General features: G+C 47.8%; 48 protein-coding genes, 7 tRNA genes, 1 other RNA gene and 1 other annotated feature. Of the genes, 3 read left to right on the forward strand and 53 right to left on the reverse strand.

The genetic code is table 11. The annotated features are described in order from the left end of the window. Nucleotides 1–354: 354 nt before the first annotated feature. The 8 genes from DW819_RS11470 to DW819_RS11505 all read right to left on the reverse strand — a co-directional run bounded on the left by DW819_RS11470 (nt 355) and on the right by DW819_RS11505 (nt 11,816). A complete protein-coding gene (locus DW819_RS11470) occupies nt 355–1,107 on the reverse strand; it encodes a CvpA family protein (protein ID WP_243025820.1) in 753 nt (250 codons plus the stop codon). Nucleotides 1,108–1,154: 47 nt separating this feature from the next. Further along, nucleotides 1,155–1,991: a Cof-type HAD-IIB family hydrolase gene (locus tag DW819_RS11475; RefSeq protein WP_118733410.1), complete on the reverse strand. Its 837-nt coding sequence runs from the start codon at nt 1,989–1,991 to the stop codon at nt 1,155–1,157. Next, on the reverse strand, nt 1,991–3,892 hold the full coding sequence (locus tag DW819_RS11480; protein ID WP_118733411.1) for a tetratricopeptide repeat protein: 1,902 nt from the start codon (nt 3,890–3,892) through the stop codon (nt 1,991–1,993). The genes DW819_RS11475 and DW819_RS11480 overlap by 1 nt, the downstream gene beginning before the upstream one ends. 27 nt (nt 3,893–3,919) lie before the next feature. Continuing rightward, on the reverse strand, nt 3,920–4,516 hold the full coding sequence (gene recR / locus DW819_RS11485; RefSeq protein WP_118533726.1) for a recombination mediator RecR: 597 nt from the start codon (nt 4,514–4,516) through the stop codon (nt 3,920–3,922). Between the two features lies 1 nt (nt 4,517). Then, nucleotides 4,518–4,871, reverse strand: coding sequence for a YbaB/EbfC family nucleoid-associated protein (locus DW819_RS11490; protein WP_118733412.1), 354 nt, complete (start codon nt 4,869–4,871; stop codon nt 4,518–4,520). A 41-nt stretch (nt 4,872–4,912) separates the two neighbouring features. Continuing rightward, nucleotides 4,913–6,520 carry a DNA polymerase III subunit gamma/tau gene (gene dnaX, locus DW819_RS11495; protein ID WP_118733413.1) on the reverse strand — a complete coding sequence of 536 codons (1,608 nt, stop codon included), beginning with the start codon at nt 6,518–6,520 and terminating at the stop codon, nt 4,913–4,915. Nucleotides 6,521–6,562: 42 nt separating this feature from the next. Next, complete coding sequence (locus DW819_RS11500; protein ID WP_243025822.1) at nt 6,563–7,639, reverse strand: ATP-dependent 6-phosphofructokinase; 1,077 nt, start codon at nt 7,637–7,639, stop codon at nt 6,563–6,565. Nucleotides 7,640–7,901: 262 nt separating this feature from the next. Further along, nucleotides 7,902–11,816 (reverse strand): InlB B-repeat-containing protein, encoded by a 3,915-nt coding sequence (locus DW819_RS11505; protein WP_118733414.1) that lies wholly within the window; start codon nt 11,814–11,816, stop codon nt 7,902–7,904. Nucleotides 11,817–11,947: 131 nt separating this feature from the next. Here DW819_RS11505 and DW819_RS16075 point away from each other — a divergent pair, with 131 nt between their 5' ends. After that, nucleotides 11,948–12,163 carry a helix-turn-helix transcriptional regulator gene (locus DW819_RS16075; protein WP_118733415.1) on the forward strand — a complete coding sequence of 72 codons (216 nt, stop codon included), beginning with the start codon at nt 11,948–11,950 and terminating at the stop codon, nt 12,161–12,163. A 72-nt stretch (nt 12,164–12,235) separates the two neighbouring features. Here DW819_RS16075 and ffs read toward each other — a convergent pair. From ffs to metG, 9 genes are all read right to left on the reverse strand, one after another. Next, nucleotides 12,236–12,497, reverse strand: an RNA gene (ffs, locus tag DW819_RS11515) — signal recognition particle sRNA large type. Between the two features lie 89 nt (nt 12,498–12,586). Beyond that, entirely contained in the window at nt 12,587–13,537 is a 951-nt protein-coding gene (locus DW819_RS11520) for a carbohydrate kinase (protein ID WP_118733416.1), read from the reverse strand. Nucleotides 13,538–13,579: 42 nt separating this feature from the next. Then, on the reverse strand, nt 13,580–14,266 hold the full coding sequence (locus DW819_RS11525) for a D-lyxose/D-mannose family sugar isomerase (RefSeq protein ID WP_118733417.1): 687 nt from the start codon (nt 14,264–14,266) through the stop codon (nt 13,580–13,582). 25 nt (nt 14,267–14,291) lie between these two features. After that, complete coding sequence (tadA, locus tag DW819_RS11530; protein ID WP_118733448.1) at nt 14,292–14,747, reverse strand: tRNA adenosine(34) deaminase TadA; 456 nt, start codon at nt 14,745–14,747, stop codon at nt 14,292–14,294. Nucleotides 14,748–14,920: 173 nt separating this feature from the next. Next, nucleotides 14,921–15,970 (reverse strand): DUF6128 domain-containing protein, encoded by a 1,050-nt coding sequence (locus tag DW819_RS11535; protein WP_118733418.1) that lies wholly within the window; start codon nt 15,968–15,970, stop codon nt 14,921–14,923. 101 nt (nt 15,971–16,071) lie between these two features. Continuing rightward, nucleotides 16,072–16,944, reverse strand: a complete 873-nt coding sequence (gene rsmA, locus DW819_RS11540) for a 16S rRNA (adenine(1518)-N(6)/adenine(1519)-N(6))-dimethyltransferase RsmA (RefSeq protein ID WP_118533721.1) — start codon at nt 16,942–16,944, stop codon at nt 16,072–16,074. Nucleotides 16,945–17,010: 66 nt separating this feature from the next. Continuing rightward, the gene (locus tag DW819_RS11545; protein ID WP_118733419.1) at nt 17,011–17,781 is read right to left on the reverse strand and encodes a TatD family hydrolase; all 771 of its coding nucleotides are present in this window, start codon (nt 17,779–17,781) and stop codon (nt 17,011–17,013) included. Between the two features lie 29 nt (nt 17,782–17,810). After that, nucleotides 17,811–18,572 carry a TraX family protein gene (locus DW819_RS11550; protein WP_118733420.1) on the reverse strand — a complete coding sequence of 254 codons (762 nt, stop codon included), beginning with the start codon at nt 18,570–18,572 and terminating at the stop codon, nt 17,811–17,813. Nucleotides 18,573–18,635: 63 nt separating this feature from the next. Beyond that, nucleotides 18,636–20,627, reverse strand: coding sequence for a methionine--tRNA ligase (gene metG, locus DW819_RS11555; protein ID WP_118733421.1), 1,992 nt, complete (start codon nt 20,625–20,627; stop codon nt 18,636–18,638). Between the two features lie 176 nt (nt 20,628–20,803). On the opposite strand from metG, the gene DW819_RS11560 reads away from it, so the two are divergent. Continuing rightward, complete coding sequence (locus DW819_RS11560; protein ID WP_118733422.1) at nt 20,804–22,642, forward strand: DUF885 domain-containing protein; 1,839 nt, start codon at nt 20,804–20,806, stop codon at nt 22,640–22,642. A 72-nt stretch (nt 22,643–22,714) separates the two neighbouring features. On the opposite strand, the gene araA is transcribed toward DW819_RS11560, so the two are convergent. From araA to DW819_RS11700, 28 genes are all read right to left on the reverse strand, one after another. Further along, the gene (gene araA, locus DW819_RS11565) at nt 22,715–24,154 is read right to left on the reverse strand and encodes an L-arabinose isomerase (RefSeq protein WP_118733423.1); all 1,440 of its coding nucleotides are present in this window, start codon (nt 24,152–24,154) and stop codon (nt 22,715–22,717) included. A 29-nt stretch (nt 24,155–24,183) separates the two neighbouring features. Further along, nucleotides 24,184–25,299, reverse strand: coding sequence for a GntR family transcriptional regulator (locus tag DW819_RS11570; protein WP_118733424.1), 1,116 nt, complete (start codon nt 25,297–25,299; stop codon nt 24,184–24,186). A gap of 72 nt (nt 25,300–25,371) precedes the next feature. Further along, entirely contained in the window at nt 25,372–26,343 is a 972-nt protein-coding gene (locus tag DW819_RS11575) for an ABC transporter permease (RefSeq protein WP_118733425.1), read from the reverse strand. A gap of 10 nt (nt 26,344–26,353) precedes the next feature. Continuing rightward, complete coding sequence (locus tag DW819_RS11580) at nt 26,354–27,853, reverse strand: sugar ABC transporter ATP-binding protein (protein WP_118544132.1); 1,500 nt, start codon at nt 27,851–27,853, stop codon at nt 26,354–26,356. Nucleotides 27,854–27,872: 19 nt separating this feature from the next. Next, nucleotides 27,873–28,844, reverse strand: a complete 972-nt coding sequence (locus DW819_RS11585) for an ABC transporter permease (RefSeq protein WP_118708687.1) — start codon at nt 28,842–28,844, stop codon at nt 27,873–27,875. Nucleotides 28,845–28,945: 101 nt separating this feature from the next. After that, the gene (locus DW819_RS11590; protein ID WP_118733426.1) at nt 28,946–30,166 is read right to left on the reverse strand and encodes a sugar ABC transporter substrate-binding protein; all 1,221 of its coding nucleotides are present in this window, start codon (nt 30,164–30,166) and stop codon (nt 28,946–28,948) included. A gap of 388 nt (nt 30,167–30,554) precedes the next feature. Beyond that, complete coding sequence (locus DW819_RS11595; protein WP_118733427.1) at nt 30,555–31,127, reverse strand: GerMN domain-containing protein; 573 nt, start codon at nt 31,125–31,127, stop codon at nt 30,555–30,557. 31 nt (nt 31,128–31,158) lie between these two features. After that, a complete protein-coding gene (locus DW819_RS11600) occupies nt 31,159–31,599 on the reverse strand; it encodes a MarR family transcriptional regulator (RefSeq protein WP_243025824.1) in 441 nt (146 codons plus the stop codon). Between the two features lie 146 nt (nt 31,600–31,745). Beyond that, nucleotides 31,746–32,261 carry a spore maturation protein gene (locus tag DW819_RS11605; protein ID WP_118733428.1) on the reverse strand — a complete coding sequence of 172 codons (516 nt, stop codon included), beginning with the start codon at nt 32,259–32,261 and terminating at the stop codon, nt 31,746–31,748. Then, complete coding sequence (locus tag DW819_RS11610) at nt 32,258–32,863, reverse strand: nucleoside recognition domain-containing protein (protein WP_118733429.1); 606 nt, start codon at nt 32,861–32,863, stop codon at nt 32,258–32,260. The genes DW819_RS11605 and DW819_RS11610 overlap by 4 nt, the downstream gene beginning before the upstream one ends. Nucleotides 32,864–33,045: 182 nt before the next feature. Beyond that, nucleotides 33,046–34,158 carry a nitronate monooxygenase family protein gene (locus tag DW819_RS11615; RefSeq protein ID WP_118733430.1) on the reverse strand — a complete coding sequence of 371 codons (1,113 nt, stop codon included), beginning with the start codon at nt 34,156–34,158 and terminating at the stop codon, nt 33,046–33,048. 82 nt (nt 34,159–34,240) lie between these two features. After that, the gene (locus tag DW819_RS11620; RefSeq protein WP_118733431.1) at nt 34,241–35,959 is read right to left on the reverse strand and encodes an acetyl-CoA carboxylase carboxyltransferase subunit alpha; all 1,719 of its coding nucleotides are present in this window, start codon (nt 35,957–35,959) and stop codon (nt 34,241–34,243) included. Nucleotides 35,960–36,018: 59 nt separating this feature from the next. Continuing rightward, a complete protein-coding gene (locus DW819_RS11625; RefSeq protein ID WP_118733432.1) occupies nt 36,019–37,374 on the reverse strand; it encodes an acetyl-CoA carboxylase biotin carboxylase subunit in 1,356 nt (451 codons plus the stop codon). Between the two features lie 31 nt (nt 37,375–37,405). Further along, nucleotides 37,406–37,834 (reverse strand): 3-hydroxyacyl-ACP dehydratase FabZ, encoded by a 429-nt coding sequence (gene fabZ / locus DW819_RS11630; protein WP_118533704.1) that lies wholly within the window; start codon nt 37,832–37,834, stop codon nt 37,406–37,408. A gap of 10 nt (nt 37,835–37,844) precedes the next feature. Further along, nucleotides 37,845–38,354: an acetyl-CoA carboxylase biotin carboxyl carrier protein gene (accB, locus tag DW819_RS11635; RefSeq protein ID WP_118733433.1), complete on the reverse strand. Its 510-nt coding sequence runs from the start codon at nt 38,352–38,354 to the stop codon at nt 37,845–37,847. Between the two features lie 18 nt (nt 38,355–38,372). Then, nucleotides 38,373–39,611: a beta-ketoacyl-ACP synthase II gene (fabF, locus tag DW819_RS11640; protein ID WP_118733434.1), complete on the reverse strand. Its 1,239-nt coding sequence runs from the start codon at nt 39,609–39,611 to the stop codon at nt 38,373–38,375. An 83-nt stretch (nt 39,612–39,694) separates the two neighbouring features. Continuing rightward, nucleotides 39,695–40,435 carry a 3-oxoacyl-[acyl-carrier-protein] reductase gene (gene fabG / locus DW819_RS11645; RefSeq protein WP_118733435.1) on the reverse strand — a complete coding sequence of 247 codons (741 nt, stop codon included), beginning with the start codon at nt 40,433–40,435 and terminating at the stop codon, nt 39,695–39,697. Then, complete coding sequence (gene fabD, locus DW819_RS11650; RefSeq protein ID WP_118733436.1) at nt 40,436–41,356, reverse strand: ACP S-malonyltransferase; 921 nt, start codon at nt 41,354–41,356, stop codon at nt 40,436–40,438. It lies immediately after the preceding gene. Nucleotides 41,357–41,378: 22 nt separating this feature from the next. Beyond that, nucleotides 41,379–42,305 carry an enoyl-[acyl-carrier-protein] reductase FabK gene (gene fabK / locus DW819_RS11655; RefSeq protein WP_118533699.1) on the reverse strand — a complete coding sequence of 309 codons (927 nt, stop codon included), beginning with the start codon at nt 42,303–42,305 and terminating at the stop codon, nt 41,379–41,381. A 96-nt stretch (nt 42,306–42,401) separates the two neighbouring features. Beyond that, nucleotides 42,402–42,635, reverse strand: coding sequence for an acyl carrier protein (gene acpP / locus DW819_RS11660; RefSeq protein ID WP_118533698.1), 234 nt, complete (start codon nt 42,633–42,635; stop codon nt 42,402–42,404). Between the two features lie 74 nt (nt 42,636–42,709). Then, nucleotides 42,710–43,675, reverse strand: a complete 966-nt coding sequence (locus DW819_RS11665) for a beta-ketoacyl-ACP synthase III (protein ID WP_118733437.1) — start codon at nt 43,673–43,675, stop codon at nt 42,710–42,712. Between the two features lie 173 nt (nt 43,676–43,848). Beyond that, the gene (locus tag DW819_RS11670; protein ID WP_118733438.1) at nt 43,849–44,184 is read right to left on the reverse strand and encodes a helix-turn-helix transcriptional regulator; all 336 of its coding nucleotides are present in this window, start codon (nt 44,182–44,184) and stop codon (nt 43,849–43,851) included. A 115-nt stretch (nt 44,185–44,299) separates the two neighbouring features. After that, a complete protein-coding gene (rsmI, locus tag DW819_RS11675; protein WP_118733439.1) occupies nt 44,300–45,172 on the reverse strand; it encodes a 16S rRNA (cytidine(1402)-2'-O)-methyltransferase in 873 nt (290 codons plus the stop codon). 64 nt (nt 45,173–45,236) lie between these two features. Continuing rightward, a complete protein-coding gene (locus DW819_RS11680) occupies nt 45,237–45,977 on the reverse strand; it encodes a tRNA1(Val) (adenine(37)-N6)-methyltransferase (RefSeq protein ID WP_118733440.1) in 741 nt (246 codons plus the stop codon). Next, the gene (locus tag DW819_RS11685; protein WP_118733441.1) at nt 45,970–46,881 is read right to left on the reverse strand and encodes a stage 0 sporulation family protein; all 912 of its coding nucleotides are present in this window, start codon (nt 46,879–46,881) and stop codon (nt 45,970–45,972) included. Before DW819_RS11685 ends, DW819_RS11680 begins: the two co-directional genes overlap by 8 nt. Nucleotides 46,882–46,918: 37 nt before the next feature. Continuing rightward, nucleotides 46,919–47,929, reverse strand: a complete 1,011-nt coding sequence (holB, locus tag DW819_RS11690) for a DNA polymerase III subunit delta' (RefSeq protein ID WP_118733442.1) — start codon at nt 47,927–47,929, stop codon at nt 46,919–46,921. 131 nt (nt 47,930–48,060) lie between these two features. Further along, nucleotides 48,061–48,651 carry a guanylate kinase gene (locus DW819_RS11695; protein WP_118733443.1) on the reverse strand — a complete coding sequence of 197 codons (591 nt, stop codon included), beginning with the start codon at nt 48,649–48,651 and terminating at the stop codon, nt 48,061–48,063. A 22-nt stretch (nt 48,652–48,673) separates the two neighbouring features. Further along, complete coding sequence (locus tag DW819_RS11700; protein WP_118733444.1) at nt 48,674–50,239, reverse strand: aminotransferase class I/II-fold pyridoxal phosphate-dependent enzyme; 1,566 nt, start codon at nt 50,237–50,239, stop codon at nt 48,674–48,676. 121 nt (nt 50,240–50,360) lie between these two features. Between DW819_RS11700 and DW819_RS11705 the strand changes: the two genes are divergently transcribed. Beyond that, the gene (locus tag DW819_RS11705; protein WP_118733450.1) at nt 50,361–50,597 is read left to right on the forward strand and encodes a hypothetical protein; all 237 of its coding nucleotides are present in this window, start codon (nt 50,361–50,363) and stop codon (nt 50,595–50,597) included. Between the two features lie 43 nt (nt 50,598–50,640). Here DW819_RS11705 and DW819_RS11710 read toward each other — a convergent pair whose 3' ends face one another. The 8 genes from DW819_RS11710 to DW819_RS11745 form a co-directional block, all read right to left on the reverse strand. Next, on the reverse strand, nt 50,641–52,305 hold the full coding sequence (locus tag DW819_RS11710; protein WP_118733445.1) for a hypothetical protein: 1,665 nt from the start codon (nt 52,303–52,305) through the stop codon (nt 50,641–50,643). Nucleotides 52,306–52,431: 126 nt separating this feature from the next. Next, a tRNA-Lys gene (locus tag DW819_RS11715) sits at nt 52,432–52,504 on the reverse strand. Between the two features lie 3 nt (nt 52,505–52,507). After that, a tRNA-Phe gene (locus DW819_RS11720) sits at nt 52,508–52,580 on the reverse strand. A gap of 4 nt (nt 52,581–52,584) precedes the next feature. Beyond that, nucleotides 52,585–52,658: transfer RNA gene (locus DW819_RS11725), tRNA-Met, on the reverse strand. A 27-nt stretch (nt 52,659–52,685) separates the two neighbouring features. Beyond that, nucleotides 52,686–52,767 (reverse strand) — tRNA-Tyr (locus DW819_RS11730). Nucleotides 52,768–52,806: 39 nt separating this feature from the next. Beyond that, nucleotides 52,807–52,879 (reverse strand) — tRNA-Thr (locus tag DW819_RS11735). A gap of 21 nt (nt 52,880–52,900) precedes the next feature. After that, nucleotides 52,901–52,973, reverse strand: a tRNA-Val gene (locus DW819_RS11740). 37 nt (nt 52,974–53,010) lie between these two features. After that, a tRNA-Asp gene (locus tag DW819_RS11745) sits at nt 53,011–53,084 on the reverse strand. A 77-nt stretch (nt 53,085–53,161) separates the two neighbouring features. After that, nucleotides 53,162–53,245 (reverse strand) — a sequence feature (23S ribosomal RNA rRNA prediction is too short). Between the last annotated feature and the right edge of the window lie 23 nt (nt 53,246–53,268).

Genomic DNA, 53,268 nt, shown 5'->3' on the forward strand with positions numbered 1-53,268 from the left:
TTCAATCTTTCATTTTCAAGGTTCATGTTGTTGCTGTTCTCAGCGGCAACGTTCAATATTTTATCACATCGTTTTCGCTTTGTCAACAACTTTTTTAAATTTCTTTTTGAATCTTTTCAGATTCGCTTTGCTGTTTTCAGCAGCGTGTTATATCTTACCAGATATTCACGCGCTTGTCAACAACTTTTTATTTTTTCTTTTTTACCCTCGCGCTATTTTTCGCGGGTGAGTTATACTATATCATTTTACTGCTGGTTTGTCAACGGTTTTTCCAAATTTTATCTTATTTTATCGTAAAAAAGGAGCTGCAAATGCAAGAATGCATCCAAAGCCCCTTCTCCACGCTATTTTCCCTTACAAAAAACCATTTAAAATGCGAATGAACAACCAGTTAAACAAGTTATTTTGATACAACAGGCTAAGCCACCAGCTTGCTTCAATCTGCATCAGAAGTGGCTGTGTCCACGGCATTCCGGAGCAAGCTTTGATCACCAGCCCAGCCAGCCATATAAACAGCAGGCCAGCCACCGCCCCCAGTAGCGCACCAGCCAGCTGATTCAGTTCCCACAGGATCGGCAGCCTTGCAATCTGATTCAGCCAGTGCGTTCCAACACGGAAAAACAGAAAAACCACTGAGAACAGGATCCCAGATCCAAGGACCCGTATAATCATGGTTGTCAGATAAGAACCAAGATAATCAAAAAAACGTTCTACTCCCAGCATTTGATAGATTTCGCTGTTATTGTTTTCAAGCAGCACTTCTTTCATCTGCTCGGGCAATTTCAATTTTTCTATCATATCCCGTTGATAAGACGGCTGTACCTCCGCTTCATTTTCTGCATCACCCTGAACTCCCGCCATGTGCAGAAGTCCCTGTCCAATCGTCTGATGAATCGCAGTATTGTTATTTAATGCTGCTGTGACACCAGGCATTGCCACCCGCGTCACAATCAGGCTTAATATCAAAGCTGACATCGTCACAGCGATGCGCACCAGCCCTCTGTAATGCCCATACAGAACCATAGACAGCCAGAATACGCCCACACCCACAGACAGCCAGTGTTCTGTTAAAAAATCCATTTTCCGCTCCATTCTGCCATATTCCATGTATTACGGTCTTCTTCTACTCTCACAAGCTGACCGCATCCAAAATTTTAATCAGCAGAAAGCACGAGCTTTTCAATCGCGTCTGCCACTCCGTCCTCATCATTGGTCACTGTAACATAATCCGCTTCTGTTTTCAGCGCTTCCACCGCATTGCCCATGGCAACGCCAATACCGGCCATGCGGATCATAGTCATGTCATTTTCCCCATCACCGAATCCCATAGTCTGCTTCCTGCTCAGTCCCAGATGTTTCGCCAGTCGAAGTATTGCTTCCCCTTTGGTTGCTCCTTGCGCATTGATCTCCAGATTATTATCCAGGGATGAACTGACAATTACATCACCGCGTTCCTGCAGCTCCCGTCTGGCACGTGCCCGTTCCTGCTGATCTCCAAAGAAATAATTGATCTTCTCTACCGGCAGTCCGGTATCGCGGACTTTTTCCATTACATTCGGAACTTCCCGACGTGTCTGACGGATCATGGTCTGGATCGTATCCGGAATCGCATACTCATCCATATGTTCAAGAAAGCGGCTTTCACCATAAGCATAGCCAGCTACATATGCATCATACATCGTATGGAATTTTTCTGCCAGTTCCAGAATCTCGACCGCCTGCGCACAGCTCAGTTTGCGTTCATCCAGAATTTTGTGTTTTTCTACATCTTCCACGATAGCGCCATTCGTCGTAATGGCATATTGAATTCCTGGCAAAATACGCAGAAATTCCGGCACTCCGCTCCAGATACGTCCGGTACAGGGCACAACATAAATTCCGCGGGCAATACATTCCCGCAATACTTTTTCATTCCTGGCAGAGAGACGCTTCTGGCTATCCAGAAGCGTCCCGTCTAAATCCAAGGCTATTAATCTGATATCTGTTCTCATTATATAAAGTGCTCTTCCTTTAAAATAAGCATACCATCTTTGTCATACTTGGAAGAAAACAATCCCTTGATGGCCTTTCCAAGAGATGGCTTTTCCGCACGATCTGCAGCTTCCTCAATTAGAGCCTCCGCTTCTTTACGGACCAGCGGGATGCCATCTTCTTCCATGATTTCAATCCGCTCATAAAGCGCAAGCATACTCTTGCCGGTAATGCTACAATCGATTTCCGATGCATATTTACAGCAGTACTGAGCAAATTCATCAATGCCCATTTCTTCCTCTTCTGCTGCCTCTTCTTCCGTATCCTTCTCTTCCACTTCCGGTTCCGGCGCACGCATTGCTTCTTCGCTGACCGGAGCAATGCGGCGTACCGACCGGTCTTCTGCTCCAGCTTCAGAGTGCGCATCCGCCTGGTCTTCACGAACTGTTTCGGACTGAACTTCCGGCTCTGCATCCTGCACCGGCGGATAATCACAGCCGATGCACTCAAACTTATCTGCCAAAGATGGATTCTGCGCATGCAGCATCTCCATCTGCTTTGGATTATCGATCAGGATAATGCGCATGCCGCTTGTATCACGGGTCATAAGTATTTCCAGTTCTCCGATCATCTGCGGAGTTAAATCTCCAGCCTCCTCAATCATCAGATCTTTTCCGCTCAGCTTATCTGCACAGGCAAGAATTCCTCGCTTATTCAGCTTGGAACCGGTAATCTTTGCCACCGGATTCTTGACTCCAGTCTCTTTCTGAATCTGCTTCAAAGTCTGAATGGCAATCTCCATGCCCTTTTCAGGAGAACGCGCCTCAATCATCAGATGATTGGTCATACGCGGAAGCTCCGGCTCTTCCTCAAGCTCTTCCACCTCCAGCTCTTCTTCTGCCTCCGGTTCTGGAGTTTCCTGCGCTGCAACTGCATTCTGCTCTGCCGCCGGCATACGGCGGATGGAATCAAGTACACGGGTCTTGCCCAGATCATTTTCATTCTCTTCTACTTCATCAGTACCTATCCGCGACACCTCTTTCGCAAGCTGTGCCTCAGCTTCAGCCTGTTTCACCTGAGCCGCGATCACTTCTTTTCCATAAGACAGATCCGGGGTAATGCTGACATCCTGATTTTCCTCAGCCGTATTCTCAATTTCCGCAGTTTCCTCAGCCACCACATCCGGCTCTGTCGAAGTTTCCATTATTTCTGATTCAACAGTCCGGTCCTGATCGGGCAGTTCTTCATCATGATCCACAGAATCTTCCGCCTCAAAAGCCTGTTCCACTGCGCGAAGTTTCTCCTCATACTTGTCCCGGTTCTCCACCAGATCCATCTGGTATTTGTTTAACGGCGCATACTGTATTTTCAGTTCCATAGCCTTGTCTACATACTTGCCCAGACCAAACATCAGCATAATCTTATCACATGCTGCCACGCAGCGGTTTGCGTCGCCTGCACGATGATACAGATCAGCCAGTTCATACAGCCATTTTTCGTCCAGTTCTTCTTCCGTGTAACTTTCCAGAGAATGGATCTGCTGCTCAATCGGCGCGTCCATAGCCTTTAAGATCATATAGCGGAGCAAATGCTGACGCGGATCATCTCCCGCCAGATCACAGAACTCACGATAATATGCATTGGCCTCTTCGACATTTCCCTCCTTCAGAGAAAGATCTGTCAGTTTGTAAAGCAGGCGCTTACCGATCGGCGCACGCTCAAAAGCCATGAGCAGGATATCCTTCGCGTCCTGATACTCATGGTTCTTCTCATATACATTGGCAACCATAGACAACAGATTGGCATTGCGGACTTTTTTCCAGTCAATGGTATCCGCAATCTTCATGGCCGTCTCAAAATCGCCCTGATTACTTAATTTTCTGATCTGTTCTACTTTTATGTTGAACTCGTATTTATCCATCTTCTGCACTCCTTTCCTGCCAACGGCTTACAGCTCCACGCGCCCTTCCAGGGCTCTCAGCAGGGTTACTTCATCAATATATTCCAGATCACCGCCCACCGGCACACCACTTGCGATCCGGCTTACGCGTATCCCCGTCGGTTTGATCAGCTTGCTGATATACATGGCCGTGGTCTCGCCCTCAAGACTTGAATTGGTGGCAATGATCACCTCTTTTATGTCCCCCTGAAGACGCTGCATTAGCTCCTTCAGCCTGATGTCATTGGGTCCTATACCCAGCATCGGAGAAATTGCTCCGTGCAGTACATGGTACACACCTTCATACTTTCCGGTCTTTTCGTAAGCAGCCAGATCTCTGGTATTCTCCACCACCATGATGGTCTTGTGATCGCGCTTGTCGCTGCTGCAGATGGGACAAAGTTCCTGATCCGTCAGCGTATAGCATTCCTTACAGTAGCGGATGTTGGCCTTGGCCTGCGTAATGGCTCCCGCCAGGCTTGCCACCTGCTCCTGCGGCATGTTGATGATGTGAAATGCCAGTCTCTGGGCTGATTTGCTTCCAACCCCCGGAAGCTTTGATAATTCTTCGATCAGTGTTGTGATCTGTTTGCTGTAATAATCCATTTTAGAATGGGAAGCCTCCGCCCAAACCACCTAAACCTCCGGTCAGCTTTGACATAGCTGCCTGGGACTCTTCCTCCATCTTACGAAGCGCCTCATTGGTTGCCGCCACGATGAGATCCTGAAGCATCTCGATATCATCCGGATCTACCACTTCCTCCGCAAGCTTCACAGAAAGCACTTCTTTTTTACCGGAAACCGTTACAGTGACCGCACCGCCGCCTGCGGACGCGCTGTACTCTTTCTCTTCCAGCTCTTTGGTAGTCTCTTCCATCTGGCGCTGCATTCTCTGCGCCTGTTTCATTAAGTTATTCATATTGCCCGGCATACCGCCCGGGAATCCTCCACGTTTTGCCATGATCAATTACTCCTCCTGTTTTCTATATCTGAATTGTTTTACTAATCTTCAATGGTAATATCCATATGGATCGCGTTTTTCAGTTCTTCATCACTGACGTAGATGGTGTTCAAACGCTCTCCGGCGTTGCGCATGCGCGCTTTGAAATACATGGTCTTGCCATACTGTTCTTCTACATACTTCTCCAATGCCCCCAGAACCGTCGGGCGGCTTCCGATCGCATAGTTATCGCTGTTGGAAAACACAATACACAGACAGCTGTCGCCGCTTGGCTCCAGAACTGTGTCACGGAAGCTCGGCCGGATAGAACCGCCCTGTTCCCGGATGATCTTTCCCCAGTCCTGGCGGATGAGGTTTAAGTCCTCTAATTGTGCACGCGGAATGACCACCTGCTGCGGTGCCTGTACCGGTTCTGCTGCTGTCGTCGTGATCGCTGCTCCCTGCGTTCCCATCCGGACCGCCATTTGCTGCATCATCTCCGCATTGACCGGAACACCTTCATCCATCCGGTCTTCCAGCTCATCCAGACGCTGCAGGATAGAATCCAGATTCGGCTCCATTTGCGGCTTGGTCAGCTTAATGAGCGCCAGTTCAATAAGCACGCGTTTCTGACTGGCATAGCGGATCTGATTAGCGAGTTCAGAAAAGATCCGGATAAAGCGCATGAGCGTCTCTCCGCTTATCATCTCTGCCTCTTCCCTCAGAAGCTTTAAGTTATCCTCAGACATATCCAGCATGTTTTCCGCGTCATCCGCAGTTTTTAATATGAGAAGGTTTCTCAGATACCAGATAAAGTCTGTGACAAACTGTCCCAGTTCCCGGCCCTGGATGACCATCTCTTCCAGTTTTTTCATACATGCTGTGGTATCTTTCGCAAGCACGGCGCGAAGCAGTTCGCTGAACACGCCTGAATCTACTGCGCCAAGCACCTCCAGCACATTGTCATAGGTAAGAAGACTGCCGTAATGAAACGCCACACACTGGTCCAGAAGACTTAACGCGTCTCGCATGGAGCCGTCTGCCGCCTTGGCCACATAACGCAGAGCTTTTTCCTCCACCCGGATTTCCTCTGCATCAGCCAGTTCCCGCAGACGTGCCGCAATGGTGTCAATGGTAATACGCCGGAAATCATAGCGCTGACACCTGGACAGGACTGTGACCGGGATCTTGTGAACCTCTGTAGTCGCCAGAATGAAGATTACGTAAGACGGCGGCTCCTCCAGGGTTTTTAACAGCGCGTTAAACGCGCCGGTAGAAAGCATATGCACCTCATCGATGATGTAGACCCGGTATGCTCCCTCAGTAGGCGGATACTGAACCTGCTCACGAATCTCACGGATGTTCTCAACACCATTGTTAGATGCCGCATCAATTTCCACCACATTCATGGAACTTCCAGATGCAATGGCCTTGCAGGCCGCGCATTCGTTGCATGGGCTTCCGTTCACCGGATGCTCACAGTTAACCGCTTTGGCAAAGATCTTTGCAATGGTAGTCTTGCCGGTTCCGCGGGTGCCGCAAAACAGATACGCATGTCCGATACGTCCGCTGGTAATCTGGTTTTTCAAAGTCTGCACGATATGATCCTGGCCCTTGACATCGTCAAATTCCACCGGGCGCCATTTGCGGTACAGTGCAGTGTATGACATATTCCTTAACTCCTTGCTTCCGGCAGTCCGAAATGAATGCCGTTATTCGTCGCCAAAGCTGATTCCGATCATCTTGGCTTCCTGAATCATGGAGCAGTTTGGGTCTACCGTCTTTAACTTGCCGGCAACCACTTCCAGCGGAACCTCTGTGATCTCGTTGTTCTTCACTGCTACCATGTAACCGTATTTCTTTTCCTGAATCAGTTTGGCTGCTGCCGCGCCCAGACGGGTCGAAAGCACCCGGTCATAAGGACATGGCTCCCCGCCCCTCTGCGTGTGACCCGGAACGGTAACGCGGACTTCCTGTCCGGTTTTTTCCGTAATCTGAGCGCCAAGCGCATAAGCTACGGACGGATATACCACCTGATTCTTTTTCTTTTCTTTTAATTCTTTCTTGCTTAATATCGCATCCTCTTTGGAGATCGCGCCTTCCGCAACCGCCAGAATAGAGAAGCGTTTACCCTGTCTGCTGCGCTCTTTTAACGCCTCAACAATGACATCGATATCGTATGGAATCTCCGGAAGCAGGATGATATCTGCTCCGCCCGCAATTCCGGCATACAGCGTCAGCCAGCCAACCTTATGACCCATGACTTCCACAATAAAAACACGGCCATGGGATGCCGCAGTTGTGTGGATACAGTCGATGGCATTTGCTGCTACATTGATGGCGCTCTGAAAGCCGAAGGTCACATCAGTTCCCCAGAGATCATTATCGATCGTCTTCGGAAGGGATACCACGTTAAGGCCCTCCTCCCTCAGAAGATTGGCCGTTTTCTGGCTTCCGTTTCCACCCAGCACCACCAGACATTCCAGTTTCAGTTTCCGGTATGTGTGCTTCATGGCTTCTACCTTGTCCAGACCATTCTCATCCGGAACACGCATCAGCTTGAACGGTTGTCTTGACGTTCCGAGGATGGTTCCGCCCTTTGTCAGGATTCCGGAAAAATCCGAAGGTTTCATGATCTGGTAGTCTGCGTACATAAGGCCTTTATAGCCATCTTCAAAACCAATGATCTCTACATCTTCAAACATCTTATACAGCGCTTTGGCCACACCGCGCATGGTTGCATTTAAGCTCTGGCAGTCGCCGCCGCTGGTCAGCATTCCAATTCTCATCGAAGACACACCCTTCTTTCTTTATTTTTCGTGAACATAGGGAAAATTTCCCCATTCTGCTACTCGTGACTCCGTCACTCGTTTGCCTCGCCGTTCGCCACAACCGTGCAAGCACGTTTTTGGCTCACTTTCGCTCGTTACATTATAATACACTGTTTTCTCGTTTGTCCATGATTTTATTACATAACATTATATCTTTATACCAAAAACAGCAGAACCGTATACATTTTCGGTTCTGCTGTTTTCATCCTATTTTAAATCATTAATAGTTCATGGCACTCTTTTGAACAAGTTCCTGATATTTATCGAAGAGTTCTTCCGCCTTCTTTTTAGATCCATTTAGATTGTAGTAACTAAACATTGCATCATACTGAATCTTTGTTGCTTCCCGCGCAATTTCATATGCAGCGAAATAATCTGTTTGTGCTGAATAACTATTAGGGTTTGCTATAAATTTTTCCTCTGCACGTTTTAAAGCCTCCAATGACCGTCCACGCATATATGCACTTTGGATTACTTTTTCAACTTCTGACACTGTGGTAAAATCTTTAGTAACTTCCGCTAAAGTTTTCTTAAACATTTTTTCCACCATACGATTATAAGTTTCATCCAACTCAGCTGATGCCTTAGCCAAGTCATAAACTTTTTCAGTTTGACCTGCATTTGAAGAAATTGCTTCATAGGCTGCATTCAGATTTTCTAAATTTAACTCCTTTGTAATCTTATCAATACTTGCTTTTTTCAAATCAATCCGCACAGCATTTCGATACTCAGCTTTTATATTTTCAATAACATCTTTCAATTCCGGACATATGTTTTCATACCTATCCAGCAATTCCACGTTGCTGGCATAATTGGTCAGAATAACATCCACTGTCTCCGCTGAACACTTGGCAGCCTTCTTTACATACTCAAACAATTCCTCTACGGAAGCATACTCTGTCCCTTTTATTAAATCTTTCATAGCGTCAAATGCTATTGAAGAATACGCAGATGTGTTTTTTTGCGACGGATTTGTAAACAATGGGTTGTCATTTAAATATAACTCTGTTTTATGGACATCTGTATTGCATATTCCATTAATAATTTCTTTGAGATAGGACTGCGCCCAATCTTCATTTTTATCAATGGGATTTTTCCCCGTAACAAACCACTTCTTTATCATAGATGATACATCATCATAATTCACAATAAGATATTCTGTTGCATCCACAAAACCCATATTTTTGGCAAACTCAGCTGCGTCATCGTATTTTGCTATTTCTTTATATGCACTGTTCTTTTTTAAACGTTCTGCAAGATCCGATGGCGTTATTTCAAATCCTCTATGTCCTGGTGTTTCATCAAAATATCGAAGTCGTCCATCTACACTATGCCATCCTGTAAGCATTATTCCATTTTCATCAAAAAGGAAATTTCCTTTTACGCCATTATACCAAAGATCATTTTGATATCCCACCAATGGCTCTCCATCTTTGTACGCTCGCCAAATCACATTTCCATTAATTGAACCACAGTTGGTAAAACCACTATCTTTATTCTTCATTTTATATGGATCATCGTGATCAGATACCTTGTCCGGATTATCCTTATCATCTTTGTTTTGCTGGATCAAAACAAATTTTCCATACAGAATCACATTCTCTTTTATCTTTTTAGAAAAATCAAATTTACTAAGCGGATCAAAATTTTTTGCTGTATACCATCCGGCAAAAATATACCCATCCCACTCAGGATCTTCTGGTTCTTTGCAAATCTCACCCTCATGTACAGCCCTTACCTTAGTAAATGTTTCCCCATTAATTGTGTATACAAATTTAATTATTCTCATATCATCAACTTGTATAACAAAATTAAATTTTTCTCTACCTGTACAAGGTTCAATACTTTCATCATTTGAAACGAAAAATCCGGCCGGTATGTAAAGATAATATAAAATACCTTCAGATAAATCCTGTAAAGCATTTTTTAATGTAAATACATTCCCATCCACTTCATACTGCGCTGTAGTAGCATTCCAGGCATAATATGAATCTCCGGTTATATATTCCTTGATTTGAAATGTATCATTCGTTCCGTCAGATAAAAAATCTCCGCCTATCTGAACTGGTTTATTAAATTTAAGCACTATATCCGAGTCCGTATATACATTTTCCTTTTCAACCGACGCGTAGGTAATGTATAAAGGTTTTGTTTCATCCGGAACATCTACATCAATATCACCATTCGCTTCCCCCTGCCACTGCAAAACAGGATATGGATATGTTTCCTCTCCCATTACCCAAATGCTGTCAAAATCAAATCCGTCAAATGTACTCTGTTCTTCCATCTCACTAAAAGTTGCTTTTGCCAGTTTATCTGTCAGTTCATTATTATTTCTATTTCCTATGCCTATATTAATATAATAACATTTCTCGATTTTTTTATCGAATGCACCTCCTGTGCTATATCCCGTAATGTCTCCTGCATAAGAGTTTTTATCATTCGCTTCCTTTTCAATAGTTCCAATATTATAGCAACAGCTAATAGAGCCGGTTCCCTGTCTATTATATCCAATAATTCCACCTGCATATCCTGCTGCCACTCTTACATTACCCGCATTATAGCTGTTCTCAACAGAAGAACTATCAAGTTCGCCAACAATTCCTCCTGCTACACCCCTAGCCATTCTTGAATCTGCATATACGGTCCCATCATTGGCACACATACTGACTGGTAATACCATTGCGGACGCCCTGCCTGTGATTCCACCTGTAATAATTCCATATGAAGCAGTTCCCGTTACATCTCCGAAATTCGCACAAGATTCTATCTGGTTGCCTGCTATTCCTGTAATCCCACCTACATATGAAGGCCATGAATAATTGCCCGTAGAAACAACATTGATAGTACCAGCAAAAATACTATCGTTTATCTCATATACGCTACCAGCGATTCCACCTAATATAAGTCTTGAATATGTGCTGCCTTTAAGCGTAGAATTATTAACTCTACACTTTTTTATAGTCGATATTCCCGAATCATTTCCAGTCAAAGTGCCCACACTCATACTTTGAATTTCCAATGTTGTTCTTAAACATATTTCACAATCCTGGACTACACAATTTTCAATTGTCCCTCCAACCAGCGAAGCTGCTAACAGTCCAGCATTAATGGATGAAACTTCATCAGCATTTATATAATCATCATCTAGCTCTAAAACAGAATTTGTAATTTTTAAATTTTTTACAGTTCCTGGCAATTCTGTAAATATACCATATCCAATATTTATTCCTGAATCCTTATATTTCTTCCCTTCTTTCAAATTTAAATTTGATATGCTAAAATTCTGACCATCTAATGTTCCCTTAAACCCTCGAAGTTTTTGCTTCGTATCTCCACCAATTGGTTTCCATACAAAACCGGACATATCAATATCGTTCATTAATTTATAATTACTTGACAAATCATTTTGAATATTCTGTAAGTCTTCAGCCGTATAAATTGGAATGTAGTCATCTTCCTGTGCTAATGCCACACCGTACACAGACTTTCCATCCATATAGCAGCTTATTTCATTATTATTTTCTATCTGCTTGTCTACAACCGTTACCCGTTTATTTTTAAAACAAAATAATTCCGAATTTTCCAACTGCTCACCTGTTACACTTTCTGAAAATTCAAATGTAATTTGAGCACCATCCCCCACTTCAATTTTTTCATCTTCACTCCAAAATGTAATATCATACGCATAAATATCCGATAATTCTTTACCGCTTTCTTTTATTGCCAATTTCAGCTTTTTCCTTGCTTCTTCTGGGACCTCTACCGTTTTAATCTGAATATCTGTATCTTCCGGCAAGATCATATCTTGCAAATCCAGAGATATTATAACCCCGTCCTCACACAAAAATTTTTTCTGCAAATCCATATTACTGCCTGTAGCATAACTAATTTCCTTTAATTTCGCGTCACTTTCCGTAGCATAGCTAATTTCTCCATATTCCACATCACTTGGTGTGGCATACTGACTTATATCCCCCCAAGGCAATTCTTCCATATTGGCGTTGCTGGATGTGGCTGCATATCTGTTATTTGATACTTCCTTGTCAAAAGCCCATATAGTTCCATAATTCTCCAATACAGTTCCAGAAATCATTACCGAAATCAATCCCCAAGCAATCCATTGCTTTTTCATTCTACCAACCTCCTTGTTATATTGCCATAAATATGGGAATGCTATTTATATAGTAATGCATTCCCATATTTATGGCAATATAAAATTTCCTATTCGTTGAGTAAACTTGTTTCATGAGTGGAGAGAACAATATGATCACATACCGACCCTTGTGGGAAACTTTACGCAAAAAGCATATTACTCAATATGAGCTTATTACAAAATATCAAATGAGCCGGGGAATGTTGGATAATTTAAAGCATGATCGAAGCATCACGATCAATACATTAAATGATCTTTGCGATATGCTTGAATGCGACATAACAGACATTATCGAATATACTCGATCTGAAAATAACACAGACTAAATAGCAGAAAAAAATAGCAGGAATATCTTGACTGAAAGCAATGATACTCCTGCTAAACTATTCTTTTTAAATCCGCGCACCCCGCTTTGTATACGGCTCACAGGCGTTACCCTGGCAGCCAGCTCGGTCCAGGCTTCCTTGCGGCACACAGAATGACTCACTTAGTGCTGCTGCATTCCTGCCCTGACACGGTTCATGAGGTTCTGTTGCGCAAGACCCAAACGTCAACGCCGCTTACCAGGGGCAGCCCTGCAAGTTCGCATCCGAGGCGGGATATCACCTCTGCTGGAGCGGATTGCAGATACAGGGCACCGCTATCTCCCCGGCTGCGCGGAAGCTTTTTGACTTGTTCTTGTGCGCATCTGCATGGTTCATCGCAAATGCCTGTTTAGTATACTCCAGAAACACAGCTTTTGTCAAGGACTACATCTGCTCCAGTACTTCCTGTTCTTCCGGAATGCTGGGAATGCCGCCCTGTCTCATGGTAGAAAGGCTTGCTGCAGTACATGCAAACCGTCCGATGCTGAAAAGTTCGTTCTCATCCAGTTCTTCCGGTTTCTTCCCGATCTTTAAAAGTCTGGAAACGGCGCTTCCTCCAAAAATATCACCTGCACCTGTGGTATCAACAGGTGTCACGGCCGGACATACAGCATACGCACCGGCGTTCCGGTTTGCCAGATACGCGCCCCGCGGCCCCATCGTAATCATAGCAAGACGGACGCCGTACTCGGAAAGCAGAACCTCTGCAGCATGCTTTTCATCTGCTGTACCCCAGAGAAATTCTGCCTCCTCATCACTGATTTTTACCACATCAGCCATAGAAAGCCCCCACAGGATCTGCTGCTTCGCTTCACCCTGTGTTTTCCAGAGCGGAGGCCGCAGATTTGGGTCAAAGGTAATCAGTTTTCCTTGCTTTTTGGCATATTCGACACACTTCTTTGTTGCTGTGCGCGCCGGATCATCAGTAAGGCTCAGTGTTCCAAAATGGACTACCGATGCCTCATCGAGCATGGAACAATCTATTTCCTCAAACGACAGCCGGGTATCTGCTCCGGGCTTTCTGGCAAAGCTGAAGGTACGATCTCCTTCCGGGGAAAACGTTACAAACGCCAATGTGGTAAACACAGAGTCGTCCACCACAATCCCCCTGGTCTCAATTCCTGCTTTCTGCATAGTCTCAAGCAACAGCTTTCCGAATGCATCGTCCCCCACCTTGCCAAGAAATGCTGTTCTGGCGCCATACCGGCTCAAGGCTGCCAGAAAATTCCCCGGTGCTCCGCCCGGATTCGCCTTCATGGTCGGATAGCCTTCTGCATCTGCGGACTGAGTCGCAAAATCTATCAAAAGTTCTCCAATGGCAATCACATCGTACATGGTATCATCCCTCCATATTTCCTTTGAAATCTGCTTCTCCGGTTATTCTGCTGCCGGATACTCAGTACAAAGCAGGCGATACGGCTTTTCATCCTCTTCAATCTTTGGGAATCTTCCCATCTTCTCGTAAAAGCGGTTATCTGTGTTATCATCGTTGCACTGGCTGACTTCTCCCAGAAGGACCGGACCGCTTCCCTTCTCCACTTCAAAGTCGTGATACATATAAGGATAGATCGTGATGCTTTCACCCGGTGTCAGACGCACCTGGCTTCCTGCCGGAACCACCATTTCCCGCCCATCCACATGCACATGCACATCATGAACTTTGTCCAGGTCTTCCTCTTTTGTGGAATTGTATACTCGAATCAGTACATTACCACCGCCACGGTTGATGATATCCTCCATCTTGGACCAGTGAAAATGCATGGGTGAGTACTGCCCTTCTTTGATATAAAGCAGCTTTTCCGCATAGGTTTTCGTATATTTGTCCTTCATATTCAGATTACCATTGCGGATCGTGATCAGCGAAAATCCAACCTTGTCAAAATCCCCCAGTCCATAATCCGTAATATCCCACCCCAGCATGTTATCACGGATCTCGTCATAATCATGACCTTTCTTTCCCCACTCTTCCGGTGTAAAATTGCAAAATGGAGGAAGCGCAAACCGGTATTTCTGAACCATCTGCTCCATTTCCTTTAATGCTGCATTGATCTCACTTCGTTTCATAAGAATCCCCCTTCTCCTGTGTGATTTATTTTTCTGCCCGTTTTTTGCGCAGATCTTTAAAAAACTGCGATAGCATGCCGGAGCATTCTTCCCGGCACACATTGATATCGGTCTGTACCTGGTGATTAAAGCCCTCTTCATGGAGCATGTCCAGAACAGAACCGGCACAGCCTGCCTTTGGATTCATGCATCCGATTACAACCCGCGGAATGCGTGCCTGCACAATGGCCCCTGCACACATGGGGCACGGTTCCAAAGTCACATACATGGTACAATCCTCCAGCCGCCAGTCCCCCATCTTTTTACAGGCCTTTTTCATGGCAAGAATCTCCGCATGAGCCAGTACGGTCTTGTCTGCCATGCGGCGGTTATAGCCACGGCCAATGATCTTGTCCTGATAGACGATAACGCAGCCGATAGGGACATCTCCCAAAGCTGCCGCTTTTTTCGCCTGCCGGATGGCTTCTTTCATATAACGCATGTCCTCCGGTGATACCGATGGCTCCTGCTTTATTTCTGATATTTCTTCTGTTCTTTTTTCTTCTGCCACATTTCCTTCCTTTCCGACATCGTAGCCCATAGCCAGATATTTTCTGTTATCAGTATAGCGGAAAGTCTTCTGTTAAGGAAGAGGCAAATCATTCTTTCATTCTCTTACAGCCGGATATCCGTATACCAGTATCCAAAACGCCCATCTCCCTGCGGTTGTTTCCTGGCCAGCACAAAATGAGGAAAGCCAAACATGGACGCCATATATTTCTCGTTGCTGAAATAATGGCCGGGCACACCAAGAAGATACCTGGGCGGCTGCTGCGGCTCCAGAAGCTTTGCCAGAATCAGATGACGGTAATTATAGTAACCGTGAAGAAGAAAACTGTTATTGCCATAGGTCCAGACCTCCCTCGGCAAAAGACCGATATCCTGTGGTTTGATGGACAGGATCTCGCAGCCGTTATCATAGTCAAAAGCCAGAACCTTGGTATACAGATCACTCATCTTCTTCCAGATATTGGTGTCAGCCAGTTCCTCATTTTCTTCCCGGTCCAGCTCGGCAAGACGAGCGGTATCCTCCGGGCCCCGGGGCTGAGATTGCTGCTCTTTTGGATTCTGTTGAGACTGTTCCAGGGACTTCGGTTCCTCCTGGAGAGTTTCCTGCTGCATTACAGGCTCTGAACTGTCCTTATCCACATTTTCATTTTCTTCTCCCCATGGCGCCGTAGCCTCCAGCTTCTGCTCCTCTGCTTCCAGTTCCCGCTCAATTTCTGCGGAAACCGTAAGTTCCTGATCTTCCTTTTGTTTTCTCAGATTCTCCGCAGTCACCTCTGCCAACTGAATTTCTGCCGTCTGTGCCACCGCGTCCTCCCAGATGGTCGTGTAACTCTGCCAGGCATTTTCCACCTCATGAATGGTAAGCCCATAGCAGTCATCCACACGCAGACCGGAACCATCCACATTCTCCGACTGTATCTGGGTACGGAATTCTCCGGCACCGCCGCGGATAAAAATCCGGCCAAGCAGAAGTTCTCCACCGGCATGAAGCAGATACACCCCCACATCACTGCTGCCCACATACACTTTCTTCACATTCACCTGAATACGGCACTGGGGGCCACGCATATCAATCTTGGCAAAGCCGATGTTTTTTCCTTTTTCCCCGCCCTCATAGGCATATATGTACGAAATCAGTCTCCGATAATCAGACATAGCTCTCATCCCCTCCGCGATTATAGTACTCCGGAAATTCCGAACGTACATTACTATATATGCGGAGACAATAAGAGCTATGTCCAAAATCCGTATTCAGTTTATTTACAGTTTTCCGTAAAATAATTTGCAAGCTGCGCAAACTGCTGTAAGTCCAGTGCCTCGCCGCGAATGGTAGCCGGTACACCCAGGCTTTCAATGGCAGCCACGATCTGTTCCTTGGTAAAAGAAACATCCGGCGCATTGTTCAGACCATTCTGCAGGGTCTTTCTGCGCTGGTTGAAGGAAGCGCGGATGAGACGGAACATCAGCTTCGGATCTGCCACCTGAACCGGCATCTCTTTATGGCGGGTCAGACGGATAACTGCGGAACCTACATTCGGGCGCGGGATGAAGCAGTTCGGCGGTACATTTGCCACAATATATGGCTCTGCGTAATACTGCACTGCCAGTGACAGGGCACCATAATCCTTGGAGCCAGGTCCCACCTGCATGCGGTCTGCCACCTCTTTCTGTACCATAACCGTAATGTTGTCGATCGGCACATTGCTTTCAAACAGACCCATAATAATCGGTGTGGTAATATAATATGGCAGGTTTGCTACAACCTTGATGGGGCGTCCACCATTGTGTTCCTCTGCCAGCTTTTTTATGTCAACCTTTAAAATATCCTCGTTGATCACAGTGACATTATCGTATTCTGCCAGAGTTTCTTTCAGAATCGGGATCAGATTGTTATCAATCTCTACCGCAACCACCTCTCTGGCCGCTTCTGCCAGATACTGCGTCATGGTTCCGATACCCGGTCCGATTTCCAGCACCATATCCTCTTTTGTCACACCTGCTGCCCCAATGATCTTATCTAGTACATGAGGATCGATCAGAAAGTTCTGTCCGAACTTTTTCTGGAATGCAAACTGGTATTTCTGGATCACCTCGATGGTATTCTTCGGGTTGCCAAGTTTTTCTCTCATTCTATAATTCTCCTGTTTCGGCTGTTTACTTGTATTTCATCTTATCTTATCACACAATTTTTTCGATTACAATGAAAGCCGATACATCTGTTTTGCATTCCGGTTTGTTATCTCAATGATCTGCTCTGCCGGCACATCTTTGATTCTGCTGATTTCTTCCACCACGTATGGAAGATTCAGGGAAGAATTGCGCTTTCCGCGATTCGGAACCGGAGAAAGATATGGACAGTCAGTCTCCAGCACAATCCTGTCAAGCGGCATGTAAGCAACCACCTCTTTTAATTTTTTTGCGTTATTGAAGGTAAGCACCCCGCCGATTCCCAGATAAAATCCCATGTTCAGGTACTCTTTTGCCATCTCCAGGCTGTAAGAGAAACAGTGAATTACACCGCCAATCTCCCCTGCCTTTTCTGCTTTCATGATATCCAGAGTATCTTTAGCCGCGTCACGGCTATGAATGATGACCGGGAGTTTCTTTTCCCGCGCCAGTCCAAGCTGCCGCACAAACCATGTTTTCTGAAGCTCCGGTTCCGGCTCATCCCAGTGGTAATCCAAGCCAATCTCACCGATGGCCACCACCTTTTTCTCCCCGGCCACATGGCGCAGCCAGTCAAAAAGATGGTCATTCAGCTCTGCAGTTTCGCTTGGATGCACACCAACTGCACCGTATACGAACGGATACTTTTTCATCAGCTCCAGTGTATTTTTCGTTGTCTGGATGCTGGCACCCACGTTTACCACGGCCTCAATGCCGTGTTCCGCAAGACTCCTTAAGACCGCATCCCGGTCTTCATTAAACGCCTCATCATCATAATGGGCATGGGTATCAAAAATCATTGTAATCTCCTTTTTATCAAAAATCCGGATTACCCGAACACCAGTCTTGAAATCCCATACAGGACAAGCAGATGCACCGGATACACCAGATAGAAAAACCATTTGCCTTTCCAGCTTCCACGGGTTCCGTTGTAGCACCGGATCAGGAAAAAGGATACCGCAAGTCCTGGAATATAAACCGGCCGGAACTCTGCTGCTGCCATCAGGACAAAGCCAGCCAGACACGCCGTATCCGGTGTCAAGCGAAACCAGAACAGCACCGCGATCAGCATAATGCCGGCCGCGTCATAGTCAGTCCGCAAAAACCAGGCCAGAAGTGCCGCTCCTACAACCACCGCCATCTGCCGGTACTGTGCCAGTGCCGCATCGGTATTCCTGCCAATCCAGTCCACCGCAGTCAGCATAAGCACACCGAGAAACAGTGTAAAAAATACATTCTGGCTGTGTGTATCCCATATTTTCCCGTAAACAAGTAAATCAAAGGGAATTTCCGAAATCAAGGCAAATACACCAAGACGCAGCGCATAGCGCCTGCGGTTTCTGGTGTGACAGAATCCTTCTGTCAGCAGGAACACATAAATCGGAAACGCCATACGCCCCACGGACCGCAGAATCCAGAACGCCTGGTTCCACCGCTCTGCTGCCATGTTTTCCCCAGCCACATACAACGCCGGAATCAGACCATACGCCAGGAGCCTGATAGCTGCATGGTCGCACAGCATACTGATAACGGCAATCAGCTTTAGCTGATTGCCGTTTAATCCATGTCTCAAAAACTGTTTTTCAGACATCTGTCTTTGTTCCTCTTTTTCAGCAGCCTCACAACTGCCATGTTTTTACTGCAGAATCTTACTTTAGCAGATTTCTGCACCGGACGGCATCTTCTTCTCCGGAACCATCAGGGACAGGTTGCCGTCTGCGTCTTCTGCGCAGAGGAGCATGCCCTCAGACAGAACTCCGGCCAGCTTTGCAGGCTTTAAGTTGACAACTACCATAACTTTCTTGCCTACCATCTCTTCCGGTGAGTAATGTGCCTTGATGCCGCTGACGATCTGCTTTACCTGGCTGCCTATCTTAACCTGGGAGCAGAGAAGCTTTTTAGACTTCTTGACTGCCTCGCAGGCAATGATCTCGCCAACCTGGAACTGAAGCTTTGCAAAATCATCATACTCAATCTCAGCCTTCGGCTCGATGTCGATAACCGGTTCCTCTTCCTTTACTTCCTCAGCAGCCGGCTGTGCAGCCTTCTCTGCTGCGCGCATAGCCTCTACCTTTTCCATTACTTCCTTAAGATCCATTCTTGCAAACAGGATCTCCGGCGCGTCGGTTACATGCTCGCCGGACGGATACAGACCAAACTGATCCATCTCGGAAAGGGCACGCTTCTGCGCATGGAGCTGGGCCAGGATCTTCTTGGATGTATCCGGCATAAAGGACTCCAGCAGGGAGGCACCGATGGTGATGGCCTCTACCAGATTGTAGAGAACGGTTGCCAGACGCTCTTTCTGAGCCTCGTCCTTGGCCAGTGCCCAAGGCATGGTCTCGTCGATATATTTGTTGCAGCGGCGGAAGATGTTGAAGATCTCGGTGATGGCATCTGCCACACGAAGCTCATTCATCTTGCTCTCTACCTTCTTTACGGATGCCAGAACGACATTCTTTAAGTCCTCATCAACGGCATCGGAAGCACCGCCGTTTCTCACCTCGCCGCCAAAATACTTGTTGGACATGGAGATGGTACGGTTTACCAGGTTTCCAAGGATGTTAGCCAGGTCAGAGTTCATACGCTCTACCATCAGCTCCCAGGAAATCACGCCATCGTTCTCGAACGGCATCTCATGCAGAACGAAGTAGCGGACAGCGTCCACGCCAAAGAAGTCTACCAGAGTATCTGCGTAAAGCACGTTGCCCTTGGACTTACTCATCTTGCCATCACCCTGTAAAAGCCACGGATGACCAAATACCTGCTTCGGGAGCGGCAGATCCAGCGCCATCAGGAAGATCGGCCAGTAAATAGTATGGAAGCGGATGATATCTTTACCGATCAGGTGAAGGTCTGCCGGCCAGTATTTATCAAACAGTTCTCCGCTATGGCCATCGCAGTCGTAGCCAAGGCCGGTGATATAGTTGGTCAGTGCATCCAGCCATACATAGGTAACATGCTTCGGATCAAAGGAAACCGGAATGCCCCAGGTGAAGGAGGTTCTGGATACGCACAGATCCTGCAGACCCGGCAGAAGGAAATTGTTCATCATCTCATTCTTTCTGGATACCGGCTGGATGAACTCCGGATGCTCGTTGATGTACGCGATCAGGCGGTCTGCGTATTTGCTCATTTTGAAGAAGTAAGCTTCCTCTTTGGCCGGCTGTACCTCGCGGCCGCAGTCCGGGCACTTGCCGTCTACTAACTGGGACTCGGTAAAGAAGGACTCACACGGTGTGCAGTAAAGGCCCTCATAATAGCCTTTGTAAATATCACCCTGATCGTACAGTTTTTTGAAGATTTTCTGTACCTGAGCCTCATGATCGGAATCGGTGGTACGGATGAATTTGTCGTAGGAAGTGTTCATCAGATCCCAGATTGTCTTGATCTGACCTGCCACATCGTCTACAAACTGCTTTGGAGTTACACCAGCAGCCTCAGCCTTTAACTCAATTTTCTGACCATGCTCATCAGTACCGGTCTGAAAGCGGACATCATAGCCCTGCTCTCTTTTAAAACGCGCGATGCTGTCTGCAAGCACGATCTCATAGGTGTTGCCGATATGCGGCTTGCCGGATGTATAGGCAATCGCGGTGGTAATATAATACGGTTTCTTACAATTACAATTTTCATTCTGACACATGAGCCAAATTCCTCCTAAACTTTCGGTGCGCTAATTAAACCAACTATATCATAAAATCCGCGAAAACTCAATATAATGCGCGGCTTCCTCATGCCTGGCGATCTCACATATATTGTATTTCCTTCGAGTATATTATATAATTAGGAACACTTAAGATCATTTTGGAGGATCGCTTCATGCATAAAAACTACAAAAAGCTGCCGCCATTTCTAACTGCCGCGCTCTGCGCCATGCTGCTTTGTTCCTGTGCTCCTGCTTTACGGGCTCCACAGCCTACAACTGCTGCCCCTTATGAGGAAGAAAGCAGTGCGGACTACGAACAACTCACAGAAAGCAGTTTAAAAGAACAGCAGCGCTTTGCGGATTTTGAGGAAAATCTGTTTCAGGATGAGATTTCCGCCTCCCGGCTGGACCTGCATTTTCTTTTAAAAAATCCGGAGGCCCGCGGCATTACCGAGACAGACGCGCTGATTGCCCCCATCTCCATGGAAGCTTTTCAGCAGACACGGAAGGACCAGGAAAAACTGCGGAATGAACTTTCCGGTTTCCAGCCTTCTCTGCTGACAGAGGACCAGAAGCTTACACTCCGCATTCTGGAAAGCCTGATGAATACCGAGAAAAAGGGTGAGGGCCTGGAGCTTTACAGCCAGCCGCTGGCGCCAACCATCGGTACCCAGGCGCAGCTTCCCATGCTTCTCTGTGAATACACATTCTACACCCGCCAGGATGCAGAGGACTATTTGAACATCCTGGAATACCTGGATACCTTTTACGGACAGATTCTTTCCTTTGAGCAGGAAAAGGCAAGGGCCGGACTGATGATGAGCAATACCTCCATTGACCATGTCATCGAATCCTGCAAAAGCTACCTGCTGGTTCCGGGCAATAATTTTATGATCGACTCTTTCAAAGAACGGTTACGTGCGCTTCCCGATCTGACGGAGGATGCAAAAAAAGAACTCTGCGCCCGCAACGAGGCTGCTCTGGAGGAACATTTTGTTCCTGCATACAAGCTGCTGATCGATGGTCTGGAAAAGCTAAAGAACACTGGCATCAACGAAAAAGGCATGTGCGGATATCCGGATGGAAAAACCTATTACGAGTATCTTGTATACACAACTACTGGGACCTCGTATCACACCATCGACGAGCTGATGACGGCAACGGCGCAGGAAATTTCCGATAACCTGGAAATTACTTCAAAGCTGTTATCAGAACACCCTGAACTGGAATCCATGCTGGACAGCTACCAGTACCGCCAGACTGAACCCACTGCTATCATGGAAGAATTAAAAGAGCAGACCTTAAAGGACTTTCCTCAGCTTCCGGAATGCAGCTACACCTTAAAGGATGTCCCAAAAGCGCTGGAGCTTTCCTTAAGCCCTGCCTTTTATCTGACTTCACCGATCGATGACAGCTCCCAGAATGTCATCTACATCAACAAAAACCCCATCTATGACAACCAGCCCCTCTACAACACCATTGCCCATGAAGGCTATCCGGGGCATCTGTACCAGACTGTCTGGTTTCACAATCACTGCAGCTCCGACCTGAGAAAAATCTTAAGCTTTTCCGGCTATACCGAGGGCTGGGCCGCTTATGTGGAAGCACTCTCCTACCGGTTAGACAACGGACTGGACCCGCTGCTCGGTGAGCTGCTGGAGGCTAATTCCAAAGCTACCCTCGGCATTCACGCCTACCTGGATCTGGCTGTGAATTACCTGGGCTGGGAACGGAAGGATGTGCAGAAATATCTGGCCTCCTATTTCAGTGATCCGGAATCCGTTGTGGATTCCATGTTTGAAACCATGGTAGATAATCCCGCAAACTACCTTTCTTATTTCATCGGCTCCCTGGAAATCCGCAATATGCGGGAAACTGCTGAACTGCAGCTGGGAGATTCCTTTGATGCCACTGCATTCCACACCTTCCTTCTGGATATGGGAAATGCACCTTTTGATGTGATTCAGTCTTACTTTACCACCTGGCTCATGAACCAGAAGATGAGAAAGTAGCATATCTATCTGCAGACAAAGATCCGCCCGGCAGCCTTCACAGGCTGCCGGGCGGATCTTCTTTTCCTTAGTTTATTTCATGAAGAATTTCTGCAGATCTGCTTCAGTAGTGTCCTCACCGATGGTGATGAGTTCTGTGCCGGTCAGACGTGCAAACATTGCGATATCGTCTCTGGTCAGTGCGGTAGATACGACAGAATGATGAGCGCCGCCTGCGTAGCACCATGCTGCGGTACCGATCTGGAAGTTCGGTTTGTGGCGGTACATGATTCTTGCTACCGGAAGGTTCGGCATCGGTTTCGGCTGTTTTACCAGCTCGATGTCTGCACAGATCAGACGGAAGTGATCGCCCATGTCAACCATGGTTACCTGGATGCCATCGCCGGTCACACCATCGAAGATCAGTCTGGCCGGATCCTCCTTACCACCGATTCCAAGCGGCAGTACATCGATCTCCGGTTTGGTTGCTGCAAATGCCGGCGGAACCTCCAGCATATGGGATGCAAGCTCAAGCTCCTGGCCCTGGGTTAAATCATAGGTATAATCCTCGATAAAGCCTGTAGCACCATCTTTACCCTCAGACATCTTCATAAGAACTGCAGATAACGCAGAGATCTTGTAATCGCCTTCCGGACCAAAGCCAATGCCCTTTGCCATTAAATTCTGAGCTGCGATACCCGGAAGCTGCTTTAATCCGTGCAGATCCTGGAAGGTGTCTGCGAATGCGCCGATACCATTGGCTGCCAGGAATTTCTCCAGACCAATCTCATATTTTGCCTGCTCACGCACAGAGTCGATGCGGTCAGTCTTCATGGTGTACTTGTCGGTATACTCTTTCATCTTTGCATCAATCTCAGCCTCAGTCACTGCATTGATGATATCTACCAGATCACCCAGGGCAAAGTAATTACACTCCCAGCCGTATTTGATCTGGCTCTCTACGCGGTCACCATCGGTTACAGCTACTTCACGCATGTTGTTGCCGAAGGAAGCAACCTTTAAGGACTTAGAGTAGGAAATTGCCTTTGCAACCGATGCGAACTGACGGATTTTTGCAACAACGTCATCATGTTTGTAGTAACCTGCAACCACCTCGTGCGGAATACCGAGTCTTGCTACGATAAAGCCGTACTCACGGTCACCATGAGCAGACTGGTTTAAGTTCATGAAGTCCATATCAATGCTGTCATACGGAAGCTTCTCATTTGCCTGAGTATGCAGGTGCAGAAGCGGTTTTCTCAGCTCCTGAAGGCCTTTGATCCACATTTTGGCCGGGGAAAAGGTATGCATCCAGGTGATCACACCTACGCAGTCGTCATCGCAGGATGCCTGACGCATGGTCTTAATACAGCTCTCAGAGTTGATAATGGTCGGAACCAGCTCCACCTCTGCGATATCTTTTAATTTCTCATTCAGAAATTCTGTCATCTGGCGGCTGTCCTCTGCCACCTGTCTTAAGCACTCGTCTCCATAAAGATCCTGGGAGCCTACTGCAAAGTATAACTTTTTCATGTCAATCTACCTCCTATAAATATGAATGCTCATCTTATATCACGAACCGAGTTTCCATTGTTAAATGAAACCGGAAACTGGTGCGCGTAGTTCTTTTTCTGCCAGTCCGGATCCTCCATCATACGGAGCAGATTCCGGGCTGTAATCCGTCCCAGATTATACTTGGGATGGATTGCTGACAGGATTTTCAGTTCCGCGTTCTGTTCCGGTCCCGCATCGTCAAACGACACCAATGAAAGATCCTCCGGCACACGCAGTCCGCGTTCCTTTAAAAAATCCATATAGAAGCCGGCCACCTCATCGTTGTAGAGGATCATAGCCGTGCAGTCCTTAGTCCGACGGTACATCCGCAGCAGACTTTTTCTGCTTAACTTCTCTTCCATATCCTTGGTGGAATACCACCGGATACAGTCATCGTCAAAATTGATCCCGTAATCTGACAGACATTCGATAAAACCGCGATAGCGCTCAATGCCCTGCATGTCATCATACTTAAAAATCCCTCCAATGCGGCGGTGTCCATTCTGGATCAGCATCCGGGTCAGTTCATAGCCCGCCCGGGCATCCGACATCTCCACACTGTCAAACTGTTCATTCTGATAATGATTGTGGATGAACAGCGTTGGAATATTTCGTTTCCGGATTTCCTTATAAAGACGCAGATTCGGATTGGGAAAGGTGGACCGGGTTCCCTCAATGATAAGCCCGGCCACATTCCGGTTTAAAAATCCCTTTAAGTATAGTTCTTCATCGTTCAACCGGTTTCTGGTTACGGCCACATCGATCTCAAAGCCTTTTTCCCGGAGCACCGATTCAATTCCCGCATAGACCTGCGGAAACAGATAGTCCGAAAAGTAGCTTAAGATCAGCCCAACATGGGGGCGTGCTCCGTCCGCGTCGCTATTTTCATACGATACATAGGTTCCGCTTCCCTTTATCCGGACGATCAGTCCGTCCTTTTCCAGACGATCCAGAGCATTCCGCACCGTCTGTCTGGAATATCCGAACTTTTTCTGAAGGATATGTTCCGATGGGAACTTATCCTGATTCTTGATCACACCGCTGGTGATCAGGGTACGGCCCCAGTTATAAAGCTTCTGGTATTTCAGATTCTGCTGATTCTGACTTCCCACTGTTCTGGGCATATCATCAAACCTCCGATGTAATTCCTTATGCTGTCATTCCCATCGTTTTATTCTTCTCCGTTTTCAGGCCTGCTATTTGATTACCTGCAGGGACTGACGGTCTGCAAATACTGCTACGAATACCAGGAAGACTACACCCTGGATCAGCTGCATGAGCTGTGTAGTAAAGCCCATCATGGTCAGTCCGCTGTTTAATACGATGTAAAGCAGAGAACCTACGATGATGTTTTCAAAGCGTACCTTTGCGCCGCCGGAGATTGGCATACCGCCAAGTACCAGTGCGATCAGGATCTGGGTCTCTAACTGGTTACCGCCGGAAGAAGTAACAGAACCAACTTTGATAACGTTGATAAACGCTGCAAAACCGGTAATTGCACCAGCTAAAACGTAGATCCAGAACTTCATGCGGTCGGTGCGGATACCAGAGAACATTGCAGCCTTCTCACCTGCACCGATAGCCTTTAAGTAAGTGCCGAACTTCGTGAAGCGGAACAATACAAATCCAATAACCAGAATCAGTACGGTACACGCAATCTTTAATCCGGTGCTGTCAAAGTTGATCAGCTTTGCAGAACCTGCAACCGGCGCGTTGGTGGTCAGATACTTGATAAATCCACGGAACAGGAACATGGTACAGATCGTAACAATAAAGGATTTGATCTTGCGGTATACATAGAAGTAACCGTTGATTGCTCCGATCACTGCGCCTGCCACGATACCGCCCACAATTGCAAGCGGAATGCTGGTCTTGGAAAGCATACATACTACGATGGATGCAATACCCAGGATAGAGCCCTGAGAGAAATCCAGGCCACCCATGGTCATGATAAAGAATACACCGGTTGCTGCGATCATAGTCACATATACCTGTGACAGTACCAGCGGCAGGTTCTTCATCATTCGGAAATTCGTGAGTACATTAAACAGTAAGAAAATGATAATCAGTCCCGCGATCGGAAGCAGGGCACGGATCATCGACATTTTTGATATTTTTTTGAGCTGCTGCTCCTTCTGGTCTGTGTTTGTCTTAACTTGATTCTCCATTGCTGCCTCCTTATACCATCATCGTAATCAGGCTGTTCTCATCGAGGGCCTCATTACGCTCCAGCTCTCCGCTGGTCCTGCCATCCTTCATGATCATGATGCGGTCGCACATACCAATGAGCTCCATTAACTCCTCGGAAATCATGATGATGGACTTGCCATTCTTTCTCATCTGGTTCATTAACTGATAGATATCCTGTTTTACCTTGATATCGATGCCTCGGGTCGGACTGTCTAATACAACGATGTCAGAGTCTTTACCGATCCATCTTGCCAGAACAACCTTCTGTTTATTACCGCCGGAAAGGTCGGATACAAACTGGTCTACGTTGACCATCTTAACGGACATCTGCTTTGCATATTTGTTTGCAAACTCTTTTAACTTCTTGTCGCTTAACAGATGGCTCTTACCGGCCAGGCTGTCTAAGGACGGAAGGCAGATATTATCACCGATACTCTGGTTTAACACAACAGACTCATTATCACGGTCTTTGGACGTGTAAGCAATGCTGTGTTTAATGGCAGTCGGAATATCATTGATCTGGGTTCCATCTGCCAGTTCTACGATACCGGTACGGTCATAGGAAGCGCCGAAAATAGCTTTTCCGATTTCATGCATACCGGACTCGGACAGACCGCCAAAGCCAAGGATCTCACCCTTGTGCAGGTCAAAGCTTACATCGTGGATCAGGCCTGGAACAGATACATTCTTTACAGAAAGAACCACCTCATCAGAAACCTTCTCTCCGTAATCGGAACGATAATAGTCACCGGTTACCTCACGGCCAACCATGAGACGCTTTAAGTCATCCTCTGTTACGTCTTTGCTCTTTACAGTGTCAATGTAAACACCGTCACGCATGATCGTGATGGTATCAGACTTGTCCAGAATCTCCGGAAGATCATGGGAAATGAAGATGATAGAGTTGCCGCTTTCACGGATCCGGTTCATGTGCTTGTACAGCTCTTCACGTCCCTCCTGAGAAAGAGCGGTGGTGGTCTCATCGATGACTACGATCTTCGGATCAAAGTAGGTTGCCTTTACGATTTCAATCAGCTTACGGTCCTCAAAGTTATACTCATCAATAATGTCTGCTGCCTTGATACGCTCAAAGCCATATTTCTTTAAGAGCTCCGTTGCCTTCTTGTTCATGGCATTGGTGTTCTTGATTCCCATATGTACGAACTGGTCCTCATGGCCCAGGAAGATATTCTCTGCCACAGTCAGGCCAGACAGGGTACCAAGCTCCTGCACGATAATGGAGACACCCTCGTTATTTGCCTCAACCTGGTTTTTCGGATGGATCTCTTTTCCATCCAGTACGAAGGTACCGCTTCCGATGCTGTAGATACCGGTCAACATGTTGGTCAGGGTTGATTTACCGGAACCATTCTCACCGATCAACGCATGTACCTCGCCTTTGTTTACGTTAAATGAAACATTCTGAACCGCCTTCGTGATACCGAAGGACTTGCAAAGATTTTTTACCTCTAACCTTACTTCGCTCATTGCATTTCCTCCCTATGATCTACTTGACGATCTCGCCTTTTGTTACTTTGGTGGTTACCGTAATGATGATCAGCAGCGCAAGGCCGGTGATAACATCCTGGATTGCGGTCGGAGCACCCATGGCGATGAATCCGAAGAAGATGATGTTGATGACAAACTCACCGATCACAATTGCCTGTAACGGCATACCGTATTTCTTGAATGCAAGTCCAAAGAAGCAGCCCATGGTCGGAACGAAGTTACGGCTCATGGAGGCCATTCCGGTTACTGCTACCATGGAAGAACCATAGCTGATGGTCAGGACTGCCATGACGCCAAGGAAGGCGCCACTTAAGATGAATGCCAGAACCTTGTATTTATCTACGTTGATACCCATGTTCTTGGCTACAAACTCGTTGCTGCCGATCGCGTAGGTGTATGTACCGATCTTGGTGTAATTTAAAAAGATGTACGCAACCACGCATGCTAACACTGCCAGGATAATGTTGCCCGGCATCTGGCCAAAGGCACGCAGGTTAGACGGAAGCGTCTGCTCCACACCGCCTGCGATATAGTTCGCAACAGACTCATAAATCAGCGCAAGACCCGTGGTTACGATCATAGACGGAATGTGAAGCTTAACATAGAAAACGCCGTTCAACAGACCAACGATGGAACCGGTCACGATACTTCCGATGATGAGTCCGGCATAGCCCATTCCGAATCTTGATGCGAACACGCAGCCAACGATTGCGGAAAGCATGATGTTTGCACCAATAGAGAAATCAAACATTCCCATAACCATAACGAAATAGAAGCCAACTGCACCGACTGTGGCAATCAGGCTGGCCTGGAAATAGCTCAGCATGTTAGCCGGTGAACCAAAGTTGCTAGGTGTCAGGATCTTAAAGATCAGCCAGGAAAGCACTACCAGACCAAACAGGATCAGATAGCCCTTCACAGTTCCCGAAAGTTTTTTCTTTCCGGGTGTGTCAACAACAGGAGTACCCATATTTTTTACCTCGTTCTTATTTCATACTAAGACATGACGGCCGGCATCGCCGCGCGATACCGGCCGTCTCAAGCTACTCAGCCCAAATCATCTTTTGTAAATTATTTACCAGCTCTTGCTGCTGCGTCTTCGATGGAGATCTTAGCTGCTGCCTCTTTCAGGCCCTCAAGATCCAGCTCAGACATCTCAACCAGTTCCTCATCGGTGTAAGGAAGCTGATCTACGAAGTACTGCTCGTAAGCTTTGTAGTCATCTGCGGAAGATACATACAGGTACGGGAACGGAACATCCTCGAACTTGCCTTCGAATCCGCTGTAGTTGCCCTTGATTGCGTTGTATACCATCATGAAAGCAATAAGCGGGTCGCAGTAATGTCCGCCGGACTGGCCAGCCATGGAACCATTCTCCAGTCTCTCTCCAAGATCCGGAAGGAAGTCGGTGGAAACAATGTCGATATCCTGAACTTTGCCTGCACGCTCAACTGCTGCGATAGCGCCCTGAAGCGGATCACCGCCGCCGCCTGCCGGGATCAGTGCGTCAAGAGTCGGATCTGCTGACATCAGAGCCTCTGCTGCCTTGGAACCACCCTCAGAAGAAGTACCAGCGTACTGCGGCTCAGACAGCTTAGCCTGATCATCCGGATGCTCTTTGTTCCAGTTCTCAACGCCAGCTTTGTAGCCTTCCCATCTGCCTAACCAGGTAGCATCACCCTGCTCCCAGCCGATCAGACCGATGTTTCTGTCACCCTTGTCCAGAAGAATCTGAACCAGCTTCTCGCCGTTCTCCGGCTCATTCTCATGAACTGCTCCGATGTAGTACGGAGACTGGGTTGCCATGTCGTAGATATCTGCGCTGTTATCCTTGCTGATCACACGGAAGAACTGTGCCAGATAAACCTTATTGTCATTTGCAGTCTTGATTGCAGAAGTCATCTCAGTATCAGAAGAGTTACAGATAATGATGCCCTGGCATCCTGCTGCAGCAAGCTGCTCTACAGAAGCGGTAACCTTCTCAGATACATGGCCCTGGTCAACATACTGAACCTGTACACCTAAAGCCTTTGCCGCCTCATCCAGGATCAGTTTACACTGGGAACCAAGAACATCGGTAGAAGACCAGATGGAAACACCGATCTTGATATCCTTGTTGTCGATACCGGAAGCTGCTGCCTCGGTGGTCTCTGCGCCGCCCTCTGCCTTGGAGTCAGCTGCCGGGGCTGCTGTGGTTGCGCTGGATGCTGCACCACCGCCGCATGCGGTCAGGCTTGCCAGCATCGCTGCTGCTGTCACGGTTGCCGTTGCTTTTTTGAAGACTTTCTTCATTTTGATTCCTCCCAACATGTTTTTAATTGTTTTCAACAACTATCATGGCTTTATTATACGTTTTGACAGCAAATTGCGCAACACAATACAAGGTATTTTTTATCAAAAGTTGTACTTTTTCTTATGCAAAATCATCTAAAAATTGTCATAATATCCGATATTTTTTATCATCATCATACATGTTGCATCATTTTTCGTCGGTATCTTGCATCGTATTTTGTGTATTTCTGTCAATACACGTGTGAATCCTTTAACGTTCCAGATTCTTTCTAAATACAACTTTGAATTGTTTGGAAAGCTGTATGGTTTTAGATATCTGAACAATCAGCTCAAAAAAAGGAGACCGGCATTGCACGCTGTGCTGCCGGTCTCCGGTTTATTTTCTGTATTACTTTCCCGCATCTGCAAAGCTCAGGCCCTCTGCCAGAGTCTGTCCCCCTGCCTTGATGGTGATGGTTTCTGTATCCATGTTCTCGCAGAAGGTGTTTGCCACTGCCTGAAGAACCCTTTCCTGATTTTCAGACGGGAACTGACTTAACTCCAGGGTTGCTTTCTCTGCCATGGTAGTATCCGCGGTCATACCCGGACCTGCCTCCTGACTTGCAGCACTTCCCTCGGTGGTGAAGCTGACTGCCTTGGTTCCGTCATCCAGCACTCCGTACTGAACAAGAAGATCTACCAGGCTCTGCGCGTCCAGAGTCTCTACTGAATCCATGCTTCCCCCTATCTTGCTTCCATCTTCGCTGACACTGTATATACATACCATCTTAAGATCCGGTGCATCCTGATCAACCGGTCTGCCAGTCACCACACCCGGACCTGCATCTGCAGTAGACTCAACTACATCTTCCTGCTGCGGTTCTTTCACCTCGCCGGTTTTATTCTTCTCGGTGGTCGGGGTACATGCTGCTAATGATAAGATCATCATGGCTCCCAGTAAGCCCATGACTAATTTCTTCATAATGATAAAGCCTCCTTGTATATCTTGTGTGTTATGCTTTCGCCTTGCGAAACCAGATATTCAGTTTTGCAAGGGCTTTGACAAGGCTCTCGGTCTCGTCGGGAGTCAGACCCTGTAAAATTGCCTCAATCATATCGTGGTGGAACTGTTCGTGATGTTCATAGGCATGCCTTCCTTTTTCGGACAACGAAATATAGACTACACGCCGGTCTTCTTTTCCTCGTTCCCGGGTCACGTAGCCCTTCTTTACCAGACTGTTCATGGCTATGGTCAGGGTTCCCACCGTCACAGACAGCTCTTTGGCAATCATAGACATATTCTTGGGTTCTCCTGTGCCAATGGCCTGGATCACATGCACATCGTTATTTGTAATATCCTGGAATTCCTGTGTGATGATGGCCTGCTCCTCTAAGTCCATCACATCACGAAACAGCTTTACCAGGGCATCGTTTAATGTCGCGTAAGTATCCACTTTTCTCCCTCACTGCACACGAAGCCTGTCGCTCCGCTCTTGATTATACATGATTTGACCACTTTCGACAACCGAGTTTTTCTTACGAGATTGTGAAAGATTTGTGATTTTTGTTACAAACTTCCAGGCTTTGTGATTTTCTTCCATCACTTTCCTGTAATCCAGATACTGGCCGCGATCCCGGCCACCGTAGCGATCAGTGCCCCGGGCACGGTATAACGGGTGCGGCGCACCTGTACACTGCCAAAATAAATACTGAGGCAATAAAAGACCGTCTCTGTGCTGCTCATCAGGACCGATGCCGCCATGCCAACGTGGCTGTCCGGCCCGTACTGTCGAAACAGATCCAGCAAAAGCCCGGTGGCTGCCGAGCTGGAAACCAGACGTACCAGGGTGATGGGTACCAGTTCCCGCGGAATATGCAAAAATCCCGCGGTCCTTGCACATACACCGGTCACTGCATCCAGAAGTCCGGAGGCCCGGACTACTCCCACCGCCGCAATCAGACCAATCAGGGTCGGCAAAATGTCTGCCACAGTTTTCATACCATTTTTTGCGCCATCCAGAAAATCATTAAATATCGGACGGCGCGAAATCAGGCCGAAAGCAATCACATAGCTGATGACAAAGGGAAGAAGGATTTTGGAAAGCCACAGAATCATAAATGAGCTGCCCTCCTGTTTTTCCAGTCCATAACCTTACAGAAAATCACCGCCGCCAGCGTGGAAATGGCCGTAGCCGCCAGCGCAGGTCCCAGCACCGCCTCCGGCTGTCTGGATCCGTACTGGCTCCGGTAAGCAACCAGCGTCACCGGAATCAGCTGCAGGGACGAAATATTCAGTATCATAAACGTACACATGGATGGGGTGGCCACGGGCTCCTCATCCCGGGCCGTCGGGATGTCCTTCGCCATCTCCTGCATGGCCTTTAACCCCGCAGGTGTAGCCGCCATGCCAAGTCCAAGCATATTAGCAATGATATTCACCGCAATCGGTTCCCTGGCCGGATGATCCCTCTCAAGTTCCGGAAACAAAAAATCCAGTACGGGTGCCATACAGCCGGTAAGCCATCTCACCAGTCCTGCCCGGCTTCCGATTTCCATAATTCCACACCAGAACGACAGAATTCCGAGCATGGTAAGACCCAGGCTCACGGATTCTTTTGCAGAGTCCAGAAGAGCCTGGGTCACTTCGTTCCATGTTCCATTACATGCGCCCCAAAGCATTCCGGCCAAGAGCATTCCGCCCCACAGATAATTCAGCAATACCGGTCACTTCCTGTTCTGATCATGCTGCCGTGCCGGATCATACGAGCCGTGCGCAGCATCATTTGCTTTCAATCTATGGGAGTTTCAACTCCTTTATGCCATACCGGAAACACTTTTCTTTTGCCATACAGCGTTTTCGCCTTTTATACAGTCAGGCTGTGTACCACAGGCTCCTCCTATTACACTGTTCCAACCAGATCCTGCACCACAGCCTCCACCGTCTCGATCTTATCGGCACGGTAAGCATTACTGCCGCAGAACAGCAGGGCATCATTCAGCGCTCCCTCTGCCGCATTGGACAGAGCTTTGGTAATGCAGTACGGGATATTAGCCGGATCACAATGCTCCAGACACTGGTAACAGTGGCTGATCTTTGCTTTTTCCCCACGCTCTTTCATGGCCGTAATCTTCTCCAGGAACGGATTTACAATGGCACGCCCAGGCATGCCTACCGGACTCTGGGTGATGACAATATCTTCTGCCTTCGCGTTGATGTAGGCCTGCTTGTAGCTCTCCGGTGCGTCACACTCCTCAGTGGTGACAAAACGGGTTGCCACCTGCACGGCGTCCGCGCCAAGCTCCATGGCATGCTCCACATCCTCCCGGGTGTAAATGCCGCCTGCGATGGCTACCGGAATATGTTTCTGGTACTTCTCCTCAAACTGTTTTACCACCTTCATGATACTGCGGATTTCTTCATCATACAGATCCTGATGGTAGGTATGCGGCACATCCTTTGTGTCTGCGCCGTAGCGGCTCAAATCCTCTCTGGAAAAGCCAAGATGGCCACCCGCCAGCGGCCCCTCGATCACCAGAAGATCCGGAATGCGCTTATACTTGCGGTCCCACATTTTGCAGATCACCATAGCGGATTTTGCGGTGGACACAATAGGTGCTATTTTCGTCTTAGCCCCTTCCACAAGCTCCGGCAGGGACACCGGAAGTCCGGCTCCTGAAATAATAATATCCGCTCCGGCCTTCACGGCCTCCTTCACATACTGTGCGTAGTTGCGGGTTGCCACCATAATATTAAATCCGATAATACCCTTCGGCGCGATCTCCCGTGCTTTCTTCAGTTCCTCACCAATGGCACGCAGATTTGCCTCCATTGGTGCCTTTAAAAACTCCGGATCCTTAAATCCGATCTGCGCGGTGGAAATGATACCAATACCACCTGCTTTCGCTACCGCTCCTGCCAGGGAGTGAAGGCTGATGCCTACTCCCATTCCCCCCTGAATGATGGGATATTTTGCTGTAAGATCACCGATTTTTAATGCTTTCATTATACTCATATGCTTCTCCTTAAGCCGGAAGCGGCAAACTCTGGCTTATGGACTCTTACGACTTTCCGTACCAGCCTGCCACTGCAGCCATTTACATATTCCGGAATCTCTGGTAACGGGACTCGCGGATTTCTTCCTTGGTTTTACCTCCATACCGCTCAAAAAATGCGGTCATGCTCTGTCTGATATGGTCTGCCAGTAACGGCATGGTTTCAATGGAAGCCGGTTCCGGCTCCGGGATCACATGCTCGATCAGGCCGCGCTCATAAAGATCTGCTGCCGTAATCTTCATAACCCTGGCTGCATCCGGAGCCTTCTTGCTGTCCTTCCACAGGATGGATGCAAAGCCCTCCGGAGAAAGGATGGAATAAATGGCATTTTCCAGCATCCATACTTCATTGGCCACCGCCATAGCCAGTGCACCGCCGCTTCCGCCTTCTCCGATCACGATTGAAAGGACCGGAACGGTCAATGCCGCCATCTCAAAAAGGTTGCGGGCAATGGCTTCACCCTGTCCGCGCTCCTCAGCCTCAATGCCGCAGAACGCGCCAGGTGTATCTACAAAACAGATCACCGGTCTGCCAAAGATCTCTGCCTGCTTCATCAGGCGCAGCGCCTTGCGGTATCCGTCCGGAGACGGCATGCCAAAATTCCGATGAATATTTTCCTTGGTAGTGCGGCCCTTCTGCTGGCCGATCACCGTTACCGGCATACCGCGGAAAGTGGCAATGCCACCAATGATGGCTCCATCATCGCTGAAATAACGGTCACCATGGAATTCCATAAAATCATCAAACAGCGCGTGAATGTAATCCATTGCCACCGGACGGGCTGCGCTTCTGGAAAGCTGCACGGTATCCCAGGCATTTTTTCCACTCTTTTTCTGTTTTTCCAGATAGTTTTCCACAGACTCTGCAGGTTCTGCCTGCACATGCTGTGGATTCACAGTCATTTCCTGTTTCTTGTGCATCCGCAAAATATCTGCCAGAACATCCCTCTGGTTTTCCCGGTCTACGATCTTATCTACAAAACCGTGTTCCAGTAAGAACTCTGCTCTCTGGAAGCCCTCCGGAAGCTTCTGGCCAATGGTCTGCTGAATGACACGCGGCCCTGCAAATCCAATCAGAGCATTGGGTTCTGCCAGGATGATATCGCCTAACATGGCAAAGCTTGCTGTCACGCCCCCCGTAGTCGGATCTGTCAGGACGCTGACAAAAAGCTGTCCTGCCTCATGATGCTTTTCCAGTGCAGCAGAAGTTTTGGCCATCTGCATCAGGGAAACAATGCCCTCCTGCATTCTCGCGCCGCCTGAGCAGGCAAAAATAATGACAGGAAGTTTTTCCTCGGTAGCACGCTCAACCATGCGGGTAATCTTCTCGCCCACCACATGTCCCATACTGCTCATAATGAACCGGGCATCACAGATACCAATGGCAGTCTCAAAGCCTTTGATGGTTCCCTTTCCGGTTACGATAGCTTCCTGAAGTCCGGTCTTTTCCTGTGCTGCCTGGACCTTCTTCTCGTATCCCGGGAAATCTAATGGATTGGAAAACTCCATTTCCTTATTCCATTCTTCAAAGCTGCCCTCATCCAGCAGCATCTCAATGCGGCGGTATGCATGCACACGGAAATATCCGCCGCACTTAGGACAGACATACAGATTGTTGCGCACATCTTCCACATAGATCGGCTGACCGCACTTATTACACTTTCTCCAGAGTCCCTCTGGGATGTTCGGCTCTTCTTCGCTCTTAGCCTTACGGTGAGTGTCAATCATGGTATATGTCTTTTTGAACATATTTTTAAACATACAGGATTCTCCTTAATAGGCGTAAGACACAGGAAAAAACTTCCCTGTGCCTTATTACATTACTTACAGTATTCCGGGAACTGATCCGGGATAAATCCGGTATCAATTTTATGACCGTCCTGATAAACCGGATTGCTTAAGATTTCAAACTGAAAATCCAGGTTGGTATCGATGCCTTCAATAATCAGCTCGCCCAGCGCACTTCTCATCTTCGCAATAGCCTCTGCACGGTCTTTTCCGTGTACGATCAGCTTCATCAGCATGGAATCATAGTTGGCCGGAACCTTATACTCATTGTAAATGTGTGTGTCCACACGGACTCCGTTGCCTCCCGGGATATGAATGTTGGTTATCTTTCCCGGACACGGCATGAAATTCTTTGCCGGATTCTCTGCGTTGATGCGGCACTCAATAGCATGACCCTGGATATGGATATCCCTCTGGGTCACACTTAATTTCTCTCCTGCTGCCACACGGATCTGTTCTTTGATCAGATCCAGACCGCTTACCAGCTCCGTTACCGGATGCTCCACCTGGATCCGGGTGTTCATCTCCATGAAGTAGAAGTTTTTGTTTTTATCTAACAGAAACTCGATGGTTCCCGCATTTTCATAGCCAACGGCCTTTGCCGCCTTTACAGCAGTCTCGCCCATCTTTTTGCGAAGCTCCTCCGAGATTGCGATGGACGGAGACTCCTCCAGCACCTTCTGGTGGCGCCGCTGAATGGAGCAGTCACGCTCGCCTAAGTGAACAACATTGCCGTACTTATCCGCCATGATCTGGAACTCAATATGACGCGGGTTCTCTACGAAACGCTCCAGGTACATGGTGTCATCGGAAAAGCCCTTCACGGACTCCATCTGCGCATTCTGGAAGTTGGCTTCAAAGTCTTCCTCACTCCAGGAAACGCGCATACCCTTACCGCCACCGCCGGAGGAGGCCTTGATCATAACAGGAAAACCAATCTCCTTTGCCATCTTCAGAGCCTCTTCTACTGTGTAAACCGGCTCCTTGCTGCCCGGAACCACCGGAACTCCGGCCTCCACCATGGTCTTTCTGGCTGCGGATTTATTGCCCATTTTATTGATGATCTCCGCAGACGGACCAATGAACGCGATGCTGCACTTCTGGCACAGCTCCGCAAAGCGCGCGTTTTCTGAAAGGAATCCGAATCCCGGATGAATAGCTTCTGCCTTCATGGCTACGGTAGCTGCCAGAATACGCTCCATATTCAGGTAACTCTGATTTGACGGTGCCGGTCCGATACAGATGGCCTCATCTGCCAGAAGGGTGTGCAGACTATCGCGGTCTGCCTCCGAGTAGACTGCCACAGTCTTAATTCCCATCTCGCGGCAGGCCCGGATAATTCTTACCGCAATCTCGCCGCGGTTCGCGATTAAGATTTTATCAAACATTCCCGTACCTCAACTCTGCGTTTCCGCGGCCTTACTGGATCGCAAAGGTCAGCTCTGCTGATACCGCGATCTTTCCTTCTGCATTGGTCGCAACAGCCTTGCCAACACCGATCGGGCCTTTGCGCTTAATAATTTCGCACTCCAGCTTCAGACGGTCTCCCGGCAGTACCATCTGTTTGAATTTTGCGTTATTGATGGAACCGAAAAACGCGGTCTTGCCCTTATTCTCCGGCAGGCTTAAGATAGCTACCGCCCCAACCTGTGCCAACGCCTCGATCATCAGCACTCCCGGCATAACCGGCTGTCCCGGAAAATGGCCGTTGAACTGCGGCTCATTAAAGGTAATGGATTTGTAGCCAACCGCACGTACGCCCGGCTCCAGCTCATCGATAAAATCAATCAGCAGAAACGGATGTCTGTGCGGAATGATCTCCTGGATTTCTTTGATTCCCAGTCTCATAATATACCTCCTATCGGATGCGGAACAGCGGCTGTCCGTACTCTACCACATCTTCGTTGTTCACCAGGACTGCCTCTACTACACCGTCATATTCACTCTCGATCTCGTTCATCAGCTTCATGGCCTCAATGATACCAAGAACCTGACCTTTCTTTACGGTATCGCCTTCTTTTACGAATGCCTCTGCCTCCGGAGAAGCGGAAGAATAGAAGGTTCCTACAAGCGGAGAAGTCACAACCTTATCAGAACCAATATCCAGGCTACTCTCCTTTTTCTCTTCATCTGCCTTTTCCGGTGCCTCAGATACCGCAGCCGGAGCGGCTGCCATCTGCATCGGCATTGTGCCCATCATCGGAGCGGCCGGCTGGGAAATCACAACCGGAGCAACCGGAGCCTGCGCTACATTTTTCTTCTTCTTTTTCTTGAGCACCAGCTTCTGGTCACCCTCTTCATATACAAAACTGGTCAGGCCATTATCAGAAACAGCCTGGATCAGTGTTACGATCTCATCAATCGTCATGGTCTACCTCCTGAAGCTTTACGCCTCGAATTTCTTTACCAACAGGGTTGCATTGTGTCCGCCAAAGCCCAGGGAATTGGAGATTGCACAGTTTACATCCATCTGCACGCCCTCACCCTTACAGTAATCCAGATCGCACTCCGGATCATCCTTCTCCAGGCCTGCGGTTGCGTGGACATATCCCTCCTGAATGGACTTTACACAGGTGATAAACTCCACACCGCCTGCTGCGCCTAAAAGATGTCCGATCATGGACTTGGTAGAGTTGATCTTAGTCTTGTATGCATGATCACCGAGCACGATCTTGATGGCCTTGGTCTCAAATAAATCGTTATGATGAGTACTGGTGCCATGCGCGTTGATGTAATCTACATCCTCCGGCTTCATGCCTGCATCTGCGATAGCCATCTCCATGGCTTTTGCCGCACCGCTTCCGTCCTCAGCCGGAGAAGTGATGTGGTAAGCGTCACCGGTTGCACCATAGCCGGCCAGCTCAGCATAAATCTTGGCACCTCTTGCCTGCGCGTGCTCTAAAGACTCTAATACAACGACACCTGCACCCTCACCCATGATAAAACCGCTGCGCTCTGCATCAAACGGAATCGATGCCCGGGCCGGATCATCTGTGGTGTTCAATGCAGTCAGGGAGGTAAATCCAGCCACGCCGATCGGAGTGATGCTTGCCTCTGCGCCGCCTGCTACCATCACGTCGGCATCACCATACTGGATGGTACGGAATGCCTCACCAATGGAGTGGGTACCGGTTGCACACGCGGTTACTACATTGATGCATTTGCCCTTCATGCCAAACTGGATGGAAACGTTTCCTGCTGCCATATTGCTGATCATCAGCGGAACCAGAAGCGGATTTACACGGCCCGGTCCTTTTTCCAGAAGCTTTTTGTACTCACGCTCAACGGACTGCAGGCTTCCGATACCGGAACCAATGCTTACGCCCACACGGAACGGATCTTCCTGGCTCATATCAAGATCTGCATCCTCAACAGCCTGTCTGGTTGCAGCTACTGCGAACTGGCAGAACTGCTCCATTCTCTTTGCTGCCTTCGGATCCATGAACTGCTTCGGATCGAAATCCTTAACCTCTGCTGCCAGCTTTGCCTTGTAATCTGTCGTGTCAAAATAGGTGATCGGTGCAATACCGACTTTCTTTTCTTTTAAACCATTCCAGAATTCTTCTACGCTATTGCCGATCGGGGTGATGGCACCCATGCCGGTTACTACTACTCGTCTGCTCATATCTGTTCTCCTGTGATTTTTCTTTCAACACATGCGGCGCTATCTTCAGATCTGACTTTGTCACCGCCGTTTGCATGCTTACGTTACATGGCCATTCCGCCGTCTACACAGATAACCTGTCCTGTAATGTACTTTGCTTCGTCAGATGCTAAAAATGCTACCAGATTTGCTACATCCGCAGTCTCGCCAAATGCTCGCATTGGAATCTGTGCACTGATATTTTCCTTGATAGTATCAGACAGCACCTCGGTCATATCGGTCTTGATAAATCCCGGGGCCACTGCATTGCAGGTGATGCCGCGGCTTGCCATCTCTCTTGCCACTGCCTTGGTCATGCCGATCACGCCCGCCTTGGAAGCACTGTAATTTACCTGTCCTGCATTTCCCATGACGCCGGATACAGAAGAAATATTTACAATATGTCCGCTCTTCTGCTTTAACATCTGACGGGAAATGTGCTTGATGCAATTGAAAGCGCCCTTTAAGTTGGTATTTAACACTGCATCAAAATCTTCCTCGCTCATCTTCATCAGCAGATTGTCCCGGGTAATCCCGGCGTTGTTCACCAGAATATCCACACGGCCGTAGGTCTTTACCACATATGCCATCATCTCAGCTGCCTTGTCATAGTCCGACACGTTGCACTGCAGGGCCTCAGCCTTTCCACCCAGTGCCTCGATCTCTTTTACCGTCTCCTCAGCCTTTTCTGCAGAACCGTTATAATTAACAACAACGGTTGCTCCCTTTGCTGCCAGAGTCTTTGCGATTTCTTTGCCGATGCCGCGGCTCGCGCCGGTCACCACTGCGATTTTTCCAGTTAACATTTATTTCAGTTCCTCCACGACTTTCGCCACGTCATCCAGTTTCTCTATATTAAGAACCTTTACGGTTCTGTCGATCTTTCTCATAAATCCGCTCAGGGTTTTTCCCGGTCCGATTTCCACGAAGGTATCCACGCCGTCAGCCAGCATGGTGCGGACACTCTGCTCCCATCTGACAGAGGAAGAAACCTGCTTTGTCAGAAGCGGTTTTACCTCTGCCGCATCAGTTACATACTGCGCAGTCACATTGGCTACATACGGGATCTGCGGGGTATGCACCTCCACCTGCTCCAGTACCTCGCCAAGCTTCTCGCCTGCACCGGTCAGCATGCGGGAATGGAACGGTCCGCTTACATTTAACATGATGGTGCGCTTTGCACCGGCTTCCTTTAACTTTTCACAGGCAGTTTCCACTGCCTCTTTTTTTCCGGAAATCACAATCTGTCCCGGGCAGTTATAATTTGCGATCTGCACGCCTTCAATATCTGCGATCGTCTCCTCTATAACAGCCGCATCCATAGCCAGAACAGCCGCCATAGCGCCCTGCCCTGCCGGAACGGCCTGTTGCATCAGGATTCCTCTCTGTCTCACGGTTGCAATAGCATCTTTCTCGCTTATAACACCGGCAGCATAGAGTGCGCAATATTCACCCAGGCTTAAGCCCGCAGTCACATCCGGCTTTACCCCCTGTGCTTCCAATACCTTTGTCATGGCAATGCTGGTGGTCACCATCGCTGCCTGGGTATACTCAGTGATATCCAGACGGTCATTCTCCGTAAAGCAAAGCTCCGGAACGGAGAATCCCAGGATATCGGTTGCCAGGTCGAAGGTTTCTTTTCCTTCCTTTGTCTGCTCATAGAAATCCTGTCCCATGCCGCATACCTGCGCGCCCTGTCCCGGGTAAATAAATGCGATCTTACTCATCACTCTTGCTCCTTTTTCTCTCTTACTTGCGGCCCAGAAGTGTCTCTGCCTGTGCCATCATCTCATCAATCATTTCCTTGCAGGTCTGCTCTTTGGAAACCATTCCTGCAATCTGTCCTGCCATCACGGTTCCGTTGGTAACATCACCTTCCTGAACTGCCTTGCGAAGCGTTCCGAGGGTCAGGTACTCCAGCTCCTCAAAGCTCTTGCCCTCATTTTCCAGCTTCACATACTCTCTGGTCATCTGATTTCTTAAGCAGCGTACCGGATGTCCGTGGGTGCGGCCGGTTACGGTAGAATCAATATCTTTTGCCTTTAAGACACGGTCTTTGTAATTCTGGTGTACGGTGCATTCCTTTGCAACCAGGAAGCGGGTTCCCATCTGAACTGCCTCTGCACCCAGCATGAATGCTGCAGCAATGCCGCGTCCGTCACCGATACCGCCTGCCGCGATAACCGGAATGGAAACAGCGTCCACAACCTGTGGAACCAGGGTCATGGTAGTTGCTTCACCGATGTGTCCGCCGGACTCAGTTCCCTCTGCCACAACAGCGTCTGCGCCGTAGCGCTCCATTCTCTTTGCAAGAGCTACGGAAGCTACAACCGGGATTACCTTAATGCCTGCTGCCTTCCACATCTCCATATATTTTTCCGGGTTTCCGGCACCGGTGGTTACAACCTTTACGCCTTCCTCCACGATCACCTTGGCCACCTCATCTGCGTACGGGCTCATCAGCATAACGTTTACGCCAAATGGCTTGTCGGTCACCGCCTTTACCTCACGGATGTAATTGCGGATTACCTCTGCCGGAGCGTTTGCTCCGCCGATCAGGCCCAGGCCGCCTGCCGCAGATACTGCCGCTGCCAGATGGCTCTCTGCCACCCATGCCATACCGCCCTGAATGATCGGATATTCAATGCCTAAGAGTTCTGTAATTCTCGTTTTCATCTGACTCCTCCAACTTCCTGCTTTCCATCAGGCTTGTGCTCAGAACTTGTGTTCCAGACGCAAGCCTGATGTGCTGTCTAAAAAAGGGTGCAGGGCTTACGCCTCTACACCTTTCTCCTTCAGGTAATTCATAACATCGCCAACAGTCAGCAGGTTCTGCAGATCATCAGATGGGATCTCTACAGAGTACTCATCCTCCAGGGCCATAACCAACTCAAACAGATCCAGGGAGTCAGCACCTAAATCCTCTTTAAAGGAAGAAGCCTCGGTGATGCTGTCTGCATCTACGCTTAACTGGTCTGCAATGATTTCTTTCATTTTCTCTAACATAATTTTGATCTCCTTTGATATGAAATATTTTCTTTTATAATTTGAAGGAAGCGGCGTTTCATCCGCATTCCATACTACCAGGTTAACAGGACAGCTCCCCAGGTAAGGCCGCCTCCAAAGCCTGCCAGCACCAGTTTGTCACCCCGGCTTAGCTTTCCTTCCCGGTTTAACTGGTCTAACAGGATCGGCACTGTAGCGCCGGAAGTGTTTCCATACTTGTCAATGTTCATCGGCACCTTGTCAAGAGGCTGCTTTAACCGCTTGGCTACTGCCTCGCAGATCCGGTAATTAGCCTGGTGCAGGACAAAATACTTAATAGCCCCAATCTCTGTTTTGCTCTCGGAAAGCACCTGGTTAATGCATTCCGGAACCTTCTTTACCGCAAACTTGAATACCTCCTGCCCATTCATATAGATATATCCCAACTCCGGAGTTTTCCCGTTCAGGAAATTTCCCTCACTGCGGGCCAGACAGGAAAGCACCATGCCTCTGGCTCCATCAGAACCCATAACTGTATGAATAATGCCGTCTTTTTCATCTGCCTGAATGACTGCCGCTCCGGCACCATCTCCAAATAAAACACAGGTTGCCCTGTCACTCCAGTCAGTCAGCTTACTCAGACAATCCGCGCCGATGATGAGCCCAGTCCGATATACACCGGCCTGGATAAACGCCTGGGCGGTGCTGAGCGCGATTTCAAATCCGGAACATGCCGCGCTGATATCAAACGCCATAGCATGAACCGCTCCGATGGCCGCCTGCACTTCACAGGCTCCGTTCGGGAAACAGTGATCCGGTGAGGATGTCGCAAGCAAAATAAAATCAACTTCCTCTGCCGATACGTTTGCGTTCTTTAGGGCACGCTCTGCCGCTCTGGCGGCCAGCACACTGGTGCCTTCCGTCTCCGCGATACGGCGCTCATGGATTCCTGTGCGGGTGACGATCCACTCGTCACTGGTCTCTACAACCTCTGCCAATTCTTCATTCGTCACAATCCGTTCCGGAACATAAGAACCGGTTCCAATAATTCTGCCTGTCATGCTCGTACCTGTTTCCTCTTCAAATTCGTGCTAAACTCTGTCATAACCATCTGAATTTTATTTTTATTTTCGAATGTTTTGATATTCAAAGTATTTTGACGTTTTTATCTTATAGAATAAAAAGAGTTTTGTCAAGCAATATTCCCAACAAAACTCTTCTGTAAGCCAATCTTTTATTTTGTTTCGATCTGCTCATCTTTTAAAAGACGCATCATCAAAACCACCACATGCTTGCGGTCCTTGTTCAGTGCCTCCCATTCGCATACCGGAAAATCTTTGGCGGTATGCTCTTCCGGGGTGTCTTCTACCAAGCTTAAAAATTCCGAACATTTCATGCCAAACGCTTTGCTGATCTTTGTCAATGTGTCAATGCTGACGGTACTCCGCTTGTTAAACATAGTTGTCAGAGTTGACTGTTTGATTCCACTTAACTGAGAAAGCCGGTATCGGCTGTAACCCCTCTGCTTCATCAACTCTTCGATTTTCGCCAGCAGCCTTTCGTTTTCCATGATGTCATATCTCCTTCTCCTTTGAATACCTCTATCTTATTGGATTTCAGAGACATGCCATAGATTTAATATTTTGATAATATAAGGCGAGATTTTGGCATATTTTGCCAGTCAGTTATTGTTCTTTCTGCTCTGTCAGCATGCGGTACACGTCCCTCTTTGCGATTCCACGGTCCTTCGCCACCAGCTTCATGGCCTCTTTCCGGTCAATGCCCTGGTTTAAATAGAGATCCATATGCTCCTCCAGGCTCATCTCATCCCAGGATTTCTGCTGCTCCGCTTTCAGTTCGCCAATGCTCTTTCCCTCAATGACAATAACGCACTCCCCTTTTGGTTCTTCGATTTCATAGCGTTCCAGCGCCTCTGCAAAGGTAGTCCGGTAAGCTTCCTCATATTTTTTCGTCAGTTCCCGGCAAATGGTAATGCAGCGGTCTGCTCCCAGTGCATCAGAAAGCTCCTGCAGCGTCCGTACCAGATGATGAGGCGCCTCATACACGATCATCGTGCGGGTTTCCGTCTTTAACTCCTCCAGGATCCACTGACGCTCCTTTTTATCAACCGGCAGAAAGGCCTCAAAACAAAACCGCCTTGTCGCCAGGCCGGATATAGTCAGCGCTGTAATACAGGCTGCCGGTCCCGGAAGGGATGTCACCTCAATGCCTGCTTCATAGCACTGTTTCACCAGTTCCTCTCCCGGATCAGAAATACCCGGCGTACCAGCATCGGTCACCAGCGCAATGTTCACGCCCTGGCGCATCTGCTCCACCAGATACCGTGCCTTATCAATCTTGTTGTATTCATGATAGCTCGTCATCGGAGTCTTTATCCCGAAATGGTTCAGCAGCTTAATACTGTGTCTGGTATCCTCTGCCGCAATCAGGTCTGCTTCCTTTAAAGTATTAAGTACCCGCAGGGTAATATCATCCAGATTACCGATGGGTGTCGCGCAAAGATATAATTTCCCTGCTGCTTTTGCCTGCTCCGCCATAATTTCCTCCTGCTATTTGCAAAATCTGCTCCCGGAACCACTAAAATAACATTCCGTATGCCTTTTAATATCCGTAAACATCGTAAATTTCCCGTGTATATACGCCAGGCTCCCTGTATACAATGATCGGCGCTTCCACCTTCATCATGGATCTGCCTCCGCGCACTGCCTCAATCAAAACCATGTTGGCTTCCTTGTCCACAAACGGATGCACCAGCTTCATGCGCTTCGGCTCCAGTTTATAGGTCTTTAAGGCTGTTATAATTTCTGCCAGCCTGTGCGGCCTGTGTACCATATAAAAACGCCCTCCGCTTTTTAAAAGCAGTGACGCCTCCCGGCAGACATCATCCAACGTGCAGAACACCTCATGCCGCGCGATGGCTTTTGGAAGCTCCGGATTTTTCAGGCCGTGATTGTCATTCATGTAAGGCGGATTCGAGGTAACTACGTCAAAAGAAGCCTTGCCGAACAGGCGGCTGGCTTCTTTGATGTCTCCTCTTACGATGTCTACCCGGTTCTCCAGCTGATTTAAGCGGACACTGCGGCCTGCCATCTCAGCCACCTCCTCCTGGATCTCCAGACCGGTAAAATGCTTTCCCTTTGTCTTGGCTTCCAGCAGAATCGGAATAATTCCGGTTCCGGTTCCCAGATCTACGGCTACTTCGCCTTCCTTCACCTGGGCAAAACCGGATAACAACACGGCATCCATGCCAAAACAGAAGCCCTTTTTTTTCTGGATGATACGGTAACCGTTTCTCTGCAGATCATCGATCCGTTCATCCTCACCGCAAGTCACATTATTCATTCAGCTTTGATTTTCCTTCCTTCTTCTCCAACGCTTCCAGCTTCTTCAGTTCATGATCCTCAGGCTGCTCATTCTTGCCTTTTCTGCGACGCGGTTTGAACTTCAGCTGCTCCACCTTGTATTCGCGGATTTCTTTCTCATCTTTTTCCACCGTCACAATGACCTTTACCAGCTGGCGCAGCACATTCACGCTTTGCACCTCACCCTTTAAGCCGTCGTCGGTTGTTACATAGTCACCCACACCCGGGAGCTTGCTGTTTAAGTACTCGTAAGTTTCCTCCTCGTTCTTTAAACAGCACATCAGACGTCCGCAAACACCGGAAATCTTGGTTGGATTTAAAGAAAGATTCTGCTCCTTCGCCATCTTGATGGATACCGGTATGAACTCCGACAGATAAGAATGACAGCAAAGGGCTCTTCCGCAGATTCCCACACCACCTATGATCTTGGTTTCATCTCTCACGCCGACCTGACGCAGCTCGATCCTGGTCTTAAACACAGATGCAAGATCCTTTACCAGTTCACGGAAGTCGATACGTCCGTCTGCTGTAAAATAGAAGAGAATCTTATTGTTATCAAAGGTATACTCTACATCAATCAGTTTCATCTCCAGCTTATGCTTGCGGATCTTCTCCTGACAAATTTTGAAGGCATCCTTCTCTTTCTTGCGGTTTGCTTCCTCGCGGGCAATGTCTTCCTTATTTGCCATACGAATGACTGCTTTTAATGGCTGTACCACCTTGTTATCTTCTACATCACGGTTTCCCAGCACGACATGGCCGTACTCAATGCCGCGGGCGGTCTCTACAATAACATGGTCCCCGTTTTTAATTTCCAGCTTTCCCGGAGAAAAATAATAGATTTTTCCTGCTGCGCGAAAGCGAACTCCAATTACTGTTACCATAAATTTCTATCTCCTATCTGTTCCCGGCGTTCTCTTTTTACGGTTCACGCCTGCGATCAATCTGCTCCTTCATCACCAGAAGCATCAGCTCCATGGCAAGCTCCATATTTACATTTGCATCCAGACGGATACGCGCTTTATCGATTGCCTGTAAAATCTTTTCCAGACCCTCGTAAGAACACTTCTGCCCCATCTCATTGATGCTGCTGTACTCATCCTTAAAAATAAGTTGGTTCATGTCCCTCGCTACCTTGTAAAGCAGCACATCCCGGTACCAGAGCTGCATGAAATCCAGACACTCGTAAATATCCAGATTTTCCTCTTTCATCTTGCGAATGTAATCCAGCAGTTCCGAAATATCCATCTCCTTCACATGCTTTAGGAGATGCAGCATCTCCCCATGCAGAAGCTTAAAATCTTCGGACGAAGCCAGCGAAATGGCTTTTCCCAGATTTCCACGTGCAAAAGCCGCATAGATGTCCGCATCTGCCTCCTCCACATGCAGGGTATCGGTTAAATATTTCTTCACGGTAAAATCCCGAAGAGGTTTCAATTTCAGCTGCACACAGCGTGACAGGATAGTCGGCAGAAATGCCTCCTGGTTCGTTGTAAGCAAAAGAATCACCGCATAGGACGGCGGCTCCTCAATAGTCTTTAACAGCGCATTCTGTGCCTGCTGTGTCATCTTTTCCGCTTCATCCACAATGTATATTTTATAATAGCTGCTATATGGCCGGATCATGATGGTGTCGTTGATCTGCTTTCGGATGTCATCGACTCCGATCGTGCCGGGTTTTTCATGAGACACGTAGATCAGGTCTGGATGGCTGCCGCTTAATACCTGTTTGCAGGCGTGGCATTCCATACAGGGTTCGGTTTTTCCCTTCTCGCACAACAGGGTAAGAGCAAATGCATTGGCCAGGGACTTTCTTCCCATGCCTGCCTCGCCGGTCAGAATATAAGCGTGAGAAACCTTATTGTACTCAATCGCCTTCTGAAAATGTTCCTTTATCTGGTCATGACCGATGATTTCCTGAAAATTCAGCATCGCAGTCACCTCACAATCTCTCTAATTTTAAGGCATATCAATCAGAAGTATAACACACTTTTAGCTTTCAGCCAATGCTCCGCATTCCAAATTTCCGGCTTTATCTGCGGTCCTTTCTGTTTTTTCTGCTTCTATTTTCCCGTTTCCTGCCAGATCCGGTCCGCAATTGCCTGCACACATGCCTCCAGCTCCTGATTCTCAAAAGCTTCCGTCACATCCAGCTCCGCCAGACGTTCCGGTGAAAAATCCGCCTCATCTGCAAGAAAACGTCTGCACAGTTCCGTATATTTCGGCTCTTGCTGCTGTCGTTCTCTGGCAATAGCCCGTTCCAGCCGTACACCGTCATCCACCGTCACATACAGTGGAACCAGCTTCTCTTTTCCATAATATTCCCGTAATTTCTCATAGGAATCCAGCGTACCGATCACCAGATAATCCGCCTGTGCCAGATTGATCTGCCCGTCATCCACAGTGGCGTAGCTCCATGGTCCAAACACTGTCTGATACGTCCGCACTTCTACTACCTTGCCGGACTGCTCCAGTTTTTTCAATTGCTTCTGACCTATAAAATGATACTCTACTCCCTCCTGCTCTCCGTCCCGCATAGGCCGCGTTGTATAAAGTACAATGCTTTTCAACTCCGGGCACAGACTACGCAGCCGTTTATAAATGCTGTCTTTTCCCGATGCGCTCTTTCCCATCAGATAAAAAATCTTCCCCATTTTCATTTCCTCCAGACCGGTTTTATCTCTCTTTCTTTTCCGGTGTCCTGTCTGTTGCTCTGTCTTCTTTTACGACCTGCAGATACTTTATTTCCTGATCCTTCATGCCCTGTACCGGAAGTCCGATATCCCGGTCATACAATACCTGGCTGATCAGCTTCTCTGTCATCCGTTCTCCCGGTGTGATGATCGGGATTCCCGGCGGATACAGATAGATAAACTCGCCTGAAATCCGTCCTGCAGATTCCTCCAGACGAATACATTCTAGCGGAGCATGAAACGCTGCTGCCGGAGTCATGCATATCTCCGGTGCCTGAACGTCCTGTATCTTTTTTTCCTCTACGCAGATCCCTGGCTCCTGCTGCACCTTTGTGCTGACTCTGTCATAATTTCTTCTATATGCTTTTATACTGTTATCTTCAAAATGATTCCCGGCCGTTCCGATGTTCCGATCGATGACAAGTAAAGCCGCAACCAGCCGTTCCAAATGTTCCTCACTGTCCAGAAAGGTCAGTATGGCCACCGCATAATCTGCCCCACACATTTCCATTTCTATCGCATAGTCCCGGCGCAGGCATTCATTCAGGTTTTCTCCTATCATTTTTCCCTGACAGGAGATCACCAGTTTTGACTCATCCACATCAAATACACCATGAGCACCGATCTGGCTCCGGTCAAGCAGCTTTAGATTCCTCAGGTTTTTCAAACGCTCCCTCACCTTTTGAATGCGCACCGCAAACGCAGCCATATGCTCCGCTCCGTGCTGATGCATCTCAAAAATACACTGCTCCATCACAGCCATAAACACATAGGACGGGCTGCTGCTCTGATACATCTGAAGACACTGTTCCAGACGGTCGCGCCTGACCCGCTGCCCCTTCAAATGCAAAACGGCTGTCTGAGTCAGACTCGGCAGCGTTTTATGAAGGCTCTGAATCACCAGATCTGCCCCACACTGCAGTGCGGATTCCGGAAAATATCCATCTCCAAACGAAAAATGCGCGCCATGGGCCTCATCCACAATCAGCGGAATATCATGAGCATGTACCACATCGGCAATCCCGCGGATATCCGAAACCACTCCGTCATAAGTTGGAGACACGATCAGAACACCGCGAATCTCCGGATGTTCACTTAGCTTCTTTTCCACATCTTCTGGTCTTATCCCGCCCTGAATCCCCAATTCTTCTATGATTTGTGGATAAACATACTCCGGCTTCAAGGAATTGAGGATAAGTCCGTGATACACTGACTTATGGCAGTTTCGGCTTACCAGTATGGACTCTCCAGGGCGCATAACCGCACCAATGGCACTTAAAATTCCACAGCTGCTTCCGTTTACCAGATAATACGTATGATCTGCCCCATACACTCCGGCTACCCACTCCATGGAATCTTTCAAAATCCCCTCCGGATGATGCAGATTGTCAAATCCGTCAATTTCCGTAATATCAATAGAAAACGGATTGGGAAAATCCCGCAGCAGTCCATATTCCATATGCCGCTTGTGTCCCGGCATATGAAAAGCAGCTGTCTCCGAAGCGCTATAACGTTTTAACCTTTCTCTCAGCAATTCCTCTCTTTTCATCCACAAACCTCATTCTTTTTTCCAAACTCTAATATGTGATTGTAACATACAACTCCTTTACATTCCAACCTCTTTTCTTTATAATTGACATGTACTAATAAAAGAAAAGAGATGAATGATCGTGCGTGAAATGGAATTTAAAATGGAGCGCCAGGGCCTGGTAAACATCGGCGATGTGGTTGATGTCACAGAGCGTGAGGGATTCAACTACAGCTACATCATTGAGCCTGCCGTAGCCATGTCAGGCTGCTATAAATCCCGCGATCGCCTGAAATCCAAACAGGGCGTTATCAAAGATATTAAGGAAAATTCCCGTGGATTCTATGTTATTGCGGAATTTGACGAACCGGAAATCTGAAAAAACAAATATTCTTACACAAAAACAGGGTTGTGACGGACAATCAGTCTTCCATCACAACCCTGTTTTTATCAGGAATGATCAAAACTCTGCGCCACATAGGCACCGGTTCTTCTCCTTTTTCCCAATAGCAGTCTTCCCAGTAACAATATACCTGTCCATCCTGCATCATCACAAATTCTACCCTGTCATTACCGGTTGTCTCTTCTCTTTCCCGAAGTTCTTCGTCATTCAGATAACTCATCTGACCTGATCTGGAAATTACCGCAATGACTCCATGACTGCTCTTCCAGTTCTTCGGATTGTAATTTCCATAAAGCTGGTCGCCTTCCTCAGAATAATACAGCTGCCAGATGCGCCCAGGAAAACGCTTATGCAGCTCCTCCACTTCCGCATCCTGTTCAGTCATGGAAATCCGGAATAACTGGCTATACTGCTTGCTGCGTTCCTTGCCCTTCATCCATGCACTGTAATAGATCCAGTCCCCTACAATACAAAAACTGTCGATGGATTTGCCCATGGACTCGAAAAGCGTTTCAGTTCCGCCTTTATTACAGAAAATTGCCTGTCCATTCCCATCTTCCTGTTCCTTCAGATAATAGAAAATACCATCACTCTCCCGGGCTGCAGCCTGAACAGTTTCAATCCGATTGCCGGACATCTTAAAGATTCGATCTCCATACAGGTAATTTCCATCAACATCCGTCTGAAGCTTTCTTCCCAGCGTGTCATAAAGATAAATTTCATCCTGTTCCACCGCTGCATAAGTTCCAATCTGCTGTGTCTCAAAAACTGCATCCACACTGATACGCTGCACGGAACCATACTGCATGATATAAATACCATCTTCCCAGAAGGTAAAATTATCAACATCCTGGGCTATGACTTCTATTTCCTGATCACTGTCTGACCGGTACAGCGTATGATACAGAGATGGGTGTACTTTTGATAACTGGCTGTCTTTTCGTTCCGGACAAGGCAGATAATAGGTCCAGCCATCCCGGGTCTGAATCTCCTCATTATAATCATGTTCCCCTGCCAGACTACTTTCCGATAATGGTACTGTATACAGGATCTGTCCTGTCTCGGAAAGAATAACAGCTTTATCTCCTAACTGAATCTCTGTATTCTCATTCTTGACTTCCGTTTTCTCTGGCTGCTGAAAGGTCCGCTCAAAAGGGGCCTGCAGTAAATCAAGCTGATGCTTTACCTTCCAGATTCCGACAACAGCAAGTACAAGCGCTGCTGCGAGCAGAAGCAGAGAAATGATTCTCTTTTCCCTTGAAAGCTCTGGCTCTTCCGTATGTTCTCCGTCACCTTCTACAATTCCAAGACGATCCTCAATTTCCAACAACAGAGAAGTTTCATCCAAATTAGTCAGATTCTCTTTTTTCGCCTCTTTAGACTGCATTTTTTCTTCGGCATAGGAAGCCTCGATCATTTCCTTTGTCGCCTCAATGCGGGTCTCTGCAAGAAAATCTGAACGCTTCAGCAGCCAGTCCAGTGGACTCTTCTCTTTCTGAAGCTGTTCCCCTCGCTGATACGCCTCCATATACACCTGAATCAGGAGTTCCTTCGTTTTATCTTCCTGTCCAAAAATCAGCTTGGCATGGCGGTATAATGACTTGTAAGTCAGAATATACAGATTTTCAAATTCATGAATCCATTGATTCCTCTCTGATATACTCTGTGTTTTTGTTCTTTTCATTCTATCGTCTCCTCTTTGGTCAGAGCACGGTCATAGATTAAAACAGCTTTGTTTCACAGGATACCATTACATATGAAACAAAAAGGCGAGAACCTTAACTTAAGGATTCCCGCCTTTTAAATGTACTGAGCGTGCGGGGATTCGAACCCCGGACAACTTGATTAAAAGTCAAGTGCTCTACCGACTGAGCTACACGCCCGTATGCCTTGGACCGGAATCGAACCAGTGACACGAGGATTTTCAGTCCTCTGCTCTACCAACTGAGCTACCAAGGCAAAATTGCGGGGATAGGATTTGAACCTATGACCTTCGGGTTATGAGCCCGACGAGCTTCCAGACTGCTCCACCCCGCGATATTCGCGAAATATGAAGTTGTTGAGTGGGGGAAGGTGGATTCGAACCACCGAAAGCACAGCTAACAGATTTACAGTCTGCCCCCTTTGGCCACTCGGGAATTCCCCCAGAATAATTATTAAATTAACCGCAAAGCGGAAATTTCAAAGCCGATAATCGGACTCGAACCGATAACCTGCTGATTACAAATCAGCTGCTCTGCCAATTGAGCCATATCGGCGAACCAGGTTTTCTTTGAAAGTGGGGCCTATAGGGCTCGAACCTATGACCCTCTGCTTGTAAGGCAGATGCTCTCCCAGCTGAGCTAAGACCCCATATTCAACTTTCGAATATCACTTTTGCGATATTCAGCGACCCGGATGGGGTTCGAACCCACGACCTCCGCCGTGACAGGGCGGCGCTCTAACCAGCTGAGCCACCAGGCCAAATATCGTACATGTACCCTCAAAACCACATATTGAATTTCATCCGTTTTCTTACCTAAACCGTCTTGGTTAAGCCCTCGACCTATTAGTGACAGTCAGCTGCATGTGTTACCACACTTCCACCTCTGCCCTATCTACCTCGTCGTCTTCAAGGGGTCTTACTACTTGCGTATGGGATATCTCA

The sequence above is a fragment of the Clostridium sp. AM33-3 genome (genome assembly GCF_003480315.1).
Lineage (GTDB): Bacteria > Bacillota > Clostridia > Lachnospirales > Lachnospiraceae > Brotaphodocola.

Excerpts from the sequence above, each read along its gene's own strand:
- DW819_RS11490 (WP_118733412.1), bottom strand. The coding sequence starts at position 4,871 with ATGGCAAAACGTGGAGGATTCCCGGGCGGTATGCCGGGCAATATGAAT.
- DW819_RS11620 (WP_118733431.1), bottom strand. The coding sequence starts at position 35,959 with ATGTTTAAAAATATGTTCAAAAAGACATATACCATGATTGACACTCAC.
- holB (WP_118733442.1), bottom strand. The coding sequence starts at position 47,929 with ATGCTGAATTTTCAGGAAATCATCGGTCATGACCAGATAAAGGAACAT.
- fabZ (WP_118533704.1), bottom strand. The coding sequence starts at position 37,834 with ATGAGACTGGGAATCAAAGAAATCCAGGAGATCATTCCGCACAGACAT.
- dnaX (WP_118733413.1), bottom strand. The coding sequence starts at position 6,520 with ATGTCATACACTGCACTGTACCGCAAATGGCGCCCGGTGGAATTTGAC.
- DW819_RS11580 (WP_118544132.1), bottom strand. The coding sequence starts at position 27,853 with ATGAGCGAAGTAAGGTTAGAGGTAAAAAATCTTTGCAAGTCCTTCGGT.
- araA (WP_118733423.1), bottom strand. The coding sequence starts at position 24,154 with ATGAAAAAGTTATACTTTGCAGTAGGCTCCCAGGATCTTTATGGAGAC.
- DW819_RS11595 (WP_118733427.1), bottom strand. The coding sequence starts at position 31,127 with ATGAAGAAATTAGTCATGGGCTTACTGGGAGCCATGATGATCTTATCA.
- DW819_RS11545 (WP_118733419.1), bottom strand. The coding sequence starts at position 17,781 with ATGATTTTTGATACCCATGCCCATTATGATGATGAGGCGTTTAATGAA.
- DW819_RS11480 (WP_118733411.1), bottom strand. The coding sequence starts at position 3,892 with ATGGATAAATACGAGTTCAACATAAAAGTAGAACAGATCAGAAAATTA.
- recR (WP_118533726.1), bottom strand. The coding sequence starts at position 4,516 with ATGGATTATTACAGCAAACAGATCACAACACTGATCGAAGAATTATCA.
- DW819_RS11670 (WP_118733438.1), bottom strand. The coding sequence starts at position 44,184 with ATGGAAAACGAAAGGCTGCTGGCGAAAATCGAAGAGTTGATGAAGCAG.
- DW819_RS11560 (WP_118733422.1), top strand. The coding sequence starts at position 20,804 with ATGCATAAAAACTACAAAAAGCTGCCGCCATTTCTAACTGCCGCGCTC.
- fabG (WP_118733435.1), bottom strand. The coding sequence starts at position 40,435 with ATGTTAACTGGAAAAATCGCAGTGGTGACCGGCGCGAGCCGCGGCATC.
- rsmI (WP_118733439.1), bottom strand. The coding sequence starts at position 45,172 with ATGGCGGAGCAGGCAAAAGCAGCAGGGAAATTATATCTTTGCGCGACA.
- DW819_RS11570 (WP_118733424.1), bottom strand. The coding sequence starts at position 25,299 with ATGCCCAGAACAGTGGGAAGTCAGAATCAGCAGAATCTGAAATACCAG.
- DW819_RS11535 (WP_118733418.1), bottom strand. The coding sequence starts at position 15,970 with ATGTCTGATTATCGGAGACTGATTTCGTACATATATGCCTATGAGGGC.
- DW819_RS11470 (WP_243025820.1), bottom strand. The coding sequence starts at position 1,107 with ATGGAATATGGCAGAATGGAGCGGAAAATGGATTTTTTAACAGAACAC.
- DW819_RS11525 (WP_118733417.1), bottom strand. The coding sequence starts at position 14,266 with ATGAAACGAAGTGAGATCAATGCAGCATTAAAGGAAATGGAGCAGATG.
- DW819_RS11585 (WP_118708687.1), bottom strand. The coding sequence starts at position 28,844 with ATGGGTACTCCTGTTGTTGACACACCCGGAAAGAAAAAACTTTCGGGA.
- DW819_RS11520 (WP_118733416.1), bottom strand. The coding sequence starts at position 13,537 with ATGTACGATGTGATTGCCATTGGAGAACTTTTGATAGATTTTGCGACT.
- DW819_RS11505 (WP_118733414.1), bottom strand. The coding sequence starts at position 11,816 with ATGAAAAAGCAATGGATTGCTTGGGGATTGATTTCGGTAATGATTTCT.
- fabD (WP_118733436.1), bottom strand. The coding sequence starts at position 41,356 with ATGAGTAAGATCGCATTTATTTACCCGGGACAGGGCGCGCAGGTATGC.
- DW819_RS11590 (WP_118733426.1), bottom strand. The coding sequence starts at position 30,166 with ATGAAGAAAGTCTTCAAAAAAGCAACGGCAACCGTGACAGCAGCAGCG.
- DW819_RS11550 (WP_118733420.1), bottom strand. The coding sequence starts at position 18,572 with ATGTCTGAAAAACAGTTTTTGAGACATGGATTAAACGGCAATCAGCTA.
- fabK (WP_118533699.1), bottom strand. The coding sequence starts at position 42,305 with ATGAAAACGAGAATTACAGAACTCTTAGGCATTGAATATCCGATCATT.
- DW819_RS11695 (WP_118733443.1), bottom strand. The coding sequence starts at position 48,651 with ATGGGGAAGATTTTTTATCTGATGGGAAAGAGCGCATCGGGAAAAGAC.
- DW819_RS11685 (WP_118733441.1), bottom strand. The coding sequence starts at position 46,881 with ATGGTAACAGTAATTGGAGTTCGCTTTCGCGCAGCAGGAAAAATCTAT.
- DW819_RS11700 (WP_118733444.1), bottom strand. The coding sequence starts at position 50,239 with ATGAAAAGAGAGGAATTGCTGAGAGAAAGGTTAAAACGTTATAGCGCT.
- DW819_RS11665 (WP_118733437.1), bottom strand. The coding sequence starts at position 43,675 with ATGACAGGCAGAATTATTGGAACCGGTTCTTATGTTCCGGAACGGATT.
- tadA (WP_118733448.1), bottom strand. The coding sequence starts at position 14,747 with ATGCGTTATATGAAAGAAGCCATCCGGCAGGCGAAAAAAGCGGCAGCT.
- DW819_RS11680 (WP_118733440.1), bottom strand. The coding sequence starts at position 45,977 with ATGAATAATGTGACTTGCGGTGAGGATGAACGGATCGATGATCTGCAG.
- DW819_RS11500 (WP_243025822.1), bottom strand. The coding sequence starts at position 7,639 with ATGAGAATTGGAATGCTGACCAGCGGCGGCGACTGCCAGAGCTTAAAT.
- rsmA (WP_118533721.1), bottom strand. The coding sequence starts at position 16,944 with ATGAGAGAAAAACTTGGCAACCCGAAGAATACCATCGAGGTGATCCAG.
- DW819_RS11615 (WP_118733430.1), bottom strand. The coding sequence starts at position 34,158 with ATGAGTATAATGAAAGCATTAAAAATCGGTGATCTTACAGCAAAATAT.
- DW819_RS11475 (WP_118733410.1), bottom strand. The coding sequence starts at position 1,991 with ATGAGAACAGATATCAGATTAATAGCCTTGGATTTAGACGGGACGCTT.
- DW819_RS11605 (WP_118733428.1), bottom strand. The coding sequence starts at position 32,261 with ATGATTCTGTGGCTTTCCAAAATCCTTCTTCCCTTTGTCATCAGCTAT.
- DW819_RS11625 (WP_118733432.1), bottom strand. The coding sequence starts at position 37,374 with ATGTTTGATAAAATCTTAATCGCGAACCGCGGCGAGATTGCGGTAAGA.
- DW819_RS11575 (WP_118733425.1), bottom strand. The coding sequence starts at position 26,343 with ATGGAGAATCAAGTTAAGACAAACACAGACCAGAAGGAGCAGCAGCTC.
- metG (WP_118733421.1), bottom strand. The coding sequence starts at position 20,627 with ATGTGTCAGAATGAAAATTGTAATTGTAAGAAACCGTATTATATTACC.
- accB (WP_118733433.1), bottom strand. The coding sequence starts at position 38,354 with ATGACGATTGATGAGATCGTAACACTGATCCAGGCTGTTTCTGATAAT.
- DW819_RS11710 (WP_118733445.1), bottom strand. The coding sequence starts at position 52,305 with ATGAAAAGAACAAAAACACAGAGTATATCAGAGAGGAATCAATGGATT.
- fabF (WP_118733434.1), bottom strand. The coding sequence starts at position 39,611 with ATGAGCAGACGAGTAGTAGTAACCGGCATGGGTGCCATCACCCCGATC.
- acpP (WP_118533698.1), bottom strand. The coding sequence starts at position 42,635 with ATGTTAGAGAAAATGAAAGAAATCATTGCAGACCAGTTAAGCGTAGAT.
- DW819_RS16075 (WP_118733415.1), top strand. The coding sequence starts at position 11,948 with ATGATCACATACCGACCCTTGTGGGAAACTTTACGCAAAAAGCATATT.